The 57,283-nt window shown below is 70.5% G+C and carries 49 protein-coding genes and 1 pseudogene (2 of these 50 only partly in view); 17 read left to right on the top strand and 33 right to left on the bottom strand.

The window, feature by feature from the left end; translation table 11 throughout:
- The 3 genes from O5O46_RS13725 to O5O46_RS13715 all read right to left on the bottom strand — a co-directional run.
- A protein-coding gene (locus tag O5O46_RS13725) for an ADP-ribosylglycohydrolase family protein (RefSeq protein ID WP_269855668.1) crosses the window boundary here: on the bottom strand, positions 1-323 show its start. The gene continues 772 nt to the left of window position 1, outside the view; 323 of the gene's 1,095 nt are visible here — the first part of the coding sequence; it begins with the start codon at positions 321-323; its stop codon lies beyond the left edge, outside the window.
- 48 nt (positions 324-371) lie between these two features.
- Positions 372-2,966: a bifunctional FO biosynthesis protein CofGH gene (locus O5O46_RS13720; protein WP_269855667.1), complete on the bottom strand. Its 2,595-nt coding sequence runs from the start codon at positions 2,964-2,966 to the stop codon at positions 372-374.
- Between the two features lie 138 nt (positions 2,967-3,104).
- Positions 3,105-3,920 (bottom strand): TIGR03619 family F420-dependent LLM class oxidoreductase, encoded by an 816-nt coding sequence (locus O5O46_RS13715; protein ID WP_269855666.1) that lies wholly within the window; start codon positions 3,918-3,920, stop codon positions 3,105-3,107.
- Positions 3,921-4,172: 252 nt separating this feature from the next.
- Here O5O46_RS13715 and O5O46_RS13710 point away from each other — a divergent pair, with 252 nt between their 5' ends.
- Positions 4,173-5,771 (top strand): glycosyl hydrolase family 28-related protein, encoded by a 1,599-nt coding sequence (locus O5O46_RS13710; protein ID WP_269855665.1) that lies wholly within the window; start codon positions 4,173-4,175, stop codon positions 5,769-5,771.
- A 62-nt stretch (positions 5,772-5,833) separates the two neighbouring features.
- Here O5O46_RS13710 and O5O46_RS13705 read toward each other — a convergent pair whose 3' ends face one another.
- From O5O46_RS13705 to O5O46_RS13685, 5 genes are all read right to left on the bottom strand, one after another.
- On the bottom strand, positions 5,834-7,564 hold the full coding sequence (locus tag O5O46_RS13705; protein WP_269855664.1) for an N-acyl-D-amino-acid deacylase family protein: 1,731 nt from the start codon (positions 7,562-7,564) through the stop codon (positions 5,834-5,836).
- Between the two features lie 202 nt (positions 7,565-7,766).
- Positions 7,767-8,894, bottom strand: a complete 1,128-nt coding sequence (locus O5O46_RS13700) for an LLM class flavin-dependent oxidoreductase (protein ID WP_269855663.1) — start codon at positions 8,892-8,894, stop codon at positions 7,767-7,769.
- A gap of 113 nt (positions 8,895-9,007) precedes the next feature.
- Complete coding sequence (locus tag O5O46_RS13695; RefSeq protein ID WP_269855832.1) at positions 9,008-9,943, bottom strand: TIGR03619 family F420-dependent LLM class oxidoreductase; 936 nt, start codon at positions 9,941-9,943, stop codon at positions 9,008-9,010.
- 294 nt (positions 9,944-10,237) lie between these two features.
- Entirely contained in the window at positions 10,238-11,464 is a 1,227-nt protein-coding gene (locus tag O5O46_RS13690; protein WP_269855662.1) for an amidohydrolase family protein, read from the bottom strand.
- A 106-nt stretch (positions 11,465-11,570) separates the two neighbouring features.
- On the bottom strand, positions 11,571-12,356 hold the full coding sequence (locus tag O5O46_RS13685) for an AMP-binding protein (RefSeq protein WP_269855661.1): 786 nt from the start codon (positions 12,354-12,356) through the stop codon (positions 11,571-11,573).
- 338 nt (positions 12,357-12,694) lie between these two features.
- Here O5O46_RS13685 and O5O46_RS13680 point away from each other — a divergent pair, with 338 nt between their 5' ends.
- The 3 genes from O5O46_RS13680 to O5O46_RS13670 all read left to right on the top strand — a co-directional run bounded on the left by O5O46_RS13680 (position 12,695) and on the right by O5O46_RS13670 (position 16,267).
- On the top strand, positions 12,695-15,628 hold the full coding sequence (locus O5O46_RS13680; RefSeq protein ID WP_269855660.1) for an AfsR/SARP family transcriptional regulator: 2,934 nt from the start codon (positions 12,695-12,697) through the stop codon (positions 15,626-15,628).
- Between the two features lie 157 nt (positions 15,629-15,785).
- Positions 15,786-15,983, top strand: a complete 198-nt coding sequence (locus O5O46_RS13675) for a hypothetical protein (protein WP_269855659.1) — start codon at positions 15,786-15,788, stop codon at positions 15,981-15,983.
- A gap of 131 nt (positions 15,984-16,114) precedes the next feature.
- On the top strand, positions 16,115-16,267 hold the full coding sequence (locus O5O46_RS13670; RefSeq protein ID WP_269855658.1) for a hypothetical protein: 153 nt from the start codon (positions 16,115-16,117) through the stop codon (positions 16,265-16,267).
- A gap of 55 nt (positions 16,268-16,322) precedes the next feature.
- On the opposite strand, the gene O5O46_RS13665 is transcribed toward O5O46_RS13670, so the two are convergent.
- Positions 16,323-17,909 carry a FadD3 family acyl-CoA ligase gene (locus O5O46_RS13665; RefSeq protein WP_269855657.1) on the bottom strand — a complete coding sequence of 529 codons (1,587 nt, stop codon included), beginning with the start codon at positions 17,907-17,909 and terminating at the stop codon, positions 16,323-16,325.
- A gap of 123 nt (positions 17,910-18,032) precedes the next feature.
- On the opposite strand from O5O46_RS13665, the gene O5O46_RS13660 reads away from it, so the two are divergent.
- From O5O46_RS13660 to O5O46_RS13650, 3 genes are read left to right on the top strand one after another with little or no spacing between them, the layout of a single operon-like run.
- Positions 18,033-19,181, top strand: coding sequence for a lipid-transfer protein (locus O5O46_RS13660; RefSeq protein WP_269855656.1), 1,149 nt, complete (start codon positions 18,033-18,035; stop codon positions 19,179-19,181).
- A gap of 6 nt (positions 19,182-19,187) precedes the next feature.
- Positions 19,188-19,652 carry a Zn-ribbon domain-containing OB-fold protein gene (locus tag O5O46_RS13655; protein WP_269855655.1) on the top strand — a complete coding sequence of 155 codons (465 nt, stop codon included), beginning with the start codon at positions 19,188-19,190 and terminating at the stop codon, positions 19,650-19,652.
- Positions 19,652-20,410, top strand: coding sequence for an enoyl-CoA hydratase/isomerase family protein (locus O5O46_RS13650; RefSeq protein WP_269855831.1), 759 nt, complete (start codon positions 19,652-19,654; stop codon positions 20,408-20,410). Before O5O46_RS13655 ends, O5O46_RS13650 begins: the two co-directional genes overlap by 1 nt.
- A 34-nt stretch (positions 20,411-20,444) precedes the next feature.
- Here O5O46_RS13650 and O5O46_RS13645 read toward each other — a convergent pair whose 3' ends face one another.
- The 3 genes from O5O46_RS13645 to O5O46_RS13635 form a co-directional block, all read right to left on the bottom strand.
- Positions 20,445-22,898, bottom strand: coding sequence for an outer membrane protein assembly factor BamB family protein (locus O5O46_RS13645; RefSeq protein WP_269855654.1), 2,454 nt, complete (start codon positions 22,896-22,898; stop codon positions 20,445-20,447).
- Between the two features lie 230 nt (positions 22,899-23,128).
- A complete protein-coding gene (locus tag O5O46_RS13640) occupies positions 23,129-24,148 on the bottom strand; it encodes an acyl-CoA dehydrogenase family protein (protein ID WP_269855653.1) in 1,020 nt (339 codons plus the stop codon).
- The gene (locus tag O5O46_RS13635) at positions 24,145-25,341 is read right to left on the bottom strand and encodes an acyl-CoA dehydrogenase family protein (RefSeq protein ID WP_269855652.1); all 1,197 of its coding nucleotides are present in this window, start codon (positions 25,339-25,341) and stop codon (positions 24,145-24,147) included. Before O5O46_RS13635 ends, O5O46_RS13640 begins: the two co-directional genes overlap by 4 nt.
- A 96-nt stretch (positions 25,342-25,437) precedes the next feature.
- Here O5O46_RS13635 and O5O46_RS13630 point away from each other — a divergent pair, with 96 nt between their 5' ends.
- Positions 25,438-26,589 carry an acetyl-CoA C-acetyltransferase gene (locus O5O46_RS13630; protein ID WP_269855651.1) on the top strand — a complete coding sequence of 384 codons (1,152 nt, stop codon included), beginning with the start codon at positions 25,438-25,440 and terminating at the stop codon, positions 26,587-26,589.
- Between the two features lie 53 nt (positions 26,590-26,642).
- Here the strand turns inward: O5O46_RS13630 and O5O46_RS13625 are convergent, their stop codons facing one another.
- The 5 genes from O5O46_RS13625 to O5O46_RS13605 all read right to left on the bottom strand — a co-directional run bounded on the left by O5O46_RS13625 (position 26,643) and on the right by O5O46_RS13605 (position 31,087).
- Positions 26,643-27,392 (bottom strand): VOC family protein, encoded by a 750-nt coding sequence (locus O5O46_RS13625; protein ID WP_333482375.1) that lies wholly within the window; start codon positions 27,390-27,392, stop codon positions 26,643-26,645.
- Between the two features lie 146 nt (positions 27,393-27,538).
- Positions 27,539-28,606, bottom strand: coding sequence for an NAD(P)H-dependent flavin oxidoreductase (locus O5O46_RS13620; RefSeq protein ID WP_269855830.1), 1,068 nt, complete (start codon positions 28,604-28,606; stop codon positions 27,539-27,541).
- 2 nt (positions 28,607-28,608) lie between these two features.
- Entirely contained in the window at positions 28,609-29,403 is a 795-nt protein-coding gene (locus O5O46_RS13615; RefSeq protein WP_269855649.1) for a CoA-transferase subunit beta, read from the bottom strand.
- The gene (locus O5O46_RS13610; RefSeq protein WP_269855648.1) at positions 29,400-30,290 is read right to left on the bottom strand and encodes a CoA transferase subunit A; all 891 of its coding nucleotides are present in this window, start codon (positions 30,288-30,290) and stop codon (positions 29,400-29,402) included. The genes O5O46_RS13615 and O5O46_RS13610 overlap by 4 nt, the downstream gene beginning before the upstream one ends.
- Positions 30,287-31,087, bottom strand: coding sequence for an enoyl-CoA hydratase family protein (locus O5O46_RS13605; protein ID WP_269855647.1), 801 nt, complete (start codon positions 31,085-31,087; stop codon positions 30,287-30,289). The genes O5O46_RS13610 and O5O46_RS13605 overlap by 4 nt, the downstream gene beginning before the upstream one ends.
- A 69-nt stretch (positions 31,088-31,156) precedes the next feature.
- Here O5O46_RS13605 and O5O46_RS13600 point away from each other — a divergent pair, with 69 nt between their 5' ends.
- Positions 31,157-31,957: an SDR family oxidoreductase gene (locus tag O5O46_RS13600; protein WP_269855646.1), complete on the top strand. Its 801-nt coding sequence runs from the start codon at positions 31,157-31,159 to the stop codon at positions 31,955-31,957.
- 4 nt (positions 31,958-31,961) lie between these two features.
- Positions 31,962-32,609 (top strand): TetR family transcriptional regulator, encoded by a 648-nt coding sequence (locus O5O46_RS13595; protein ID WP_269855645.1) that lies wholly within the window; start codon positions 31,962-31,964, stop codon positions 32,607-32,609.
- A gap of 165 nt (positions 32,610-32,774) precedes the next feature.
- Here the strand turns inward: O5O46_RS13595 and O5O46_RS13590 are convergent, their stop codons facing one another.
- Positions 32,775-33,254, bottom strand: coding sequence for a nitroreductase/quinone reductase family protein (locus tag O5O46_RS13590; protein WP_269855644.1), 480 nt, complete (start codon positions 33,252-33,254; stop codon positions 32,775-32,777).
- Positions 33,254-34,492 carry an acyl-CoA dehydrogenase family protein gene (locus tag O5O46_RS13585; protein ID WP_269855829.1) on the bottom strand — a complete coding sequence of 413 codons (1,239 nt, stop codon included), beginning with the start codon at positions 34,490-34,492 and terminating at the stop codon, positions 33,254-33,256. The genes O5O46_RS13590 and O5O46_RS13585 overlap by 1 nt, the downstream gene beginning before the upstream one ends.
- 125 nt (positions 34,493-34,617) lie before the next feature.
- On the opposite strand from O5O46_RS13585, the gene O5O46_RS13580 reads away from it, so the two are divergent.
- The gene (locus O5O46_RS13580; RefSeq protein WP_269855643.1) at positions 34,618-35,817 is read left to right on the top strand and encodes a thiolase C-terminal domain-containing protein; all 1,200 of its coding nucleotides are present in this window, start codon (positions 34,618-34,620) and stop codon (positions 35,815-35,817) included.
- A 34-nt stretch (positions 35,818-35,851) separates the two neighbouring features.
- Here O5O46_RS13580 and O5O46_RS13575 read toward each other — a convergent pair whose 3' ends face one another.
- Genes O5O46_RS13575 through O5O46_RS13565 form a run of 3 tightly spaced genes read right to left on the bottom strand, consistent with a single transcriptional unit; the run spans position 35,852 to position 37,326 of the window.
- On the bottom strand, positions 35,852-36,415 hold the full coding sequence (locus tag O5O46_RS13575; protein WP_269855642.1) for a GNAT family N-acetyltransferase: 564 nt from the start codon (positions 36,413-36,415) through the stop codon (positions 35,852-35,854).
- A 4-nt stretch (positions 36,416-36,419) separates the two neighbouring features.
- Positions 36,420-36,848 carry a Zn-ribbon domain-containing OB-fold protein gene (locus tag O5O46_RS13570; protein WP_269855641.1) on the bottom strand — a complete coding sequence of 143 codons (429 nt, stop codon included), beginning with the start codon at positions 36,846-36,848 and terminating at the stop codon, positions 36,420-36,422.
- Between the two features lie 28 nt (positions 36,849-36,876).
- Positions 36,877-37,326 (bottom strand): DoxX family protein, encoded by a 450-nt coding sequence (locus O5O46_RS13565; protein WP_269855640.1) that lies wholly within the window; start codon positions 37,324-37,326, stop codon positions 36,877-36,879.
- A 208-nt stretch (positions 37,327-37,534) separates the two neighbouring features.
- On the opposite strand from O5O46_RS13565, the gene O5O46_RS13560 reads away from it, so the two are divergent.
- The 3 genes from O5O46_RS13560 to O5O46_RS13550 all read left to right on the top strand — a co-directional run bounded on the left by O5O46_RS13560 (position 37,535) and on the right by O5O46_RS13550 (position 41,363).
- Positions 37,535-39,748, top strand: coding sequence for an acetate--CoA ligase family protein (locus O5O46_RS13560; protein ID WP_269855639.1), 2,214 nt, complete (start codon positions 37,535-37,537; stop codon positions 39,746-39,748).
- 67 nt (positions 39,749-39,815) lie between these two features.
- Positions 39,816-40,676: an enoyl-CoA hydratase/isomerase family protein gene (locus O5O46_RS13555; RefSeq protein WP_269855638.1), complete on the top strand. Its 861-nt coding sequence runs from the start codon at positions 39,816-39,818 to the stop codon at positions 40,674-40,676.
- A 51-nt stretch (positions 40,677-40,727) separates the two neighbouring features.
- Positions 40,728-41,363, top strand: coding sequence for a flavin reductase family protein (locus tag O5O46_RS13550; RefSeq protein WP_269855637.1), 636 nt, complete (start codon positions 40,728-40,730; stop codon positions 41,361-41,363).
- A gap of 71 nt (positions 41,364-41,434) precedes the next feature.
- Here O5O46_RS13550 and O5O46_RS13545 read toward each other — a convergent pair whose 3' ends face one another.
- The 5 genes from O5O46_RS13545 to O5O46_RS13525 all read right to left on the bottom strand — a co-directional run bounded on the left by O5O46_RS13545 (position 41,435) and on the right by O5O46_RS13525 (position 47,039).
- On the bottom strand, positions 41,435-42,502 hold the full coding sequence (locus tag O5O46_RS13545) for a Zn-dependent alcohol dehydrogenase (RefSeq protein ID WP_269855636.1): 1,068 nt from the start codon (positions 42,500-42,502) through the stop codon (positions 41,435-41,437).
- A 28-nt stretch (positions 42,503-42,530) separates the two neighbouring features.
- Positions 42,531-43,991 (bottom strand): aldehyde dehydrogenase family protein, encoded by a 1,461-nt coding sequence (locus O5O46_RS13540; RefSeq protein ID WP_269855635.1) that lies wholly within the window; start codon positions 43,989-43,991, stop codon positions 42,531-42,533.
- A gap of 65 nt (positions 43,992-44,056) precedes the next feature.
- Positions 44,057-44,905: an SDR family oxidoreductase gene (locus O5O46_RS13535; RefSeq protein WP_269855634.1), complete on the bottom strand. Its 849-nt coding sequence runs from the start codon at positions 44,903-44,905 to the stop codon at positions 44,057-44,059.
- Positions 44,902-46,125 carry an acyl-CoA dehydrogenase family protein gene (locus O5O46_RS13530; protein WP_269855633.1) on the bottom strand — a complete coding sequence of 408 codons (1,224 nt, stop codon included), beginning with the start codon at positions 46,123-46,125 and terminating at the stop codon, positions 44,902-44,904. The genes O5O46_RS13535 and O5O46_RS13530 overlap by 4 nt, the downstream gene beginning before the upstream one ends.
- 8 nt (positions 46,126-46,133) lie before the next feature.
- Entirely contained in the window at positions 46,134-47,039 is a 906-nt protein-coding gene (locus O5O46_RS13525) for an SDR family oxidoreductase (protein WP_269855632.1), read from the bottom strand.
- A 122-nt stretch (positions 47,040-47,161) separates the two neighbouring features.
- Here O5O46_RS13525 and O5O46_RS13520 point away from each other — a divergent pair, with 122 nt between their 5' ends.
- Positions 47,162-48,088 (top strand): cyclase family protein, encoded by a 927-nt coding sequence (locus O5O46_RS13520; RefSeq protein WP_269855828.1) that lies wholly within the window; start codon positions 47,162-47,164, stop codon positions 48,086-48,088.
- A gap of 152 nt (positions 48,089-48,240) precedes the next feature.
- Here O5O46_RS13520 and O5O46_RS13515 read toward each other — a convergent pair.
- The 5 genes and pseudogenes from O5O46_RS13515 to O5O46_RS13495 form a co-directional block, all read right to left on the bottom strand.
- Positions 48,241-48,660, bottom strand: a pseudogene (locus tag O5O46_RS13515) (ATP-binding protein); the annotation flags it as partial.
- 487 nt (positions 48,661-49,147) lie between these two features.
- A complete protein-coding gene (locus O5O46_RS13510; RefSeq protein WP_269855631.1) occupies positions 49,148-50,068 on the bottom strand; it encodes an acyl-CoA dehydrogenase family protein in 921 nt (306 codons plus the stop codon).
- Positions 50,069-50,072: 4 nt separating this feature from the next.
- A complete protein-coding gene (locus tag O5O46_RS13505) occupies positions 50,073-51,227 on the bottom strand; it encodes an acyl-CoA dehydrogenase (protein ID WP_269855630.1) in 1,155 nt (384 codons plus the stop codon).
- 3 nt (positions 51,228-51,230) lie between these two features.
- Positions 51,231-52,178: an SDR family oxidoreductase gene (locus tag O5O46_RS13500; RefSeq protein WP_269855629.1), complete on the bottom strand. Its 948-nt coding sequence runs from the start codon at positions 52,176-52,178 to the stop codon at positions 51,231-51,233.
- Complete coding sequence (locus O5O46_RS13495; protein WP_269855628.1) at positions 52,168-53,358, bottom strand: amidohydrolase family protein; 1,191 nt, start codon at positions 53,356-53,358, stop codon at positions 52,168-52,170. The genes O5O46_RS13500 and O5O46_RS13495 overlap by 11 nt, the downstream gene beginning before the upstream one ends.
- A gap of 97 nt (positions 53,359-53,455) precedes the next feature.
- Here O5O46_RS13495 and O5O46_RS13490 point away from each other — a divergent pair, with 97 nt between their 5' ends.
- The gene (locus O5O46_RS13490; protein WP_269855627.1) at positions 53,456-54,982 is read left to right on the top strand and encodes a class I adenylate-forming enzyme family protein; all 1,527 of its coding nucleotides are present in this window, start codon (positions 53,456-53,458) and stop codon (positions 54,980-54,982) included.
- A gap of 146 nt (positions 54,983-55,128) precedes the next feature.
- Entirely contained in the window at positions 55,129-57,093 is a 1,965-nt protein-coding gene (locus O5O46_RS13485; RefSeq protein WP_269855626.1) for a phosphocholine-specific phospholipase C, read from the top strand.
- 18 nt (positions 57,094-57,111) lie between these two features.
- Here the strand turns inward: O5O46_RS13485 and O5O46_RS13480 are convergent, their stop codons facing one another.
- Positions 57,112-57,283, bottom strand: partial view of an O-acetyl-ADP-ribose deacetylase gene (locus O5O46_RS13480; protein WP_269855625.1) — the 3' end only. Its footprint extends 338 nt past the window's final position; the window shows 172 of its 510 coding nt (coding positions 339-510); its start codon lies off the right edge, out of view — the gene reads right to left on this strand; it ends in the stop codon at positions 57,112-57,114.

The following is a 57,283-nucleotide window of genomic DNA, read 5'->3' as shown; positions in this document are numbered from 1 at the left end:
GCCTGGGTGGCGGCCCAGCGAAGGTAGGCGCGGTGCACGTCCGTCGGCGGATGCCAGGTGCCGGTGTCCCGGCGGACGTGGGCGCGGATCAGCCCGTCCACGGTGAACAGGCTCATCTGGGTGTCATCGGTGATCGCACCGCGCCGCCCGTAGGCGGGGACGTAGTCGGTGACGCCCGCCTCGCCGTGCTTGGCTCGGATCGCCGCCAGCGAGTCGAACTCGATGCCGGCGCCCAGCGCGTCGCCGATCGCCCCACCGAGCAGGCAGCCTCTCACCCGGCTGCGGAAGTCCTGTTGTTCCGCCCGCCCCCATATTTCGGCCACGCCGCAACTCCCCTTCTGAGTTGGCCGCTTCACTGTGTCGTTCTCTTCTCAGCTGTCCAGGACCGGCAGCAGCTCCGGCAGGTGGCCGTCCGAGGCCAGCCCGGCCGCCCGGCGTTCCTCCGGCACCGCGCCGTACAGGGTGTCCCGCTGCCGGGCGGGGCGGCCCGCCGCTTCGGCGATCGCGACCAGGTCGCGGATGGAGCGGTACGACCCGTAACTGGAACCCGCCATCCGGGAGATGGTCTCCTCCATCAGGGTGCCGCCCAGGTCGTTGGCGCCGGAGCGGAGCATTTCGGCCGCTCCCTCGGTGCCCAGTTTCACCCAGCTCGTCTGGATGTTGCGGATGTGCGGGTGGAGCAGCAGCCGGGCCATGGCGGTGACCGCGCGGTTGTCCCGGTGGGTCGGGCCGGGCCGGGCGATGCCCGCCAGGTACACCGGGGCGTTGGTGTGGATGAACGGCAGGGTGACGAACTCGGTGAATCCGCCGGTCTCCTGCTGTATGCCGGCGAGCAGCCGCAGATGGCCCAACCAGTGCCGGGGCTGGTCCACATGCCCGTACATCATCGTGGAGGAGGAGCGAATGCCCAGTTGGTGTGCGGTCCTGACGACCTCAACCCAGGTGGCGGTGGGCAGTTTGCCCTTGGTGAGCACCCAGCGCACCTCGTCGTCGAGGATCTCGGCGGCGGTGCCCGGGATGGTGTCCAGGCCGGACTCCTTGGCCCGCTGCAGCCAGTCGCGGATGGACAGTCCGGTGCGGGTGGCACCGTTGGCGACCTCCATCGGCGAGAAGGCGTGCACATGCATGCCGGGCACCCGGTCCTTGACCGCCCGGGCGATGTCGAAGTAGGCGGTGCCGGGCAGGTCGGGGTGGATGCCGCCCTGCATGCACACCTCGGTGGCGCCCACCTCCCAGGCCTGTTGGGCGCGGTCGGCGACCTGGCCGAGGGAGAGGGTGTAGGCGTCGGCGTCGGTGCGGCGCTGGGCGAAGGCGCAGAAGCGACAGCCGGTGTAGCAGACGTTGGTGAAGTTGATGTTCCGGGTGACGATGTAGGTGACCTCGTCGCCGACGGCGTCGCGCCGTACGTCGTCGGCGATCCGGCACAGCGCGTCCAGCGCCGGGCCGTCGGCGTGCAGCAGGGCGAGCGCCTCGGCGTCGGTGAGCCGGGTGGGGTCGTCGGCGGCGGTGGCCAGGGCGGCGCGTACGTCGGCCTCGATGCGGTCCGGGACGGTACCGGGGGCGGCCTGTTCGCGTAGCGCCTCCCAGTCTCCGTACACCTCGTCGAAGTCGTTCCTGCGGTCGCCGGTGCGGCCTTCGGTGTCGATGGCGGTGTGCAGGTCAGTGCGCCCGCTGGCGGTGAACACCTGGTCGGGCTCCTGCCAGGGCAGGCCGGTGGGCTTGCGGTCCTCCACCGCCAGCCCGCTGTCCGGGTCGGCCAGCGCCCTGACGTGCGGCAGGACGCGCGGGTCCAGCCAGGGTTCGCCGCGTTGGACGAACTCCGGGTAGATGGTGAGCCGTTCACGCATGGTGAAGCCGGACTCGGCGGTGATGGCGCGCAGTTGGTCGATGTGCGGCCAGGGGTGCTCGGGGCTGACGTGGTCGGGGGTGAGCGGGGATACGCCGCCCCAGTCGTCGATGCCCGCGGCGATGGCCCGCGCGTACTCGCCCGCGATCAGGTTCGGCGGCGCCTGGATGCGGGCGGCGGGGCCCAGGATCAACCGGGCCACGGCGATGGTGGCGACCAGGTCGTCCAGTTCGGCGTCCGGCATGCCGCGCATCGGGGTGTCCGGCTTGGCACGGAAGTTCTGGACGATCACCTCCTGGACGCCGTGGTACTGCCGGGCCACCGTGCGGATGGCGAACAGCGACTCGGCGCGCTCGGTGCGGGTCTCGCCGATGCCGATCAGGATGCCGGTGGTGAACGGCACGTTGGAGCGGCCCACGTCGTGCAGCACCCGCAGCCGCACCGCGGGGTCCTTGTCCGGGGAGCCGTGGTGCGGGCCGCCCGGTTCCGACCACAGCCGGGTGGCGGTGGTCTCCAGCATCATGCCCATGGATGCCGCGACCGGCTTGAGCCGCTGCACGTCGGTCCAGGTCATCGCGCCGGGGTTGAGGTGCGGCAGCAGTCCGGTCTCCTCCAGCACCCGGATCGCCATCGCCCGCACGTACGCCACGGTGTCGTCGTAGCCGTGGGCGTCCAGCCACTCGCGGGCCTCGGGCCAGCGGTCCTCGGGGCGGTCGCCGAGCGTGAACAGGGCTTCCTTGCAGCCGAGTTCGGCGCCCTGCCGGGCGATGGCCAGCACCTCGTCCGGGGACAGGAACATCCCCTCGCCCGCGCGCCGCAGCTTGCCGGGCACGGTGGCGAAGGTGCAGTAGTGGCAGCGGTCGCGGCACAGCCGGGTCAGCGGGATGAAGACATTACGCGCGTAGGTGATCACGCCGGGGCGCCCGGCGGCCTCCAGGCCCGCGTCCCGCACCCGCGCGGCGATCGAGGAGAGGGCGTCGAGGTCCTCGCCGCGCGCTCGCAGCAGGACCGCCGCCTCGGCGACGTCCAACGCGACGCCGCTGCGGGCGCGGCCCAGCGCACGGCGCATGGCGTTGGCGGTCGGTGTCGGCTCCTCGGGGCACGGCATGCTGGTGTCCATCCACCGAGCATACGAGCGAGCACCGACAGCGAAAGCGATGCCCGCCTGCGCGGTTTGTCACAGCCATGCCCAGGAATACCGCGGGCACCGTGCGCCTCGTCAGATCCCGGGCCGCAAGGCCCCGGCCCGGACGGCGCGTTACAGGTATTGCGCGTAGTCGTCGAGGGTGCGCAGCACCTCGTCGGCGCCCGCCGGAGGCAGGATGAAGACAGCCTCCTCGGCGCCCAGGTCCCGCAGCCGCGCGACCTTGTCCGCGTTCGGCCGGATCGCGTACGGGACGACCTGCGGTTCACCTTCCCGTCCCGCCTCGGTCCAGGCGGCGCGCAGCGCGGGCAGGTGCTCAGCCGGGTCCTGACCCACCGGCAGCCAGCCGTCGGCGTATCCGGCGACGTCCGCGAACAGCTTCGGCCCGGCCGCGCCGCCGAGCAGGACCCGCAACCCCTTCGGCTTCGGGTGCGCCTCGCTGGGCTCGATGTGGATGAACTCGCTGTCGTATCCGGTCGGTTCGGGTGCCCACAGGGCGCGCATGGCCGCCAACCTGTCCCGGACGGCGGTGCGGCGGCGGGGCCAGTCCACGCCGTGCGCGGCGGCCTCCTCCTGGTTCCAGCCCAGGCCCACGCCCAGGGTGAACCGGCCGCCTGACAGGTGGTCGAGCGTGGCCACCTGCTTGGCGAGCACAATGGGGTCGTGCTGGGCCACCAGGGTGATTCCGGTGCCGAGGATCAGGCGCTCGGTGACGGCGGCGGCCGCGCCCAGTGCGGCGAACGGGTCGAGGGTGCGCCCGTACTCGCGGGGCAGCTCCCCGCCGAACGGGTAGGGGCTCTTGCGGGAGACCGGGATGTGGGTGTGCTCGGGGAGGTAGAGCCCGGCGAATCCGCGCTGCTCCAGTTCCCGCGCGAGCTGGACGGGGCCGAGGGTCTCGTCGGTCAGAAAGATCATGGTCGAGATACGCACTGCGAGCACCTCCGAATGCGGGCAACTTTTGCCCGGCCTTGTCTCTTCCCGTGCGCGATCACACCGAATCTCGAGATGACTCCTGTCATCCCGCACCTGGGGCGATCGATCACCCAGCGCTGCCATCCGGCGGCTCCTCCGCGCCACCATGGTGACGCCCCAAGGCGCGCCGTCGGTACGGGAGTTGAAGGTTCCGTAAAAGACTGTAAGGAAGCTTTACTAACAAGGTTGGCCCGGGCATGCTGCCGCTCCATGACGGAACCCCACAGGAGCCATCCGCGCCGCAGGCGGTACGCGGTGCTCGGCGCCGCCGCCGCGCTCGCGGTGACGGGCGGGCTGACCACCACGTACTGGCAGGCCGGCGCCTCCCCCCGCACCACTCCCGCGGCCAGCGCCCGGGCCAGCGCCGACTGGGTCGCCTTCAGCGGCGGCAGGCTCTCCTACCGAACCGACGCACAGGGCGACCGCGTCCCCGACTTCTCCCGCGTCGGCTACCACGAGAGCGACCAGCCCATCCCCGACCGGCCGGTCGCCGTCACCCTCGCCCCGGCCGCCTCCGGGGACGACACCGCCCGCATCCAAGCCGCCGTCGAACGCGTCGGCGGCACCCCGTCAGGCGGCGCTGTCCTGCTCAGGCCGGGCACCTACCGGATCGGCGGCACCATCAAGGTGGACCGTTCCGGTGTCGTCCTGCGCGGCTCCGGGTCGGGCGACGGCACCGTGCTCACCGGCACCGGTAAGCCGCACACCCTCGTCGCGGTCGGCGGCTCGGGGCAGATCACCCGCAGCGGGGACACCCACCCGGTAACCGACACCTATGTGCCGGTCGGGGCCAGCACCCTCCATGTGGCCGACGCCGCCACGCACTTCAGTGCCGGGGACCGGATAGTCGTCCAACGCCCCATAGAACAGGACTGGATCCACGCCATCGGCATGGACCACATCCCGCCACGCCCCGACGGCACCCCCAGCACCCCGTGGAAGCCCAGCAGCGGCCATGAGTTCGAGCGCACGGTCGCGGGTGTGCGCGGCGACACCATCACCCTCGACGTGCCGCTCCCCCAGGCGCTGGAGAAGCAGTACACGCACGCGAGCGTGTGGACGTACACCTTCGCCGGCCGCATCAGCGAGGCGGGCGTCGAGAACCTCTCAGGCAACGGCAAGGCGTTCGAGTCCGACCCGTCCTGGCACGGCGGCGGGTACTTCAACTCGGCGCTGGTCAGCGTGGACGCCGCGGAGAACTCCTGGGTGCGCGACGTCACCGCGAACAGGTTCGGCTCGGCCTTCTCCTTCGGCACCGGCGCGCTGCACGACACCATGCTGGACACCCGGTCGCTGGACGCCTCCGTACCGCAGGACGTCCACGCCCAACCGGTCGCCTACACGGTCAGCGGACAACAGACCCTGATCGAGAACTGCACGGTGACCGGCAGCAACCAGCATGCCTGGGCAACACAGGCGCGCATCCCCGGCCCCAATGTGATCACCAACTGCACGGCCAGCAACACCGGCAAGCGACTGCTGGACGCGGGCCCGCACCAGCGGTGGGCGACCGGCACCCTCTACGACGAGATCACCATGGACGCCTCCGGCACGCTCGCGCTGCACGACCGCCAGTGGATGGGCAGCGGCCAGGGATGGGCGGGCGCCAACGACGTGGCATGGAACTGCTCGGTGGGCAGGTACCAGGTGGAGGACCCGCCGACCGCCCACAACTGGGCCATCGGCTGCACCGGCACCCAGGCACCGCCCGCCGGCGGCCACCGCCCCGGCGAGTTCCAGTCCTCCGGCAGCCATGTGCTGCCCGCCAGCCTCTACCAGGAGCAACTGAGGGAACGGCACGGCAAGTAGACCCGAGGCGTCGTTGCCCGAGGTGCTGCCCTCGGGCAACGACGCGGATCCACCGCGAAGCCCTAGCCCGTCGAGACCGTCTCGGTGTCGCGCCCCGAGCGCAGCACCGTCCCCGGGACGGCGCCCGTCACCACTCCGTCCCTTATGGTCTCGACACCGTTCACCCGCACACTCACCACGCCCTGCGCCGCGGAGTGCAACCGCGGGCTGTCGCCCGGCAGGTCGTGTACCAGGGTCGCGGCTCCGGCGTCGATCCGCTCAGGGTCGAAGACCACCAGGTCGGCGAAGTACCCCTCGGCGATCCGGCCGCGCCCACGTAGCCCGTACAACCTGGCCGGATCGCCGGTGAGCATACGCACCGCCTTCTCCAGCCCCACCAGCCTGCGCCCGCGCAGGCAGTCCCCGATGAACCGTGTCGTATACGGCGCACCGCACATCCGGTCGAGATGCGCGCCCGCGTCCGAGCCACCCAGCAAGACGTCCTCGTGCTCCCAGGTCTGCCGTCGCAGCTCCCAGCTCGCCGGATCGTTGTCCGTGGGCATGGGCCAAAGCACCGTACGCAGCCGGTCGTTGGCGCATATCCCCACCAGCGCCTCGAAGGGTTCCTGTCCTCGCTCGGCGGCGATGTCGCAGACCCGTCGACCGGTCAGTCCAGCGTTCTGCTCGCAGTACGTATCGCCGATGACGTAGCGACCGAAGTCCGCCAGTCGCCGGAAGACGCCGGCTTCCGGGCTCTCCGCACGGCGCAGCATCTCCGCCCGCACGGCGGGATCCCTGAGTCTGCCGATCCGCTCGTCCACCGGGAGGCCGAGGATCTCTCCCCATCCGGGAATCAGATTGAGCGCGCAGAAGGTGCCGAGCGACATGTTCATCGGCGTGAGGATCGGCATCGTCAGTGCGACGACCCGGCCACCCGCCTTACGGGCCATGGCCGATGCGAGCAGTTGCCGCGGAACACGTTCGGGAACGGCCGCATCGATCGTCAGTACGTTCCAGTTCAGCGGCCGCCCGGCCGTCGCGCTCATGGCGGCCAGCAACTCGATCTCGTCATCGGAGAACTGATCCAGGCATCCGGCGACAATCGCCTCGATCTGTGTACCCTCGTGTTCCCCGACCGCGCCGCACAGCGCCAGCAACTCCTCGCGGCGCGCATAGCGGGACGCCACCGGTTTGCCGTCCCCGTCGGAGTGGGTGGACGACTGCGTGGTCGAAAGACCCCACGCGCCCGCGTCCATCGATTCATGGAAAAGCCACAGCATTCGCTCCAACTGCCGTGCGTTGGGCTGCCCACCGATGGCGTCCTCGCCCATGACGTGCCGGCGCAGCGCGCAATGGCCCACCATGAAACCCGCGTTGACCGCGGTCCGCCCGTCGAGCGCGCCAAGGTACTCGGCGAACGAGGCCCAACTCCAATCCACCCCGGTCTCAAGGGCCTTGAGCGACATGCCCTCGACCTTGCACATCATGCGCCGTGTGTAGTCGGCGTCCCGCGGCCTGAGAGGCGCCAGGGTGAATCCGCAGTTGCCGCCCACGACGGTGGTCACACCGTGGTGCATGGACGGGGTCGCGAAAGGGTCCCAGAACAACTGGGCGTCATAGTGCGTGTGCGGATCGACGAATCCGGGCGTGAGCACCAGCCCGTCCGCGTCCTGAGCGCTGCGCGCGCCTTCCGCGGTGCTACCGGGAGCGGTGATCGAGACGATTCTTCCGTCCTGTATTCCGACGTCTGCGAGATATGAGGGCGCTCCCGTGCCGTCCACCACGGTGGCGCCCTTTATCAGGTGGTCAAGCATGGTCGATTCCCCTCTGCGGAAAGTGGTGGCGAGGGAGCCGCGGCCCGGATCGGCCCGGCCGGGGCCGTGCGACGGGCCGCCGTCGCAGGGCCCCGGACCGGGTCGGGAAGCGACGGCCCGGGAAGCCGTCGCCGCACAGCGGGCGCCGGGGCCTCAGTAGGGGCCTCGCACGCCGTTCGGGCGGGCTGTCCGCGCGGCCCGGCTAGCCCCGCGCCGCCTCCCGGAATCGGGTGGTCCGGTGCACCGGGTCCGTGTCCATCTTCGGGATGACGTGCTCTCCGATGAGTTTGATCGTCGTCAGCGTGTCCTGGTACGGCACGCCCACCGGCAGCCCGAACACCAACTGGTCGGCACCCGCCGCCTCCCACCGTCTGCATTGTGAAAGGACCTCGTCCGGGTCGCCGCAGATCATCAACTCCTCGGCTATCAACAGGTCGATGATCTCCGGGGTGTAGTCCGGCAGGAGTTCCGGCCACCGCGGAATCCCCTCAGGCCGGGGGAAGGTGTCGTGGTAGCGGAACAGCAGCGACTGCAGGTAGTTGAGATTGCTGGAGACCGCGATCTCCCGCGCCTTCTTCGAGGATTCGGCGCATATCGCGGTGGACGTCACCATCACGTTGTCGTTGACGTAGTCGCCGACCGGCTCGGCGTCGCGTACCGCGGTCTTGTACGAGTCGACCACCCACTCCATGTCGGAGACCTTCTGCACGCTGAACCCCAGTACGCCGAGGCCCTTCCCGGCGGCCATGGCGTACGAGGACGGCGACCCCGCCGCGTACCACATCGCGGGGTGCGATACCCCGTACGGCTTGGGCAGGATCTTGCGCGGGGGGAGCGACCAGTGCTTTCCCTTGAACCCCTCGTATGTGTCCTGCAGCCACATCTTGGGGAACTCGGCGATGGTCTCCTCCCAGATCTCCTTGGTGTGGTTCATGTCGGTGATCCCGGGGAGGAAGCCGAGGATCTCATGGCTGCCCGCGCCGCGTCCGGTGCCGAACTCGAAGCGGCCACCGGAGAGATGGTCGAGCATGGCGACCCGCTCGGCGACCTTCGCGGGATGGTTGACCTGCGGCAGCGGATTGAAGATTCCGGAGCCGAGGTGGATGCGTTCGGTGGCATGGGCCAGATAGCCGAGGAAGACGTCATTGGCCGAAAGGTGGGAGTACTCCTCCAGGAAGTGGTGCTCGCTCGCCCAGGCGTACTTGAAACCCGACCTGTCGGCCTGGATGACGTACTCGGTCTCCTCCAGCAACGCGTGGTGCTCGGCCTCGGGGTCGGCCTTCGCCCGGCTCGCGGGCACATATCCCTGTACGAAGATCCCGAATTCCAAGATCGCTCCTCGGGCGTCCACTTCGTTTCTGACGTACCGTCAGGTTTACTCGACTCTCGCAGTGCCCGCCGAAGCCGTCAATACCCGGGGCACCGCCCGGGTTCCCCCCGCCATCAGTTGAGGTGCGGCGCGACGTCAGCGGCGAACGCCTCCATCTGGTCGAGGAGCTCGGCCGCACTACGGCTGCGGAAGCGGACCTGTATCTGCCCGACCCCCATGCGGGCATACTCGCGCAGCGACTCCGCGACGGCCTCACCCTTGCCGCAGAGCGTGCGGCGACCCACCCGCCACGACGGCTCCCCTACGTACACCGGCTCGGTGATCGCCCCGATGTCCAACGGTGCGCCGCGCCGCAACCGAGCCAGTTCCGCTATCCGCGACGGCAGCTGGTCCCGAGGATCCCCCTGCGGCAGCCAGCCGTCACCGCGCAGCGCCGACCGCCGTATCGCCGCGGGCGACGATCCACCGACCCAGATCGGTGGCCGGGGAACCTGGACGGGCCTGGGCCGCTGCCCCAGTCCCCGGAAGGCGAAGTGCCGACCGCCGTACTCCGGGAACTCCTCGGGTCCGAGCGCGGCCTTGAGCGCGTCAATCGTCTCGTCGAGCACCGGACCGCGGCGGTCGAAGTCCACTCCCACCGCGTCGAACTCCTCCCGGACATGTCCGGCGCCCACGCCGAGGATCAGCCGCCCACCGGAGAGGTGGTCAAGCGTGGCGTACTGCTTGGCGAGCATCAGGGGGTGCCGCAGCCCGGCCACGGCGACATGACTGAGCAGCCGCACCCTGGTGGTCGCCGCCGCCACATAGGACAAGGTGGCCACCGGGTCGTACCAGGTGGTGCTCATCGCGTCCGCGAGCCGGGCCGGAATCGCCACATGGTCGCAACAGGCGACGTAGAAGAAACCGAGCCGGTCCGCCGCGCAGGCGATCGCCAGCAGATCCCCGCGCTCGGCCTCCGTCTCCCATCCCTCCGCGAAGACGGCACTCAGCGCCTGGACCGGCAACTGCATCCCGTAGACCAAACGACCTTCCGGCAGGATCCGCACCATGTGGGCCTCCTCGTCGCGAGTGCCCACATCGTCGTACCTGACATATCGTCAGACAAGTCCGTCTTCGCGCGGGGCGCACCCCATGACGTATGTCATAACGCACTCAGGACGGATGACACTGCCCCGCGCTCCCGCCCCCCGCCATCCTTGTGACCACGGGGCCGCAAGCCCCGCGGTGACCGGCCCGCGCCGGAGGCGGGCCGGGTAGGGGACATCAGGGGAGGGAGGGGGAGCGGGAGGGCCCCGTGGGCGGGCGGTGCGGGGGACCGTCCGCCCAACGGTTCACCGGTCGTCTTACGAGCCCGCGCCCGCCCAGAGGCCGTCGCTGGTCAGGCCCAGCAGTTCGATCGCGTTACCGCGCACGATCCGTTCGACCACATCCTGCGGGAGGTGACCCATCTGTGACTCGCCGACTTCCTTGGACCTCGGCCAGGTCGAGTCCGAGTGCGGGTAGTCCGTCTCGTACAGGACGTTGCCGGCGCCTATGGCGTCGAGGTTCCGCAGACCGAACGCGTCGTCGAAGAAGCAGCCGTAGACGTGTTCGGCGAACAGCTCGGACGGTGGGCGCAGCACCCTGTCGGCGACCCCGCCCCAGCCCCGGTTCTCCTCCCACACCACGTCCGCGCGCTCCAGGACGTACGGCATCCAGCCGATCTGCCCCTCGGCGTACATGACTTTGAGGTTGGGGAAGCGTTCGAACTTGCCCGACATCAGCCAGTCCACCATCGAGTAGCAGCAGTTGGCGAACGTGATCGTGGAACCGACGGCGGGCGGAGCGTCCGCGGAGGTGGAGGGCATCTTCGAGGAGGAGCCGATGTGCATGGCGATGACCGTGCCGGTCTCGTCGCAGGCGCCCAGGAACGGGTCCCAGGCGTCGCTGTGGACCGAAGGCAGCCCGAGGTGCGGCGGTATCTCGCTGAAGCAGACCGCGCGCACACCGCGTTCGGCGTTGCGCCGCACCTCGCGGGCGGCGAGTTCGGCGTCCCACAGCGGGATGAGGGTGAGCGGGATGAGGCGACCGTGCGCCTGCGGCCCGCACCACTCCTCCACCATCCAGTCGTTGTACGCCCGTAGGCACAGCAGCCCGAGTTCGCGATCCTTGGCCTCGGTGAACGTCTGGCCGCAGAAGCGCGGGAAGGTCGGGAAGCAGAGCGCGGAGCGCACATGGTTGATGTCCATGTCCGCCAGCCGCTCGGGAACGCTGTAGGAGCCGGGACGCATCTGCTCGTAGGTGATGCCTTCGAGCCTGACGTCATCACGGCTGTAGCCGACGGCGGTGTCGAGCCGGGTCAGTGGGCGGCGCAGGTCCTCGTAGACCCACCAGTCGGCGATCGGCCCGTCATCGCCGAGCGCGCCCATCTTGGGCGCGAACTTCCCGCCGACGAAGGTCATTTCCTTCAGCGGTGCCCGGACGATGCGCGGGCCGATGTCGTGGTACCGGGACGGGAGCCGGTCCCGCCAGACGCCTGCGGGCTCGACCGTGTGGTCATCCACCGAGATGATCTCCGGGAAGCTCTCCATGGAGCCACGGTAGCGCCGATCTGACGCTTCGTCAGCTCTGTTGCGGAGTCAGCACCGTGGGCCGAACACGTTCGCCGCCTTCGCCGATCGCACCGGTCCGCCGCCCCTACCCCCTGCCTCGCGGTCCGCGGGGCCGGCCCGTCTCCCAGACCGCGCGCCCCTGGTGGACGGGGAGCAGCAGCCGCCATACGGCGTCGTCCATGCCGTGCACCGAGGCGATCCAGCTCAACTCGTCGTCCTTGACGCCGAGTCGGCAGGCGTCCTGTAGCTCATGGAGGACGTTGAGCAGGTCGCCGTGGCTGAACGGCGGCTCCATTCGGCCGCCCAACGGGTCGCCGGGCGGCCCGGGTATGTAGCGCCGGTAGGCGTCGGTGCCGCGCAGTACGCCCACCGGGCGCCAGCGGTCGGCGAGTTCGGCGACCGGGCAGCCGCCGACCATGTGCCCGTCGGCCTCCAGAACCGGAACGCGTTCGCGGTTGACCGGTAGCGCCGACCAGCCGTCGGCGGCGGTCAGTACGGCGGCGGGGGCGACCCGGTCGACGGCATCGGCGACCCCGTCGTCGATGCCGTCGTCCATGCCGTCCGGCGTCCCGTCGCCCGGTCCGTGGTCAGGCAGCAGATAGGGCACCGCGACCATGCCCGCGTACAGGCAGCCGTAGAAGGCGCCGGCGAAGTCCGGGCCCTGGCGGTAGGCGAGGAGTACCCGACTGCCCGGCGGGAGCGCGCCGCCGAGCCGGGCGGCCACGGCGCGCGCCCGGCGGTCGAGTTCGGCGTAACTGCACGCGGCGGTCGCGGCGAAGGGTGCGCCGGGCAGGGCGCCGTACGGTACCGCGCAGGGCAGTTCCGCGGCCCGCTTGCGCAGCATCCGGCCGGGTGTCACCACCGTGCTCATCCTCGCGCGCGTCCGCTCCGTGGTGGGCCCACCGAGACCGTCTCCAAACACCGATGCGGACGGCTTCGGTGGCGTACACCGTGAGCACATGACAGCTCCGTCACTCCTCTCCCCCACAGGCCTCACACACGGAATCTCAAATTCCGCTCAATTCGGACTGATTGGCGTACAACCGCTCGTGAGGAGGTGACCGCGCCCGGTAGGACAGGGCAAACTGGCGGTCACGCGGCTGTACTCATCACACGAGGAGATGGTCCCGGCTCGCGATGAACGATCGATATACGTCCGCTCGGTACGTGCTCGACGCGTTCTCGCCACCGGCGGAATGGGAGTCTGTGATGGATGGCGGAACGGAGCCGGGGCTGCGCTTCGCGCTCCTCGGCCCGGTGCGGGCCTGGCATGGCGAGAACCTGCTACCTGCGGGCTCGCCCCAGCAGCGTGCCCTGCTGGCCGCACTCCTGCTGCGCGGTGGCCGCACCGCTACGGCCGATGAGCTGATCGACGCGCTGTGGGGCCAGGAGCCGCCGGAGAGCGCGCTGGCGGCGCTGCGCACCTACGCGTTCCGGCTGCGCAAGGCCCTCGGTGCGGGCGTGCTGACATCGGTGTCGGGCGGCTACGCGGTGCGTACCGCACCGGGCAGTGTGGACATCGCGGTCGCCGAGCAGCACGCGGCCGAGGCCGAGAAGGCGCGGGCCTCGGGTGATGCGGCGCGGGCCCGGGAACTGCTTTGCACGGCCCTCGACTTGTGGGACGGCGAGCCACTGGCAGGGCTTCCCGGGCCGTACGCGGAGATGCAGCGCACCCGGCTGATCGAGTGGCGGCTGTCCCTGCTGGACGCCCGCCTCGAACTCGATCTGGAACTCGGCGGGCACAGTGAGGCGGTTTCCGAGCTGACCGCCTTGTCGGCCGAACACCCGCTGCGGGAGCGGTTGCGGGCGCTGCTGATGCTCGCGCTGTACCGCAGCGGTCGGCAGGCGGAGGCGCTGGGCGTCTTCGCCGACACCCGGCGGCTGCTCGCCGACGAGCTGGGTGTCGATCCGTGCGCGGAACTCACCGAACTCCATCAGCGCATCCTGGAGGCCGATCCGGAACTGGCCGCTCCGTCGTCACCCGGGGACTCCGCGGCGACGATCGCCACGGTTCGGCCAGCACAACTCCCCGCGACCGTGGTCGACTTCACCGGCCGCGCCGCGTTCGTCTCGGAGCTGGCCGAGGAGTTGGCCACCGCTGAGCAGGGTGTCATGGCCCTGTCCGCGGTGGCGGGCATCGGCGGTGTCGGAAAGACCACGCTGGCGGTGCATGTGGCCCATGCGGCCCGAACCGCCTTCCCCGACGGGCAGTTGTACGTGGACCTCCAGGGGCAGGGGGCGCGGCCAGCCGAACCGGAGACGGTGCTGGCGTCCTTCCTGCGGGCGCTGGGCACGCCGGATTCAGCCATTCCGGACGGACTTGAGGACCGCGCTGCGCTGTACCGGTCGGTGCTCGACGGCCGTCGCGTGCTGGCCCTGCTGGACAACGCGCACGACGCCGCGCAGGTACGGCCGCTGCTGCCGGGCACCCCGGGCAGCGCCGCACTGATCACCAGCCGGGTCCGCATGGTGGATCTGGAGGGTGCCCATCTGGTGGACCTGGATGTCATGAGCCCGGAGGAGGCGCTTCAGCTCTTCACCAAGATCGTCGGTACCGAACGGGTGATGGCCGAGCGCCAGGCCGCTCTCGACGTCGTGGCGGCCTGCGGCTTCCTGCCGCTGGCGATCCGCATCGCGGCGTCCCGGCTGGCCACCCGGCGCACCTGGACGGTCTCGGTGCTGGCCCGCAAGCTCAGCGACGAGCGGCGCCGGCTGGACGAGTTGAAGGCGGGGGACCTGGCGGTCAAGGCCACCTTCGAGATGGGATACGGCCAGTTGGGCCCCGAGCAGGCCCGCGCCTTCCGCCTGCTGGCCCTGCCGGACGGCCCCGACATCTCCTTGAACGCGGCCGCCGCGGTGCTCGACATGGACCCTTACGAGACCGAGTCGCTGCTGGAGGCGCTGGTCGACATAAGCCTGCTGGAGTCCGCGGCCCCCGCCCGCTACCGCTACCACGACCTGCTGCGCCTCTACGCCCGCGACTGCGCCGAACGCGACGAGACCCCGGCTGACCGCCAGGGCGCCCTGTCTCGCGTGCTCGATTTCTATCTGGCGTCGGCAGCGGGCGTGTACGAGTTGGAGAACCCGGGGGACCGGGTGTTGGCCCACTTGGCGTCCACGGAGCGCAACGGGCTGGCGTTCACCGAACGGTCCGAGGCCCTCGACTGGCTGTTCGCCGAAGCGGCCAATCTGCTCGCCGCCGTCCAGCAGGCTGCCGCGACAGGGTGCCCCGGCCCGCTGCGTCAGGCGATCGACTTGCTGTTCGCAGCCCAGGACCTCATGGAGTCGGGCGTTCATCTGCGCCAGTACGAGCAGGCCGTGCGCGCCATGGTCGAGACCGCGGACGACTGCGGCGAAACCCTGGTAGCCGGCCGGGCACACCTGCTGCTGGGGCGGATTCGCTCCTGGTCGAGCAGCCACTTCGAGGAAGCGGACCGTGAGGCTCAGCGCGCGCAGTTGCTCGGACTGGCCGCGGAGGACCCCCTGACGTGCAGCTACGCGCCGAACTTGCGCGGACTGATCGCCAAGGACCGCAAGCGTTACGAGGACGCCAAGGAGTACTACCAGCAGGCGCTCACCGCTTTCCGAGACGACGACAACCCGCATGCCACCGCCGCTACTTTGTCGAACCTCTCACGAGCGTACGTCGAACTCGCCGACAGCGCCTCGGCGGTCACCTCCGCCGAGGAAGCCGTGGCGGTCTATCGGGAACTGCACAAGGGGTACCGCCACGCTGTCGCGCTTTACACACTCGGGATCGCCCAGACCTCGAGCGGACAGCTGGATCTGGCGTTGGGGAGCCTCAACGAGGCGCTGCCGATGTTCCGCGAGGCACGCCAGCAACTGTGGGAGGGCGTGACCCTGTACCGCATGGCCGAGGTCCACCTCGCCGCGGGCCATCACCGCCAGGCCGCCTCACACGCCGAGCAGGCGCTGGGGCTGGTGAGCAAGGCCACCGGTCACTGGAGGACCGCCGATGTGCTGACCGTTCTCGGGCGCTCGCTCCACGGAATCGGGCAGGTCGATCGGGCGCGGGCCTGCTGGCATGACGCGTTGAACATCCACAAGTCCTTGGGCACGGAGGGCAGCGACGAGATCCTCCACCTGCTCGGCGAGCGCTCATCTCCGAGCGTGGCCGTATAGCGCCAGGTCAGGGGCATTTTCGGAGCCGTTTATCGGTTGCTTATCGGGCGCTGCCAGGATTTCATCGCGTCGAAAGATGCCCGCCTGGTGGCGCACGGGGGTCGTCACCAGGCGGGCGCCAAGAACCGCAACGAGACATCAAACGGGGAGAAACAGCATGACTACCAACGTTCCGAGCACGGGCAAGGGCAAGAAGCCCGGAGTGGGGATCGACACGGGAGCCAACTCGGGGGAGTTCCCGGAGTCGACGGCTGGTATCGAGCTTCAGCCGCTCAGCGAGGGCGTTGAGGAGCAGGCCCAGGAAGAACGGCCGATCATCAACAACCCTGACAACTGGAGCAACACCCTGCGTTAGGGGGCACCGGCCAGGGGGCACGGGGGGCGCTAGAGCAGCGCGCAAGGCGGCCGCGGCGTGGAGGGGGCGTCGCGGCCAACCTTGTTGTTTGCGACTCCCATTCCATCCATCACTCCGAGACTGGAGCAGACATGAGTCTGATACGGAAGGCTGCCATCGTGGCAGCGGGTGTCGCAGCCGCGTTGGTCGCAGTCGTGGCCCCCGCGACCGCCGCGACCAGTGGGCACAGCGCTGTCAGCCTGAGCGCGAGCAGCGCCCAGCCGGACAACTGGAGCAATGTGTAACGCTCCCCCACAAAGCAGGAGCGGCGGCGGCACCGGGGGGTCCGCCGCCGCTCCGTTATGTTGTGGGGCGGGCGCGCAGGGCGCCCTTGAGTATCTTTCCGCTGGCGTTGCGCGGCAGTTGCGGCAGGAACTCGACCTGCCGCGGCACCTTGTAGTTGGCCATCTCCCGCCGCGCCCAGGCGATCACGTCCTCACCGGTGACCGTCGAGTCCGGGCGCCGTACCACGTACGCCTTGCCGACCTCGCCGAGCCGTGGGTCCGGAACGCCGACCACGGCCACGTCCACCACATCAGGGTGGCGGGAGACAACACGCTCTATCTCCGCCGGGTAGGCGTTGAAACCTCCCACGATGAACATGTCCTTGATGCGGTCGGTGATCCGCAGGTTGCCGTCGGTGTCGAGCTCTCCGATGTCGCCGGTGTGCAGCCAGCCCTCCTCGTCGATCGTCTTCGCCGTCTCCCCGGGGTCCTCGAAGTAGCCGGACATGACGTGGTAGCCGCGCACCAGTACCTCGCCGTTGTCGGCGATGGCGACCTCGGTGTCGGGAATGGCGCGGCCGGACGTCGAGGCGATGACCTCCGGTGGGTCGCCGCGGCGGCACATGGTGACGGTGCCCGAGGCCTCCGTCAGTCCGTAGGCGGTCAGCACATCGGTTACGCCCAGCTCGTGGCGCAGCCGCTCCACCAGTTCCAGCGGGACGACAGCGGCGCCGGTCACCACCAACCGGAGTGCGGACAGGTCGTGTTGGCCGCGTGCCGGATGGTCCAGGACCGCCTGGTGGAGGGTGGGCGGGCCGGGCAGCACGCTGATGCGTTCGGTGGAGATGTTGGCGAGGGCGGTGTCCACGTTGAAGACGGACTGCGGAACCATGGTCGCGCCGCGCAGCAGGCAGGCGATGATGCCCGCCTTGTAACCGAAGGTGTGGAAGAAGGGGTTGACGATCAGGCAGCGGTCCTCGCCGGCCAGGCCCGCCAGTTCGCTCCACACTCCGTAGACGCGCAGGGTCTGCGCATGGGTCATGACGGCGCCCTTGGGGTGGCCGGTGGTGCCAGAGGTGAACATGATGTCCGAGGGGGCGTCGGGGCGTACGGCGGCGGCCCGGGCGCGTACTCGCTCGGGCGGTACGGTGTCGCCGGCCGCCAGGAACTCCTTCCAGGTGCGGAAGTCGGGCGGGGCGTCCTCCGCCAGCACCACCACGTCGCGCAGTTCGGGCAGTCCCGGCAACGGCCCGTCCGCGCCCCGCACCTGGCCGCTGCCCGCCGCGCGCCGCAGCGACGCCACGTAGGAGGTGCCGAGGAACGTGCCGGTGACGAACAGCAGTCGGGCACGGGAGCGACCGAGCACGTACGCGGCCTCGACGCCCTTGAAGCGGGTGTTCAACGGCACCAGGACACCGCCCGCGCTGACCGCTCCGAGCGCCGCGATGATCCACTCCGCCGTGTTCGGCGCCCAGACTGCCACCCGGTCGCCCGGCTCGACGCCGTGTGCGATGCAGGCCGCCGCCGCCCGCTCGACGCGTTCGGCCAGCTCCGCGTAGGAGATCCGGGTCCGCCCGTCGACCACGGCCTCCCGATCGCCGTACCGTCGGGCGGACTCGGCAACCAGCCTGGGGATGCTGCCGAATTCCAGGTCACCGCGCATCACCACTGCCTCCCGTAGCTGTGCGGTTCGGCCAGATAGCTGACTACCCGTCAGATTAGTGGGTAGCCTGATGCCCTGCCAGCCCCAGGGCCCGCGGGCTCGGGACACGAGGAGGTGGCGCCGGTGGCATCGCTCAAGGACGCGACCGCGATCGTCGGCATAGGCCAGACCGCGTTCGCCAAACGGCTCGACGAACCCGAGAAGACGCTCGCCTGCCGGGCGATCCTGGCGGCCCTGGACGACGCCGGAATCGACCCCTGCGAGGTGGACGCGTTCGCCTCGTACACCATGGAGGAGACCGACGAGGTCGAGATCGCCAAGTCCATCGGCGCGGGAGACGTGACCTACTTCTCCAAGGTCGGCTACGGAGGCGGTGGTTCATGTGCCACCGTGGCCCACCTCGCCGCCGCCATCGTCAGTGGCCAGGCCGCCGTCGGCATCGCCTGGCGGTCCCGCAAACGCGGCTCGGGCAAGCGCCCGTGGACCGACGTCCACGCCCAACTCCCCACGCCGGCCCAGTGGACGCGGCCGTTCGGACTACTGCGCCCGGCGGACGAGATCGGCATGCTCACCCGCCGCTACATGCATGAGTACGGAGTCACCCGGGACCACCTCTTCAATGTCGCCCTCGCCTGCCGCAACCGCGCCAACCAGAACCCGGCCGCGATGATGTACGAACGTCCGCTGACCCGCGAGATGTACATGACCGCACGGTGGATCAGCGAACCGCTCTGCCTCTACGACAACTGCCTGGAGACCGACGGCGCCCTCGCCTGTGTCGTGGTCAGCGCCGACCGCGCCCGCGACTGCCGTCACCGTCCGGTCTATGTGCACTCCGTCGCCCAGGCGCTGCCCGCCCAGCACCACGGCATGGTCAACTACTGGACCGACGACCCGCTGACCGGCCCCGCGTGGACGGCGGCCAGACAGCTGTGGAAGACCGCCGACCTCACCCCCGAGGACGTCGACGTCGCACAGATCTATGACGCGTTCACCCCGCTCATCCCGCTCTCCCTGGAGGGCTACGGCTTCTGCGGACGCGGCGAGGGCGGCGCCTTCACCACGGGCGGCGCCCTGGAGATCGGTGGTCGACTGCCGCTCAACACCTCGGGCGGCGGCCTGTCCGAGGCGTACGTACACGGCTTCAACCTGATCACCGAGGCTGTCAAACAGCTGCGCGGCACCTCCACCGCACAGGTCCCGGGCGCGGCGACATGTCTGGTCACGGCGGGCGAGGGCGTGCCAACCTCCGCCCTACTGCTGAGGAGTTGAGCGTTCATGTCCTCCATCATGAAGGCCACCACTGACAACGGCCTGCTGCTGCCGGTCCGCGACCAGGACGGCGCCCCCTTCTGGGAGTTCGCGGCGCGCGGCGAACTGCGCGTCCAGGCCTGTGCGGCGTGCGGGCGGCTGCGCTTCCCGCCGCGGCCGTGCTGCCCGCACTGCCGGTCCTTCGCCAGCCAGTGGCGTGCGATGTCCGGCCGTGGCCGCATCTGGTCCTACGTCCTGCCCCATCCGCCGCTCCTGCCGGGCTACGCGGCGCAGGCACCGTACAACGCGGTCGTGGTGGAACTCGTCGAGGATCCCGGGATCCGGCTGGTCGGCAACGTGGTCACCGCGCCCGACGCAGCGCTCAACTCCCTTGATCCGTCCCGGCTGCGCATCGGCGCGGCCGTACGGGCCTGCTTCCACACGATGGCGGAGGGCGTCACCGTTCCGCGCTGGATGCTGGAGCGCCCGTGATCACCGTCGACTCCGGGGACGGCGTCGCGGTGGTCACGCTCGACCGCCCGGACCGGCACAACGCGATCGACCGTACGATGCGCGACCAACTCCAGGCCGTTTGGCGGCAGTTCCGGATGTCCACTGACGTACGGGTGGTTGTCCTGACCGGGGCTGGTGACAAGGCCTTCTGCACGGGCCTCGACCGCGCCTGGGCGGTTCCGCAACCGTTCTCGCCCTACGCGATCGACGATCCGCTGATCGACATCGGCCCCAAGTCGGCCGACCTGTGGATACCGGTGATCGCCGCGGTCAACGGGATGGCCTGCGGTGGCGCGTTCTACCTGCTCGCTGAGTGCGAGTTCGCCATCGCGGCCGACCACGCGACCTTCTTCGACCCGCACACCACCTACGGCATGGTCAGCGCCTTCGAGTCCATCGGCATGGCGCAGCGCATGCCGTACGGGGAGGTCATGCGGATGTCCCTGATGGGCACCGCGGAGCGGATCGGTGCCCGGCGTGCCTACGAGATCGGGCTGGTCTCCGAACTCGTCCCGGGCGACGGCCTGTTGGACGCCGCCATGCGGACGGCCCGCGTCATCGCGTCGTACCCGACGGAGGCGGTGCAGGGCACGGTGCGCGCCGTGTGGTCGGCGCGGGCCGCCGCACGCTCGCTGGCGCTGGCCGGGGCGTCGCAGCTGATCGCCTTGGGAAACCTTCCGCCCGAGCGGCAGGAAGCCCTCTTCCGTACCCGCCGCGGTGACCACCGGGTGCGCTGAGGGGGGCGGTCCGGAAGACCGCCCGCCACCAGGCCTACCGGCGCGAGCCCGTCCCCTTGACCGCGTCCAGCGCGTATACGCACCGGTCCTTGCTGCACGCGTACACCACACCGTCGCGCACCACGGGGGAGCCGGTGATCTCGCCGCCCGTCTCCAGCTTCCAGCGCAGCTGTCCGCTCGTCGCGTCCACGGTGTACAGGCAGTGGTCCACCGAACCGAAGTGCAGGCGGCCGTCCGCCGCCACCGGGGAGCCGACGATCTCACCCTGGGTGGCGAACCGCCACCTGGGGGCGCCGGAGACCGCGTCCAGGGTGTAGAGCGCACCACCGCTGCCGAGGTGGACGAGTCCACCCGACACCAGAACAGGTTCGACTGACTGCCGGGCCTCCGTCGCGACACGCCAACGCTCCACGCCGGAGCGGGCGTCGAGCGCGTACACCGTGCCCAGGTAGTCGGCCACGTACACCCCGCCCGGAGCGTGTGTGGGCGGCGCGAAGACGACCGCCGGGGCGTCGAAGCGCCACCGCTCGGAGCCGTCTGAGGCGTCCAGCGCCAGTACCCGGCTGCCCGCGGTGACGTACACCGCCCCGCCACCCGTAGCCGGGCGCACCGGCATGCCGGACGCCACCCCCGCGGCCATCTCACCGTCGCCCAGCGGATACGCCCAACGCTCGGCGCCGGAGCGGGCGTCGAGCGCGTGCAGCAGTCCGCCGCCGCGGTAGTAGACCAGGCCGTCCAGCAGGGCCGGGCCGGACTGCGGTGACTCGAAGTCGGCCTGGGCGCCGGTCCGCTCCCACAGCGCCTCGCCGTTCGCCGCGTCCCATGCCTGTACGCCTCCGCCGCGGGTACCGGTGACGACGGTGCCACCGGCCGACTGGAGCGCGTACACCCAGCCGTCGACGGCCAGCCGCCACAGCTCGCCGCCGTCGGCGGAGTCCATCGCGTACAGGCTCGGGCCGTCGGAGGCATGGATCCGTCCGTCGGCGACGGCCATCATCCAGGCGACGTCACGGGTCTTGAACTGCCGCTGTCCGGTGGCCACATCCAGGACGTGCACCTCGAAGGAGGTCACATACAGGCGGTCACCCGCCACAACAGGCGTGCCCCACACGTCGTTTGACATGCGGAAGCGCCAGGGGCGCCAGCGTTCATCCCGTGCGCCGTGGCCCTGGGCGGCATGCCGGGACGACTGCCGGACCGGTGGAGCGGGCGGCTGCGCGGGGACGGCCTGGTGGGTCGCAGCCCCGGCGGCGGAAGGCACTGCCGGGGCCTGGGCCGCGCCGCGGCCGCGTGCCGTCCAGTCGAGGCCGGGCGCCGGGGGCGCGCCCTGGGTGCCGCGCGGGTCCTTGCCTTCGGCCACCAGGGGGCCCGGCCCGATCGGCACCGAGCCCGCGAGCTTCACCGGCCCCGCGGGCCGTGCCGGGTGGCCGTCCGCGCCGTGTTCAGGGCTGGCGTGGCGCCCGGAGCCCACTGCCGGGGGCGGCGCCTGTTCAGGCAGCGGCGACGGCACGGGGGCGGCTGGGCCGTCATGGCCCACGGCGACAGCGGCGTTGGCGGCGGCGACATTGGCCGCGGCGGCTGCCGCGGCGCGCTGTCTGCGTCCGCTGCGCTGCTCTATGAACGCGACCGCGCGCTCGGGCAGCCACGCGGAGACCGAGCCGCCGTCGTCCGCGGAGGAGAACAGGTGCGGCGCCAGTTGCGCCTGCAGGTCCGCGGGGGTTGGCCGCCGCTCCTGCTCCATGCGCATGCACGACTCGATGAGCGGACGCAGTTCGTCCGGCAGCCCTGTGGTGTCCGGGCCCTCACGGAGCAGCATGAAGACCGTTTCGACCGGATTCGAGCCGTGGAAGGGCGCATGTCCGGTGGCGGCGAAGACCAGCGTGGAGCCGAGCGAGAAGATGTCGCTGGCACCCGTGACGCTACGCGAGTCACGCGCCTGTTCAGGCGACATGTACGCGGGCGTGCCCACGGCGACGTTGGTCATGGTCAGCCGGGTGTTCGACACCCCGCTGGCGATACCGAAGTCGATCACCCTGGGCCCGTCCTCGACCACGAGGACGTTGGAGGGTTTGAGATCGCGATGCACAAGACCGGCGCCGTGGATGGACTGCAGCGCCTCCGCCACTCCGGCGGCCAGCCAGCGCACCGCCTGGGCCGGAAGCGGACCGCACTCATTGACTATCTCCTCAAGCGAGGGCGCCGGTACGTAGGCCGTGGCGAGCCACGGCACGGCGGCCCGTGGATCGGCGTCGACCACGGCGGCGGTATAGAAACCGCTCACCGCGCGCGCCGCCTCCACCTCGCGGGTGAACCGGACCCGGAACAGCTGGTCCTCCGCCAGCTCGGCACGCACTGTCTTGATCGCCACGCGTCGACCGGACGCCGAGCGGGCGAGATAGACCAACCCCATGCCGCCGGCGCCGAGCCGCCCGAGGACCTCGAATGGACCGATTCGCCTCGGGTCGTGCTGCGTCAGCTGTTCCACCACTGGCCTGCCACCTCCCCGTACCCCCCGAATTGTTGCAGCCCCGGGCGGCGTCTCACCGTCAATCGCCCCGGGGTACGGGTGCTGATTCTTCCTGGGATGTGCCCCGGTTGCGAACCCGGGGCGATTCCGAGCGTGCCGTACGGTACGCCGGAACGATTCTGCGCCTGCTGGTACGCCCACGTTGTGATACAGACGCCGACTTTCGACCGCGGGTTGCCTGTGCTGCCTAGCTAGGGACACGGCGGCGCCGGTGCGGGGCCCAGCAGGTCCGCCGCGACGACGGCGCGATGGTGAGCGGCGTCACCCCAGGCGGCGGACAGCGCCCACACCCGCCGTAGCCACAGCGCCAGGTCGCACTCCTCGGTGTAGCCGATCGCGCCGTGCACCTGAAGGCAGGAGCGACCCGCCAGGTCCGCGGCGTCCGAGGCGAAGACCTTGGCCATGGCCGCGTCCCGCCCGGCCGACGGCAGATCATGATCATGGGAGAAGGCGGCGCGGAGGACGACGGGCTGGGCGAACTCCACCGCGATCAGGACGTCGGCCAGCTGGTGTTTGACCGCCTGGTACGAGCCTATGGGGCGGCCGAACTGGTGGCGTTGCCGGGCGTGGCTCACCGTCAGGTCGAGCATGGCGCGGACGGCACCCAGCAGATCGGCGGCGGCGCCGACCGTGCCGAGCCGCGCGGCACGACTGACCGCCCGCTCCTGCCGGACGGCCAGCGGACCGTCCAGCAACATCGACATGTCGACATGCCCGAGGCCGCGTCCCAGATCCACTCCGCGCGCCGCACTGACGCCCGCGTCAGCGGCCGATCTCCCGTACAGTCTGTCGCCGTCGGCGACCAGGAGGAAGTCCGCGTGCGTGGCGTGCGCGACGGGTGCCGCGCCGGGCCCTGTCAGCCGTACGGCGGGGACGGCGGTGCCCGCGGCGAGTGCGCGCAGCCACTCGGCGGCGCGGCCGTCCTCGTCCACCTCCGCGAGGAGCGTGGCCGCGACGGCGGCCTCCACCACCGGCTCCGGCGCGCACGCCCGGCCCGCCTCCTCCGCGACCGCGACCAGTGCGCCCGCACCGAGGCCGAGCCCTCCGTGCTCCTCGGGGACCAGCAGCCCGGTGACGCCGATCTCGGCCAGTTCCTCCCACCGCTTTCGGGCGAATCCCGCTCGGACGTCCTGCGGAGTACAGCGGCGCTCCAGCAACGCCCGGACCGCACGGGCGAACATTTCCTCGTCGGCCGTGGACGCCAGCCTCACCGTCCCACCCCTTTCTCGCCGTTCATCCCTTTTGGCTCCTTTGGCAGGCCCAGCAGCCGTTCAGCGATGACATTGCGCTGGATCTCGTTGGTGCCCGCGTAGATGGGGCCGGCGAGTGAGAAGAGGTAGCCGTCGAGCCAGGGGCCGCCGATCTCCGCCCACGGCCCGAGGAGTCGTTGTGCGGTGGCGTGCAGGTTTAGATCGAGTTCGGACCAGAAGACCTTGTTCAGGCTGGACTCCGGACCGATGGACTTCCCGTCACCGAGCCGGGTGACGGTACGGAAGGTGTAGAGGCGGTAGGCCTCGGCGCGCATCCAGGCATCCACCACCGCGTCGCGGAACGCGTTCGGGGTGCCCGTGCCCGGCTCCTCTCCGGCACTCACCCGGCGGTAGAGCCTCACCAACCGCTCGGCCGCCGCCAGGAATCGACCGGGGCTGCGCAGGCTGAGGCCGCGCTCGTCACCAGTGGTCGACATGGCGACGCGCCATCCTTGGCCGGGCTCGCCGAGCACGTCCGCGTCCGGCACGAAGACGTCGTCCAGGAAGACCTCGGCGAATCCCGGTTCGCCGTCGAGTTGCCGGATGGGGCGCACGGTGACGCCATCGGCCGCGAGGTCGACCATGAAGTAGGTCAGGCCATGGTGGCGTTCGGCCCGTGTGCCGGTTCTGAACAGGCCGAACATCCGGTGCCCGTGGGTTCCGCGGGAGCTCCAGGTCTTCTGCCCGGTCAGCCGCCAGCCGGCGCGCTGCTCGTCGCGTACCGCACGCGACCGCAGCGCCGCGAGGTCCGATCCGGCCTCCGGCTCCGACCAGCCCTGCACCCAGATCTCGTCCCCCGCGGCCATCGGCGGCAGAATGCGGCGCTTTTGCTCCTCGGTGCCATAGGCGAAGACGGCGGGGGCGAAGAGGAAGATGCCGTTCTGGCTGACCCGACCGGGTGCGCCCGAGCGCCAGTACTCCTCCTCGAAGATCAGCCACTCGATTAGCGACGCATCCCGCCCGCCATACTCGACGGGCCAACTGGCCACCGCCCAGCGGGCGTCGTACAGCTGGCGCTCCCACCGCTGGTGTGCCGCGAAGCCGTCCGGGGTGTCCATCGACGGCAGCGCCTGGCGCGGCACATGCCGGGCCAGCCAGTCCCGTATCTCCCGCCGGAAGTCCTCTTCGGTCGCACTGAAGATAAGGTCCGTCACTTGCGCTAGCATAACCTGACGGGCCGTCAGCTTTAAGGGTTGCGCTCTCCCCACCACCCCGCGGTCGTCGTCAGCATCCTGTATGGAGGGGTTGTCATGGCAGAGGCCTTCATCGTCGAGGCGGTGCGCACCCCGGTGGGCCGCAAGAACGGCGCACTGTCGTCGGTACACCCGGCCGACCTGGGCGCGCATGTGCTGCGCACGCTCGTTCAGCGCTGCGGGGTCGACCCGGCGGCCGTCGAGGACGTGGTCTTCGGCTGCCTGGACACGGTGGGCGGGCAGGCGGGCGACATCGCCCGAACCTGCTGGCTCGCCGCAGGGCTGCCGGAACACGTGCCGGGTGTGACGATCGACCGGCAGTGCGGCTCGTCGCAACAGGCGGTGCACTTCGCGGCGCAGGCGGTGCTGTCCGGCACCTGCGACCTGGCGGTCGCGGGCGGCGTACAGAACATGTCGCGGATCCCGATCGCCGCCGCCTTCCGGGTCGGCGCGGAATACGGCTTCGCCGACCCCTTCTCGGGCTCCACCGGTTGGCGCCAGCGGTACGGTGACCAACCCGTCAGCCAGTTCCACGGCGCGGAGATGATCGCACGCCGATGGGACATCTCCCGTGAGGAGATGGAGCGCCTCGCGCTCACCAGCCACGAAAGGGCGGTGCACGCGATCGACAACGGCTGGTTCGAGAAGGAGACCGCGCCGCTGCCCGAGTTGGCGGTGGACGAAGGGCCGCGCCGGGACACCTCATTGGAGAAGATGGCCTCCCTGCAGCCGCTCGCACCGGGCGGACGGCTCACCGCCGCGCTCGCCTCGCAGATCTCCGACGGCGCGTCGGCGCTGCTGCTCGCCTCGGAACAGGCGGTACGAGAACACGGGCTCACACCGCGCGCCCGAATCCACCATCTGTCAGTACGCGGCGACGACCCGATCGCCATGCTCACCGCACCGATCCCGGCCACCGCGCACGCCCTGGCCAGGACGGGCATGGCCATCGACGACTTCGACGCCATCGAGATCAACGAGGCCTTCGCGTCGGTGGTGCTGGCGTGGCTGAAGGAGACCGGTGCCGACCCCGCGAAGGTGAACCCGTGCGGCGGCGCGATCGCCCTAGGCCACCCGCTGGGCGCCACGGGTACGAAGCTGATGACCACGTTGCTGCACCAACTGGAGCGAACCGGCGGCAGGTTCGGGCTGCAGACCATGTGCGAGGGCGGCGGCCAGTCCAACGTCACCATCATCGAGCGGCTGTAGCTGCAGGTTCCCAACCACCCTCGCACACAAGCTGATTGCTCCGGCGAAGCCCTCTACCCCTCCCCTGTCTTCGTCGCGATGTCGATGACCGTGAAGTGCGCGCCCTGGTCGTCTATGACCGAGGCCCAACGGCCGTGCGGGCTGTCCCGCGGCTCCGTGCTGACCTTGCCGCCGAGCTTCCGTACGGTGGCCACCGTGGTGTCGCAGTCGTCGACCACGAAGTAGACCGTGAAGTGCGCGGGCAGCCCGGCCGGGAAGTCCGGCCCCATCTGCCGCCGTCCTCCGACGTACTGGATCTCGGAGCCCCGCTTGAGCGTCCACACCTCGTAGTCGAAGTCGCCGCCCGCCTCGCCTATCTGCTCGGTGTCATAGCCGAACACCCTTCGGTAGAAGGAGTCGACCGCGTCCTTCTCCCGTGTGTACAGCTCCGTCCAGCCGAAGGCCCCGGCTTCGTCCCGCTTGTCGAAGCCGTGGTGCGTGCCGCCCTGCCACACGCCGAAGACCGCACCGCTGGGATCGGCGGCGATCACCATCGTGCCGAAGTCGCCGACCCGTCCCGGGCCCGTCACGATCTGGCCGCCCGCCTCGCGTATCGCCTCGGCGGTCCTGAACACGTCATCCGACGCGAAGTACACCGTCCACGTGGTCGGCATGCGTCCGTCGAGCTTGGGAATGAGCGCCGCGACGTAGCCTCCGTCGTGCAGCGCCAGACTGTACGAGGTGCCCGGTGCGCCGCCGTCCTCGAATGTCCAGCCCAGCAGTTCCCCGTAGAAGCGCTTGCCCGCCGCCACGTCCGGAAGCATCGCATCCACCCAGCAAGGGGCACCTACCGCGAACGCAGACATGGCCCTGAGTCCTCCCGTGCGGTGGGATGTCGTCTCGTTGGCCACGCTAGCCCGGCCGCACGGCTTCCGCCCGCCCTGTGGATAACGCGGATCCGATGACCAGATCAGCGCATGGCGAGGCTGTGGACGGCGGTCAGTCGCTCCTCCGCCTCGGCGGCCACCCGGCGGACCAACTCGGCGCAGGACGGCAGGTCGTCGATGACTCCCACCACCTGCCCGGAGGCCATGACGCCGAGGTCGGCGCGGCCGTCCACCATTGCGGCGCGCAGCAGTACCGGGGTGTTGGCCGCCATCAGCACCTGCGGCCAGCTCAGCCCGCGGGCCTCGCGGATCGCCCGGCCCTCGCGCAGCATCGCGCGCAACGGAGTTCCGGTCATCCGCGCGAAGCGCAGCGCGTTGCCCACGGCTCGCGGATAGCGGGCCAGTGGTCCACCGCGCGTCAAAGAGGCCACGAAGTCGGTGTTCAGCACCCGGTGCGGCACACCGTCCACCTCACGTGTCACCGTCGTCCCGGTGACATCCGCGGACAGATAGCGGCCCTGGATCGAGCGTGGCACCGGGGCGTCCGAAGTGAGCAGGAAGCGGGTGCCCATCGCGACGCCGTCCGCGCCGTAGGCCAGGGCGGCTGCCAGGCCCCGGCCGTCGAAGAACCCGCCCGCCGCGATGACGGCGACGGACGAGCCCGCGAGGGTATCCAGGACCTGCGGCAGCAGCAGGGTCGTGGGTACGGGTCCGGTGTGGCCGCCGCCCTCGCCGCCTTGGGCGACGACCGCGTCCACTCCCCACTCGGCCACCTTCTCGGCGTGCCGTCTGGCGCCGACCGAGGGGATCACGATCATGCCGTGGTCGTGCGCCCGCTTGATCAGGTCGCGGCTGGGCGCCTGCGCGAACGAGGCGACCCGGACGCCTTCGCGGCCCATGAGGTCGATCCGCTCGGCGGCGTCGGGGGCGTCGGCCCGTAGGTTGACGCCGAAGGGGCGGTCCGGTGCCGCCGCCTTCACCTCGTCGATCGCGGCCTCCAGTTCGTCGTATGCCATGGTCGCCGAGGCGAGGACACCCAGGGCGCCCGCGCGGGCGGTGGCGGCGACCAGCCGTGGATAGGCCACGTACCCCATACCGGTCTGCATGATCGGGTGGTCGATGCCGACCAGGGCGGTCAGCCGAGTGCGCAGTGTCATGCCGGAACCTCGCGGTCGCGCAGCGAGCGCGGATCGAGGACATCGCGGATGAGGCGCAGTTCCTGCGTAGTGGGGGCGGGAGTGGTGGGTACGTCAACGCCTCCCGTCAACGCCTCCCCCGCGCCTTCTGGGCCGACCAGATCGAAACCTGTCGCCTCGACAACTTCCGCGACCGTCACGCCGGGATGCACCGAGACCAGCCTCATCCGCCCGTCGCCGGTGTCGAAGTCCAGTACGCACAGGTTGGTAATGACCTGCCGCAGATCGTGGAAGCGGGCCGCGGGGCCGGGCAGTGCGGCGGCCCGGTCGTTGCCGACGCCGCACACGACGTCGACACGGGAGGTGAGGACTCGGCGACTGTGCCGCGGCACCCAGTAGCTGGTGGCGTGGTTGACGGTGTTACCCGGGGCGCCACGGGCGCCGAGGAGCTGGCGTTTGGGACGCTCCCAGTCACCGACGCACGAGATGTTGGCGTTTCCGTACGCGTCGATCTGTGCCGGTCCCATCATCACGTGGCGGCGCCCGCTCGCCAGCAGGTCGAGCACCGCGCGGTACGGCAGCCAGCCCTCCACGGTCAGGTCGGCGGTCGGTGCGCCCAGGGCGACGTCACCGTCGATGATCTGGGCAAGGCCGTCGGTGAGCACCAGGTCAGGCGCGACCGTGGCGCGGGCCAGACGGGCGCCGATGGTCGGCACCGTGCCCATGGGGCTGGCGAGGATCTCGCCGTCGCCGTGCCAGGCCCGCGCGCAGGCGGCGACGCAGACCTCGGCGCGGGTCGCGGTGGTGATCACCGGGCGCCTCCCGCACGGTCTGCTCGCGCGGCGTGGAACTCGTCCACAGCCTGTTGATACGACGCCTCGTCAGGCTGGTCGAGGAAGCGGTCGGCGAAGGCGGCCCACTCCCGCGGGTCCGCCGCGGCCCGCGCGTACGCCTGCTGGAACGCCTCGTCACGCCCGTACTGCGGTGGGCACTCGGTGAAGTGCGCGCCGCGCGGTGCCTCGACCACGCCCGCCGTCAGATACCGGTGGACGACCAGGGCGTGCAGACAGCCCGCCGCCCGCCGCAGATCAGCGGTCGGCAGAACGCGTTCGGCCGATACATAGGAGGTTTTCGCGGCCAGGCAGAACAGGTCGTCGAAGTACTGGTCGGGCCCGGTGAGCGCCGCGTTGCCGCGTGGATCGGCCAGGTTGGCGTGCACCAGGGCGACGTCCAGTTCCAGCGGCGGAGCGGCCATCACCTCGTCGCCGCTTCCGTACGGGTCGGTGACGGTGCGCAGGAAGGGGGCGTTGCGCGGCACGTCCGAGCCGATCCCACCGCGCACCGGCATGAACGGCAGCCGTAGCGCCGCCGCTCGCAGACCGGCCAGGAACATGCCTTCGTCCAGTTCCAGGGCCTGCACCGCACCCGATTCCCGGGCCGCCCGGAAGTGGGGTTCCAGGGGTATCGAGTCCAGGGACACGAATCCGTAGACGGCCTTGCGGACCTTGCCCGCGGCGCACAGCAGTCCTACGTCGGGGCCGCCGTAGGAGACGACGGTCAGGTCCTTGACCGGGGAGCGCAGCAGGGCGCGCACCAGCGCCATGGGCTTGCGGCGCGATCCCCAGCCGCCGACGCCGACCGTCATGCCGTCCTCGATGCGCGAGACGGCCTCGTCTGCGGTCATCCGCTTCTCCGTCATGTGCCCTCCCCTTGTGCCGCGCTGTTCCGGTCCGGGGTGCCGTCGCTCCGACCGAAGTCGTCGCGCAGCCGGTCGCTGACGCCGGTCAGGTTCAGCTCGAAGGTGAAGCCCTGCTCGTAGCGGTAGGAGCGTTTGACGTCGACGGGGTCGATGCCGTTCAGGGACTGCTTGGCGGCGCGGATGACGACCACGTCCTTGGTGGCGATGCGCGCGGCGACGGCCAGGGCGGTCTCGCGCAGCCGCTCGCGGTCGACGACCGCGAGCACCGAGCCGTAGCCGTGCAGTTCGTCGGCGGTGGCGTGCTCGGCGGTGTAGACCATGTGCCGCATCCGCTGCTGCGGCACCAGCCGGGCCAGATGTGTGGCCGCGCCCAAGGCGCCGCGGTCGACCTCGGGCAGCCCCAGGTAGGCGTCGTGCGAGGCGATCACGATGTCCGCGTTGCCCACCAGCCCCACCCCACCGCCCAGGCAGAAGCCGTGTACCGCGGCGATCACCGGCACCGGGCAGTCGTACACCGCCGCAAAGGCCGCGGCGCAACCGGCGTTGGCGCCGAGCAGTGCGTCGTAGGCCCCCGCACCGCCGTGCGGTGGGCGCCGCATTTCCTTGATGTCGACGCCCGCGCAGAAGCCCCGGCCTTCGGCACGCAGAACCAGCGCACTTGTGCCGGGTTGCGATCCCTGCGCGTTAAGTGTGTCGGCGAGTTCAAACCACCCTGACACCTCAAGCGCGTTGACCGGCGGAGCGTCGATCACCACCTCCGCGATGCCCGCTGCCTGGCGCACCACCCGTATCGCCATCAGCCCTTCCTCCACGCGCACTTGAACCTAACCTGACACTCCGTCAGCTCCTCTGGCACGATAGCCGACATGACAGATGGCCTGGAAGGGCAAGTCGCGCTCGTGACAGGCGGCACCCGCGGCATCGGCCGGGCGATCGCCGAGCGGTTGCGGGCGGCGGGCGCCGAGGTCGCCGTCTGCGCCCGTGGGAAACCGGAGGCGCTGCCGGAGGGCATCGCCTTCCACCAGGCCGACGTACGGGACCCGGAGGCCGTCAGCACGCTGTTCGACCGGTTGCGCGCCGCGTACGGGCGGCTCGATCTGCTGGTCAACAACGCGGGCGGCTCCCCGTACGTGGAGGCGGCCACCGCTTCCCCGCGGTTCTCCCGCGCCATCATCGAGCTGAACCTGCTGGCGCCGCTGTACTGCGCGCAGGCGGCGCACCTGATCATGCGCGAGCAGCCCGGTGGCGGATCCATCGTCAACATCGGCAGTGTCAGCGGTGTCCGCCCCTCCCCCGGGACCGCCGCCTATGGAGCGGCCAAGGCCGGCCTGTCCTCGCTCACCCGCTCCCTGGCCGCCGAATGGGCGCCGAAGGTCCGGGTGAACTGCCTGGTCGTGGGCCTCGTCCTGACGGAGGACAGCACCGGCGCCGCGACGGACGCCGCCCTCGACCACTACGGGGACGAGTCCGCCCGGCGGGCGCTGACAGCCGCGATCCCCATGGGCCGACTGGCCCACCCTGACGAGATCGCGGATCCGGTGCTCTTTCTGGCATCACCGGGCGCGCGCTATATAACCGGCGCTGACCTGCACATTCACGGCGGTGGAGAGCGCCCTCCCCATTTGTACGCAGCCGAATCGCGCACTGATCACCCGAAGGTAAACTGACGGCATGACAGGACAAGTTCGCACCGTCGACGGCCGAGTTGCAGGGCGCCGCGGGCAGGCGACGCGGCAGAAGCTGCTCGAATGCCTCAGCGAGATGCTCAGCACTTCGCCGTACCGGGACGTCAAGGTCATCGACGTCGCCCGGATGGCGGGTACCTCCCCCGCAACGTTTTACCAGTACTTCCCCGATGTCGAGGGCGCGGTCCTCGAACTCGCCGAGGAGATGGCCAAGGAAGGGGCGACCCTCACCGATCTGGTCGCGGGACGCACCTGGGCGGGCAAACCCGCCTGGGCCGCCGCGGAAGACCTGGTGGACGGGTTCCTTTCCTTCTGGCGTAAGAACGACGCCATTCTGCGCGTCGTCGACCTTGGCGCGGCGGAAGGGGACAAACGGTTCTACAAGATCCGTATGAAGATCCTCAACGCCGTCACCAACTCCCTCACCGACTCCATCAAGGAGCTTCAGGACAAGGGCCGGGTCGACAAGTGGGTCAACCCGGCGGCGATCGCCGGTTCGCTGGTCGCGATGCTCGCCGCGGTGGCCGCGCACCAGAAGGGCTTCCAGTCCTGGGGCGTCAAGCAGGCTGAGCTCAAGCCCAACCTGGCGCTCCTGGTACACCTGGGTGTGACCGGTAAGAAGCCGACCAAGTAACAGCTCCGGCACCATTCGGCGGCGGCTCAGCGCCGTGTCGCCAGTTCGTCCTGCCACGTCCTGCCAGGCATTGACGCGGGCGTCGGCCGGCCCTCGGGGGAGGTAGCCGGTCCGGCGCCCGCGTCGGCGTACGGGCGTCCGCCCCCCGCTCCAGGTGGCGCTCGGTCAGTCGCGCGGAGTGACCCGGAACAGCCGGATCTCCCGCTCCACCCGCGCCGCGTACTTCGCGTACGGCGGCCAGAAGCGCACCACCGCCTCCCACACCCGCGCACGCTCGGCGCCTTCGAGCAACGCGGCCGTGACCGGGATATCGCGGCCCTTCCAGCTGATGCGAGCGCTCGGATTCCTGATCAGGTTGCCCGTCCAGGCTGGGTGATCCGGTCGCCCGAAGTTGCTGCCCACCAGCACAAACGTGCCGTCCTTGACGGGCATGCAGGCCAACGGGGTCTGCCGCGGCTGCCCGCTGCGCGCCCCTGTGGAGGTCAGGACCACGCTCGGCAGCATCCGGGTGCCCAGCAGCACCTTGCCGCCGGTCAGCCGATGGACCAGCCGATCCAGCGCCGGGAGGACATGCGGCGCCACCTTCGCGAACGCCCGGCTGGACGAGACCTCCTGAGCGATCCGCCGGACCGCACCTGACGCCATCACGCGACCGCCCCCTCGGCAACAGTGGAACCGAACAACCCGGCACGCCGCGCGGCCCGCGCCCGCAGCCGGTGTACCGGACCGAAGATCAACTCATCGGCGGCGGCCCGCTTGAAGTACAGATGCGCGTGGTGCTCCCAGGTGAAGCCGATCCCACCATGGAGCTGGATCGACTCCGCGGCCACCTGGTTCAGCGTCTCCAGCGCCTGCGCGAGCGCCAGTGGACCGACGACACCGATGTCGTCCTCCATACCGCCGCCGTCGACCGGGCCCTCGCGGCCCACCGCCCAGGCGGCGTAGTACGCGGCGGAACGTGCCGCCTGCACTCGCACATAGCCGTCGGCGAGGCGGTGTTTGACTGCCTGGAACGATCCGACGGGCCGTCCGAACTGCTCTCTCACCCGCAGATACGCCACCGTGCTGGACAGCGCGAAGTCCGCCGCGCCCACCGCCTGAGCGGCCAGCACGGCCGCGGCGAGCCCGCCGGTGCGCACCAGTGCCGCCATCAGCTCGTCCGGCGCCGGCGCGGCCGCTCCGCCCAGGGGCACGCCGGCCACGTCGCGCAGCTCCACGCGGGCCTGCGGACGGGTCTCATCAAGCGTGGTGAGCCGGGTGCGGGTCAGTCCGGACGCCCCCGCGTCCACCATGAACAGGTGAGTCCGGCCCCGCACGTAGCCGCCGGTATGCGCGGCGACCAGCAGCAGCCCAGCGCTGTGCCCGTCCAGCACCTGGTCCACCTGACCGTAGAGCCGCCAGCCGTCGGCGAGCTGCCGGGCCTGTACGCCGCCGGCTCGGCCGCCCCCGGACCAGGGGCCGTGGTTCGGACCGGTCAGCCCGAGAACGGCGCTCAGCGGGCCGGGAGCGGCCAGTGCGGCCGTCAGCTCGCCCGCCGCGATGCGCGGCAGGTAACCGATCCGCTGCTCCTCGCTGCCCAACTCCGCGACAAGCGGTGCCACCAGCACGCAGCTGGCCAGCAGCGGAGCGGGCAGCAGCACCCGGCCGGCCTCCTCGCTCGCCAGCACCAGCTCGGTCGGACCGCAGCCGACGCCCCCGTACCGCGGTGGGAGGGCCAAACCCGGCATCCCGAGCCGCTTGGCCAGCTCTCGCCAAACTTCCACGTCATAGCCGGCGGGTGTGCGGCACGCGGCCCTTACCTGCTCCGGGCCACACCGCTTGCGCAGCAGGTCGCGCAGGGTGCGCCGGATCTCGTCCTGTTCCTCGGTGAACGCGGCATCCATCGGCGGGTCCTTCCAGGTGATCCACCGCAGCACTCTCATCAACTGACGCACCGTCATGTTAGAGAGCCGGACAGCACGCGCACAGGGGTGCGCCACGACGACATTGCGCGGCCCACACTAAACTGATGTACCGTCAGTTTGTGCCGACATCCGTGATACCCCGCGCCCCCCGCAAGGTCGCCGTCGTCGGCGTGGCCTTGGCCGAGTGCGGCCGGGTCGATGAGCGCACCGCCTACGCCCTGCACGCGCAGGCCGCCCGACGCGCCCTGGCGGACAGCGGACTCGACCGGTCGGTCATCGACGGCTTCGGCTCGGCGGGACTGGGCACCCTGGCACCCGTCGAGGTGGCCGAATACCTGGGGCTGCGCCCCACCTGGGTCGACTCCACCTCCGTTGGCGGCTCGACCTGGGAGGTGATGGCGGCGCACGCCGCCGACGCCATCGCCGCCGGGCACGCCAACGCCGTCCTGCTGGCCTACGGCTCCACCGCCCGCGCCGACCTCAAGGCCGGACGCCGAACCGCCAACCTCTCCCTGGGCGCCCATGGCCCGCTGCAGTTCGAGGCGCCCTACGGTCACACGCTGATCGCCAAGTACGCGATGGCCGCCCGCCGCCATATGCACGAGTACGGCACCACGCTGGAACAGCTCGCCGAGGTGGCTGTCCAGGCCCGGGGGAACGCCAGCCGCAACCCCGACGCGATGTACCGCACACCGATCACCGTGGACGAGGTGCTCTCGGGCCCGATGATCGCCGATCCGTTCACCAAGCTGCACTGCTGCATCCGCTCCGACGGCGGCTGCGCTGTACTGCTCGCCGCCGAGGAGTACGTACCGGACACCGCCAAGCCCCCTGTATGGATCCTGGGCACCGGCGAGTGCGTATCGCACTCCGCGACGTCCCAGTGGGAGGACTTCACCGTCTCACCCGCGGCGGTCTCCGGACGGCTCGCCTTCGAACGGGCCGGAATCCGACCGTCCGAGATCGATGTCGCGCAGATCTACGACGCGTTCACCTACATGACGCTGATGACGCTGGAGGACCTGGGCTTCTGCGGCAAGGGCGAGGGCGGGGCCTTCGTCACCAAGGGGCGGCTGCTGACCGATGGCGAACTCCCGGTCAACACCGACGGTGGCGGGCTGTCCGCCTGCCATCCCGGTATGCGCGGACTGTTCCTTCTCGTGGAAGCCGTACGGCAGTTGAGGGGCGAGGCGGGCGGCCACCAGGTGCGCGGAGCGGGTGGTCGGCTCCCCCGGCTGGCTGTGGCCTCCGGGACGGGCGGATGGTTCTGCTCCTCGGGCACCGTCGTCCTGGGGCGCGACTGACACACCTGGCGCCGCGCGGCCGGAACCGGCACGGTCAGGGGGCGGTCGGCGCCTCGGGGGCCGGATCGACGGCGAGTCGGGCGTGCAGATGCAGGTCGCGAGGCACACCGTCCAGATCGATCCGCGCGCCACGCAACAGCCCCTCATAGGCGTACGCGCACCGGCGGGCGACCGCACAGGACGCCTCGTTGTCCAGATCGTGGCCCAACTCCAGCCGATAAAGGCCGAGATCGCGAAACGCCCACCGGGTGACCGCCTCAAGCGCCCGCGACGCTATGCGCCGTCCCCGCTCCTCCCGGATCACCCAGTAGCCGACCCGTCCACTGCGCATCCTCGGGTCGGACAGCTGCACGCCCACATGGCCACGCACATCGCCGTCCTCGGAGACGGCGAACGAGAGCATGTCACCACGCACCCACCCCTCCCTGCGGCTGCGTATGAACCTCAGCGCGCCCCTCTCGTCCTCGATCCGCGCGGCGGGCGTGTTCCAGCGGTTGAAGTCCGGGTCCGACAGACCGCGTAGCGCGGCCTTCGCATCGCCCTCCTCCCAGGGGCGCAACGTCAGTCCGTAGGCCTGGAGTTCGACAGGTCGCACCATGCACTCATTCAACACCTGTACCGGCCAAGCGGAATACGGGGATCGTGCACGTTCCGCCGTCCGCCATGGTGCGGAAGGCCACCCGAAGTTCAGCGCCGATCCGCAGATCGGACTCCGCGCAGTCGACCACCTCCGTCATAATGCGCGGCCCTTCGGCGAGAGTGGCCACCGCGGCGATGTAAGGCACACGGTTCCCGAAGGGCGGCAGATCGTTGCGATGGACAACCGACCAGGTGTAGAGCGTGGCCCTACCACTGGCCTCCTCCCAGTCGACGGCTTCGCTCCAGCAGCCCGGACAGAACTCACGCGGATAGTGGTGCGCGACCCCGCAGTCCCGGCACCGCCGGATCAGCAACCTGCCTTCGGCCGCCGCGTCCCAGTAGGGGCGGGTGAAGGAGTCGATCTCCGGCCGGTCGAAGCGCACTTCTGGCATGACTGTTCCTTCCGCTCACGTTCCACCGTCAGAAGAGTCCGAACGCCGCGTCGAGTGACCAGTGCTGCCAGCACATGGCGAACAGTCCCATCAGCGATATCAGCGCCATCATCGAGTTCTGCCCCTGCTCGGCCCAGTCGTGGATCATCAGCATGAAATAGACGAGGTTGAGCAGCAGGCCGCCCACCAGGGCTATCGGCGTGAGCAGTCCGAGCGTCAGGCCCAGGCCGAGGGCGAGTTCGGCGTAGACCACCACATGGGCGATCACCTTGGGCCGCGGGGCCACGACGGCACTGAAGCCGTTGCGCACCAAGGCCCAGCGGTGCTTCCCCGCGATGTCCGCCGCCCAGGCGATGCCCGAACCGCGCTCGAACCAGGCCCGCTTGTCCTTGTGCCGCCAACTCTCCAACCACCACAGACCGAGGCCTATGCGCAGCACGGCGAGCCAGTCGCCGCCGGTAAGCCAGAGTGTGTGCATCACCGAACTCCTCCCTCATCGAATCCCCGGCATCTGGCACGTTCGTTGATCCACCGCCCGCTGCCTGGGCGAAGTCCTCCCTACCCCTCGGTCCACACGCGCCCCTGTGGAAGCTTCTCGCTACTGACCAGTTCCTGCCGCCCGATCCATTCAGTAATCTGACTATGCGTCAGTTACGTCAACACCGCATCAGGAACGGGCGGGACTCATGCTTGGATCGACACACGGCAGCCTCAGCACCGATCCCCGTTCGGCGCGGGCCGTGGCCTGCGGTGAGCGTCCTGCACCCACCGTGCACGGCGCCGCGGACCTCGACGTCAGCGGACGGCCGCTGTACGCCCCGGTGCCCGACCTCGACCGGTTCTTCCACCCGGAGACGATGGCCGTGATCGGCGCTTCGGACGCCGAGGGCAAGCCGAACACCGGCATCACCCGTCAGCTGATGGCCTGGGCCGAACGCGTCGGCGCCCGGCTCCTTCCCGTCAACCCGGGGCGCGAGACGGTCTTCGGGCTGCCCTGCCACGGGTCCGTAGCGCAGTTGCCGCAGCCGCTGGACCTCGCCGTGCTACTCGTCGCCGACCCACTGCCGGTGGTGGAGCAACTGGCCGAGGCCAAGGCGAAGTTCGCTGTCGCGTTCGCCTCCGGGTTCGCCGAGACCGGTGCGGCGGGCGCCGCCGCCCAGCAGCGTCTGGCCGAGGCGGTGACCCGCTCGGGCCTGCGGCTGCTCGGGCCGAACACCAATCTCAACGCCTTCGAGCGGTTCCGCGACGACCTGGAAGGCCCAGCGATCGCGTTGATCACCCAGTCAGGGCACCAGGGCCGCCCGGTCTTCGCCCTTCAGGAGTTGGGCATCCGGCTCAGCCACTGGGCACCCACCGGCAACGAGTCCGACCTGGAAGCGGCCGACTTCATCTCGTACTTCGCCGAACAGGCCGAGGTAGGGGCCATCGCCGCATATGTGGAAGGGCTCAAGGACGGCCGTTCGTTCATGCTCGCCGCCGATCGGGCGGCCAGGAACAAGGTCCCGATCGTCGCGATCAAGGTCGGCAGGACCGAGACCGGCGCACGTACGGCCGCCTCGCACACCGGCAAGCTCACCGGCTCGGACGCCGTCACCGACGCGGCCTTCAAGCAGTTCGGCGTCATCCGGGTCAACGGCCTCGACGAACTCCAGGACACCGCCCAGCTGTTGGCCCGCGCCAAACCGCCGAGCGCCGAGGGTGTCGTCGTCTACTCCATCTCCGGCGGCACCGGCGCGCACTTCTCCGACCTGGCCAGCGCGGCGGGTCTGCCACTGCCCGTACTGTCCGAACACAAGCAGTCCGAGTTGCACCAATGGATACCCGAGTACCTGAACGTGGCCAATCCGGTGGACAACGGCGGCCACCCAGTGGGTGACTGGCGGGGACGCAAGATCATCGACGCGATCCTGGCCGACCCGGCCGTGGGCGTACTGGTCTGCCCCATCACCGGGCCGTTCCCGCCCATGAGCGACAAGCTGGCCCAGGACCTGGTGGACGCGGCGGAGCGCACGGACAAGCTGGTGTGCGTGGTGTGGGGCTCGCCGGTGGGCACGGAGGCGGCCTATCGCAGCACGCTCCTGGGCTCCTCCAAGGTCGTCACGTTCCGCACCTTCGGCAACTGTGTCACCGCGATCAAGGCCTACCTCGACCACCACCGATTCGTCGCCGACTACCGGTCTCCCTTCGCCGACGCTCCACGCACGCTCTCCCCGTCCGTCCGCAAGGCCCGACCACTGCTCTGCCACGGCCAGCAGTTGAGTGAACACGCGGCCAAGCAGTTGCTGCGGGCTTACGGAATCCGCGTGCCGCGCGAGCAGTTGGTGAACAGTGCCGCCGGGGCGGTGCGCGCGGCGGGACTCGTCGGCTACCCGATCGTGATGAAGGCATCCGGAGCCCAACTCTCGCACAAGACCGAACTCGGACTTGTCCAGGTCGGATTGACCTCCGCCAGCCAGGTCCGGGACGCCTACCGGGAGCTGACCGACATCGCCCGCTTCGGAAACATCGAGCTGGACGGAATCCTGGTCTGCCAGATGGTGGAGCAGGGCGTGGAGATGGTCGTCGGTGTCAGCCACGACCCGCTGTTCGGGCCCACCGTGACGGTCGGGCTCGGCGGCGTACTGGTCGAGGTCCTGCGGGACACAGCGGTTCGCGTACCACCGTTCGGGGCCGAGGAGGCCCACGCGATGCTCCGGGAGCTGCGCGGATACCCCCTCCTCGACGGCGTACGCGGCCAACCGCCCGCCGACACCGACGCGTTGGTGGATGTGGTCCTGCGCCTGGAGCGCATGGCGATGGAACTCGACGACAGCCTCGCCGAACTGGACATCAACCCGTTGATGGTGCTGCCGCGCGGTCAGGGCGCCGTGGCGCTGGACGCGCTCGCGGTGTGCCGGTGAGCCGCGTGCGGCAACCGGCCGATGACGTGTGGGCGGCCGAGACTTCCGACCGCGACCAAGGACGTTCATGACTTCCTCCCCCGAAGAATCCATCGGTCCGTCCGTCGATTCCTTTGTACTCCAGGCCACTGACAACGGCGTCTCCTGGATCACCCTCAACCGGCCGGAGGCGATGAACGCGCTCGCCCCCGACCAGCGCGAACGCCTCGTCGGCCTGCTGGACGACGCCTCCGGCGATCCGTTGGTCAGGTCCGTCGTGATCACCGGTACGGGCCGGGCGTTCTGCGCCGGAGCCGACTTGCGCCCCACGTCCGCCCCCCGCCCAGGCAACCCCGCCAGTGCGAGCCGACCTCCCGGCGAACGCATCGCGGGCGACGTCGCGCGAACCATACGGCGCGGCGCCCAACGACTGATCGCCGCCGTGCTGGACTGCGAGAAGCCGGTGATCGCGGCGGTGAACGGCACCGCCGCCGGGATCGGGGCACACCTCGCCTTCGCCTGCGACCTCGTCATCGCGGCCGAGGGCGCGAGGTTCATCGAGGTGTTCGTGCGACGCGGACTCGTCCCCGACGGAGGTGGCGCGTATCTGCTCCCCCGGCTGGTCGGTCCGCAGCGCGCCAAGGAGCTGATGTTCTTCGGCGACGACCTGCCGGCGGACGCCGCCCAGCGTCTGGGGTTGGTCAACCGTGTCGTGCCCGCCGACGAGTTGACGAAGGCCACCCGGGAGTGGGCCTGTCGGCTGGCGTCCGGCCCCACCCGCGCGCTGGCGCTCACCAAGCAGCTGGTCAACTCCTCACCGGTGTCGGACCGGAGCACCGCGTTCGCCGCCGAAGCCGCCGCTCAGGAGATCAACATGACCACCGCGGACGCCCAGGAGGGCGTCCTGGCCTTCGTTGAACGCCGCACCCCGCAATTTCGGGGCCGCTGACCGACAGCGAAGCCCCCACAGCCATTCCAATCTGACTAAGCGTCAGCTCCAATGGGTAATGTGATGGGACACGCGGGAATGGCGGCTACGGCGGTCCGCTACCTCAGGTCGGTCGGGGCGCCGACAACCGCCGCTCCCGTCGCGGCGATGCCACGACCGGAACTGCGCGCGGTACGAGAGGACGAGCGGGCACCGCTGGATCAGGGCGAGTTCCGCCGGGTGCTGGGCCACTTCGCCAGCGGCGTCACAGTGATCACCGCACCAGGCGCACCCGACGAGGGGCGCGGCCCCGCCGGCTTCGCCTGCCAGTCCTTCGTCTCGCTGTCGCTGGACCCGCCGCTGGTCGCGTTCATGGTCGGCCGTACGTCCCGCACCTGGCCGCGGGTCGCCGGCGCCGGAGTCTTCTGCGTCAACGTGCTCGGCGCCGACCAGAGCGAACTGTGCCGGGCATTCGCCGTCAGCGGCGGCGACAAGTTCGCCGGAGTGGAATGGGTTCCCGCCCCCGCGACCGGTGCGCCGCTACTCGCCGGGGTCCCCGCCTGGATCGACTGCACGATTCACGCCGTGCACACAGGCGGCGACCACCTCATCGTCGTCGGCCATGTCGCCGCCCTGGGCACCCCGCGGCAAGGTGCGCCGTCGCCGCTCATCTTCCACCAGGGACGTTTCGGCACCGTCTCCGGCTAGAGCCGCGGCACGGCCTTTCCACTGGAGTCGCAAGGCGAGAAGGCCGGAACGTCGGCCGACGCCAGGCCCCTTCAGAAGGTGAGGACCGCCCGGGCCACCCGCCCGTGACGCGCGTCGTCGGCTGCTTCGGTGAACTCCTCGACCGGATAGGCCCTGGTGACCAACTCGTCGAGCAGTAACCGACGTTGGCGGTACAGCTCGGCGTACAGCGCGATGTCCCGCTGCGGTCGTGAGGATCCGTACCGGCAGCCGAGAATGGACTTGTCCAGGTACATGGTGGAGACCCGGAACGAAGCCTCGGCGCCCGCGGGCGGTACGCCGAGCAGTACGGCCTGGCCGTGCCGGTCCAGCAGGTCGATGGCCTGACGGATGAGTCCGACGTGCCCCACGCATTCGAAGGCGTGGTCGGCGCCGGTCGGCAGAAGGGCATGGACGGCCTTGACCGGGTCGGCGCCCTTCGAGGCGTCGATGAAGTCGGTGGCGCCGAACTGCCGGGCGGCCGCTTCCTTCGCCGGGTTCGCGTCGATGGCGACGATGCGCCGCGCACCGGCGAGCCGCGCGCCCTGGATGACGTTCAGGCCGACGCCACCGGTGCCGATGACGACCACCGATTCGCCGAGGCCGACCCTGGCCCGGTTGAGAACGGCGCCGACGCCGGTCAGGACCGCGCAGCCGATCAACGCCGCTGAGGTGAGGGGGACCTCCTTGGGAATGGGCACCGCCTGCACCGCCTTGACGACGGTGCGCTCCGCGAAAGCGGAGTTGGCCGCGAAGTTGTAGAGCGCCTCGCCGCCACGGCTGAACGGCCGTTCCGGACGGCCCATCGCACTGCGGCACATGGTCGGACGGCCTCGATCGCACTCGGCGCAGGTACCGCAGTTCGCCAACGTGGACAGGGCGACGTGATCGCCGGGCGCGACATGGCTGACGCCCGCGCCGAGCGACTCGACCACGCCCGCGCCCTCGTGACCGAGCACGACGGGCACCGGGAAGGGGATCGTGCCGTCGATCACCGAAAGGTCGCTGTGGCACAACCCCGCGGCCCGGATGCGGACCTCGACTTCGCCCGGCCCGGGTGCGCGGACCGCGAGGTCGTCCACGACCCGGGGCTGCTTGCCGTCGAAGATGACGCCTCTCATATCCACCGTCCTCGCGACCGCCGGTTCCTTACGAGGGCCAGACCACCGACTGGAGTTCGCTGTACGCGTGCAGCCCGAAGGAGCCGCCGTCCCGGCCGACTCCGCTGTCCTTGAATCCGCCGAAGGGCGTTTCGGGATGCCGCTGCACGGTGTTGATCCCGACGTTCCCGCTGCGCAGCCGACCGGCGAGCCGCCAGGCGCGACCGGCGTCGCCCGAGAAGACGTAGTCGTACAGGCCGTACGCGGTGCCGTTGGCGATCTCGACCGCGTCGGCCTCGGTGTCGAAGGGGATGGCGACGACCACCGGCCCGAAGATCTCCTCCTGGGCCACCGCCGTCTCCGGCCGGACGTCGGCGATGAGGGTGGGCGCCACGTAGTACCCGGGCTTGAGACCGGGACGGGTACCGCCGGTGACGATGCGGGCGCCCTGGTCCCGGGCCCCGGAGATATAGGACTCGACGCGGTCGCGGTGGGCGGCGCTGATCAACGGGCCGACGATCGTGGAGTTATCCACAGGGTCCCCGGTTGTCAGTGCCTCGGCGTAGCGTTGAAGACCGGTGACGACCTTCTCGTACAGCGCGCGATGGACGAGTACCCGGGTCGGTGCCGTGCAGATCTGTCCGCTGTGGAACGACCACGTTGAGCCGACGCCGCCCACCACGTTTTTCAGTGCCCCGTCGGTCACGTCGTCCAGGACGATCGCGGCTCCCTTGCCACCGAGTTCCATGAGGGTTCGCTTCATCGACCGTCCAGCCGATTCGGCTATCGCCTTACCCACGGAGGTGGAACCAGTGAAACTGATCATGTCGACATCGGGGTGTCCGACCAGGTCCTCACCGGCCGCGGCACCTGATCCGGTCACCACGTTGAACACTCCGTCCGGCAGACCGGCCTGCTGGAGGATCTCGCCGAGAAGGAGACAGGTCAACGGGTCCTGCGGCGCGGGCTTGGCCACGACCGTGTTGCCCATGGCCAGTGCCGGAGCGGCCTTCCCCGCCAGATTCACCACGGGGAAGTTGTACGAGGTGATACAGCCGACGACGCCGACCGGGCGCCGGACGGCCGCCGCGCCGAGCAGTCCTCCGGGGGCCAGCGGGGACGCCTTCACCGGCAGCGGTGCCAAGGGGATCGTGTCAGCCTCGGTCGCCCCACGCGCATAGCGCCGGAAGCGTTCCGCGGCCGTGTGCAGTTGCATGGTGGACGCCACCCGCATCGTCGCCCCGGTCTCCGCCTGGAGCAGCGGCACGAGGTCCTTGGCACGGGCGGCCAGCAGGTCCGCGACGCTGTCCAGCACGGCGGCGCGCTCCCGGGGCGTGGTGCGGCTCCAGTCCTCGCACGCGGTGCGCGCGGCTTGGACGGCGGCGTCCACATCGTCTCGGGTCGCTTCCGGGGCAAGCCCGATGACCTGCTCGGTGGCGGGGTTGACGACCGGATAGTGGTTCTGGGCGGGCTGGCGCCGTCCGTTGATCCAGTGCGCGTAGCGCTTCATTCGTCAGTGCCCTTCGCTGGGCTCGTTGGTCCGGTCACCCGCTGGTCATGCAAGCGGCCGCGGTATCAGGGGTGTTGAGAGGAGACCGATATGACCTCACCGGTCAGATAGGAGCTGTAGCCGCTGGCAAGGAAGACGATCACGTTGGCGACCTCCCAGGGTGCGGCGGCACGGCCGAAGGCTTCGCGGGAGGTTAGTTCGCCGAGCAGTGCGTCACTGGTGACCTTGGCCAGGTTGGGGTGCATGGCGAGAGAGGGGGCGACGGCGTTGACCCGCACACCGTGCGGGGCGGCCTCGATGGCCGCGCATCGGGTCAGCGCCATGACACCGGCCTTGGCCGCGGCGTAGTGGGCCTGTCCGGCCTGGGCGCGCCAGCCCAGTACGGAGGCGTTGTTGACGATCACGCCGGTGCCCCGGGGACACATGTGCCGTAGGGCGGCGCGGGTGCAGCGGAAGGTGCCGCCCAGTGTGGTGTCGAGGACCTGGCACCACTGCTCGTCGGTCATGTCGACGAGTTCGGCGGTACCGCCCAGGCCCGCGTTGTTGACCAGTACGTCGATACAGCCGAGTTCGGCACTGGCGGTCGCGAACAGCCGCCGTACGTCGGCCTCGACGGTCACATCGCAGGGCACTGCGAGGGGCCTGCTGCCCATGATGTCGGCGAGTTGCTCGGCGGACGCGGCCAGGCGGCGCTCGTGGCGGTCGCTGATGGCCACGGTGGCGCCTTCCGCGGCGCATCGTTCGGCGGTGGCGAAGCCGATTCCGGTGCCCGCGGCGGCCGTTATCAGGACGGTACGTCCCGCAAGGAGTCCATGGGGTGGCTCGTACGCCGGTGGCCGCGTCTGACCACCCGCGCCACCGCTGGTGGTGACGCCGGAATCGACGGGCCGCCCGGGGGTGGACTCGGCGGTCATGGGCGGGGTTCCTTCGGGAGCCCGAGGACGCGCTCGGCGATGATCGTCCGCTGGATCTCGTCGGAGCCGCCGTAGATGGTGTCGGCGCGGCTGAACAGGAACATCCGCTGGAGGGAGTCGAGTTGATATGGAAGGTCAGCGTTCGGGTCGTCGGATTCGGCGACCGAAGATGACGATGCGGGCCGGAGGACGGGGCCCGCCGAGGCGGGGGCGCCTCGTACCGCCATCGCCAGTTCACCGAGGCGCTGGTGCCAGCGGCCCCACAGGAGTTTGGACATGCTCGGGGCCGCCGGATCCGTGGTGCCGAGGGTGCGCAGCGCGTTCCAGCGCATGATGCGCAGGTCGGCCCACTGCCGGATCAGGCGGTCGCGCAACACCGGGTCGTCGACGGCGCCGTTGTCGACGGCGAGCGCCATGATGTCGTCCAACTCCCGGGCGAAGCCGATCTGCTGCACGAGGGTGGAGACGCCGCGTTCGAAGCCGAGGAGGGCCATGGCGATGCGCCAGCCATCGCCTTCGGCACCGACTCGGTGGTCCACGGACGCGTACGCGCCGTCGAAGAACACCTCGTTGAAGTCGCTCTCGCCGGACATCTGGCGGATGGGCCGGACCTCGACGCGGCCGGGCTGGTCCATGGGCACCAGCAGGAAGGACAGTCCGCGGTGCCGCGTGGAGCCGGGCTCGGTGCGGGCCAGGACGAAGCACCAGTCCGCATCGAGCGCCAGTGACGTCCAGATCTTCTGGCCGGTGACGCGGTAGTCGGCTGCGCCGGTGTCCCGGACGGCCGCGGTGCGCACGCCCGCGAGGTCGGATCCGGCGCCCGGTTCGCTGTAGCCCTGGCACCACAGTTCCTCGCCACGGGCGATGGGCGGCAGGAATCGGTCGCGTTGGGCGGCGGTGCCGTGGGCGAGCAGGGTGGGGGCGAGCAGGTTCTCGCCGATGTGGCCGCAGCGGGACGGTGCGGCGGCGCGGGCGTACTCCTCGCCCCAGACGACCTGTTCGACCAGCGAGCCGTGCCGGTTCCCGTACGGTCCGCGTGCGCCGTCGAGCGGTGCGCGCTCGCCGTCCGGGGTTTGCCAGCCCAGGCCGATCCAGCCGTGCGCGCCCAACTCGCGTTCCCACGCCCGGCCGTTGGTCGTGGTGGGCGTCAGATGCTCGGCGAGCCAGGCCCGTGCCTCGGTGCGGAACGCCTCGGCGCGCGGACCGAAGGTGAAGTCCATGACGGTTCCTAAGCGTTGGGGCAGTCGCCGGTGGCGGCGGCCTGTCGCATGGCCTCGAGTTGGGCGAGCAGCGGCATCGGGTCGGTGCCTACGGTGCCGGGCAGGAGGTCCGCGATGCGCTGCGGTGTCCAGGTGCCCTCAGCGTAGGCGGCGCGTAGTTCGCGGGGCTGGGCCCAGACCGCGATCTTCGGGCCGGCGACGGTGTACACCTGACCGGTGATCTCACGGGCGCGGTCGCTGAGGAGGTAGACCACGAACGGCGCGACATCCTCGGGTTCGCCCATCTCCTTGAGTTCCATGGGGACGTTGGCGGACATCCGGGTGCGGGCGATCGGTGCGACGCAGTTGGCGGTCACGCCGTACTTGTGCAGGCCGAGCGCGGCGCTGCGGACGAGGGAGATGACGCCGCCTTTGGCGGCTGAGTAGTTGGCCTGGGCGGCGCTGCCCTGGTGGTTGCCGCTGGTGAAGCCGACCAGGGTGCCGGAGCGCTGCTGGCGCATCACGGCGGAGGCGGCGCGGAAGACGGTGAAGGTGCCCTTGAGATGGGTGGCGACGACCGGGTCCCACTCCTGCTCGGTCATGTTGAACAGCATGCGCTCGCGCAGGATTCCGGCGACGCACACCGCCCCGTCGATCCGCCCGTACGCCTCGACGGCCGTGGCGACGACCCGGGCGCCGCCGGACATGGTCGCCACGTCGTCGGCCACGGCGACGGCGTCGCCGCCCGCCGCCTCGATCTCCTTGACCACGGCCGCCGCCACCTCGCTGGTCGGTTCGCCGCCCTCGACGGAGACGCCGTGGTCGTTGACCACGACCTTGGCGCCCTCGGCGGCGCAGGCGAGCGCGACGGCCCGCCCGATCCCCCGCCCCGCGCCGGTTATCGCGATGACCTTGCCGGTCAAGAAGTCGCCCACGGCCGAACCTTCCCACGGAACTTCCCCAGTTTCTGACGGTGCGTTAGATTCTAGGAACACCGGTGACCCATCGCGCAAGCCCCGCGTCCCCGGAAGCCCCGCAGCCCTCGCAGGAGGCCCGGATGCCGATGCCCAAGCAGTTCCATGACATCGCCAAACGCGTGAACAACTGGGGGCGTTGGGGCCCCGCCGACGAGATCGGCACGCTCAACCTGATCACCGACGAGGTGGTGCGCGAAGCGGTCCGCACCGTCCGAAGCGGGCGCCGCGTCCCGCTCGCACTGCCCCTGAGGCAGGACGGGGTGCAGACCGGCGCGATCCCGGGCCGGGTGAACCCGCTGCACACGATGACCTCCGTCAACTGGCAGCTGTTCGGCCCAGACACGGTTGCCACCAGCGACGACGTGGTCACTATGGGACTGCAGGCGGCCACGCACTGGGACGGCTTCGGGCACGTCTCGCACTCCGGCCGCCTCTACAATGGCCGCCCCGCGAGCACCGTCACCGCGCACCAGGGCGCCGAGTTCGGCGGAACCGAGAAGATCACCAGCCTGGTCTCCCGCGGTGTCCTGCTGGACGTCGCCCGCGCACACGGCGTCGAACGGCTTGCCGAGGGCCATGCCGTGACGCCCGAAGACCTGGACGCCGCCGAGGAAATGGCAGGTACGAGGGTCCACTGTGGCGACATCGTTGTCGTACGCACCGGGCAGATCCGGCGGTATCTGGGCGGCGACCGGCAGGGCTACGCGTACCCGTCGCCCGGGCTGTCGGTCCGCGCCCCCGAGTGGTTCCACGCCCGCGACGTGGCGGCGGTCGCCGATGACACGCTGACCTTCGAGGTCTTCCCGCCCGAGATCGACGGCCTGTGGCTGCCGGTGCACGCGCTCCATCTGGTGGAGATGGGCATGCCACAGGGGCAGAACTGGAATCTGGAGGAACTGTCCGCGGCCTGCGCCGAGGACGGCCGCTACGCGTTCCTGCTGAGCGCGACACCCGAGCCGTTCGTCGGCGGGGTGGGCAGTCCGGTCGCACCGGTGGCGATCAAGTAGCCCGTTCTGGCGGCGCCCGAGCGCCTGGGAGCGGTGGCCGACCCCGAGACGGTTCCCGCGGCGGCGCGGTCGTCGTCCCGGTACCCGATGGTGTCGCCGTAGGCCGCCATGGGCCGCTCGTCGCACAGGTACCGGGCGGAGGAAGCCTCCGGGGCCGTCTCGCCGCGGTCCACCTCGCACCAGATGTGCTTGCCGGCGCCCTCCCGCTCCCAGCCCCAGCGGTCGGCGAGGCCGTCCACCAGCTCCAGGCCCCGGCCGCCGGTCTCGTCACCCTGGGCGTGCCGTGGCGCCGGAGGCTTGGCGCTGGCGTCGGCGACCTCCACGCGCACCGTCCCGTTGGCGCCCGTGTCGCAGGCCTCGACCTCCGGGAAGAGCATCCGCAGCACGGCCGGACAGCCGGTGTGCACCACCGCGTTGGTGACCAGCTCGGAGATGAGCAGGAGCAGTGTCTCGGCCAGCGGCTCGTCCGCCCCTATGCCCGACCGCTGCAGCCGGGAGCGGGCCCATCTACGGGCCCGGCCCACCTCGGCCGGGTCAGGAAAGACCTCCAACTGCACCTGAAGCACCTGCACCGCTCACACCATCCGAACCGGCGGACACATCGCCTCGCGCCTCCGTACCGTCACCGACCGTGACGCCGACGAAGGACAGCATGATTGACGTACAGTCACCGCAACAAGCGCTTCGGTCATATTCCAACGGAACGCGGTACACATGCTGCATACTGCCCCGCGGCCGCGCTCGTTACGGGTAGTGGATGGGCGCGACACCGTGCGTGTCCAGCGCCGACGGGCGAGTTCTCCCCGTCCGCGAGCATCGTGGAGCGCCGCGCCGGTTGCCGCTTGGACTCCGCCATGACGACCGTCGCGATTGTTGCGCCCCTGAACCACTCGCACCCGATGGAGGGTACCCGAGCGGGGCGCCGACTCCACGCCGTTACGAGTTACACCTCGGACACAACCCGATATCGACGCTCTGTGACTCCTTATTCCGGGCATATCGCACCATTCCGCAACCGTTGGCGACCAGCGGCGACGCCGTGCACCCGCCCGGTCACCATTACCAGATCCCGGGAGCGGAAAGGGAACGCGCCAGGGCGTCCTGGATCTCCCCCTCCCGAGCGAACCGGGTTGACAACAACCACGCGCGTTTCATGTGGAGATGCACATCGGCCTCCCAGGTGAAGCCCATCCCGCCGAAGATCTGAAGGCAGTCGCGGGAGTTGCGGACAGCGGCCTCGTCGGCGAGCAGCTTGGCGGCGGCGGTCTCCACCGGATCACCGGTGACGGCCGCCGCGTAGACGGCGGTACGGGCCATCTCCACCCGCACCAGCATGTCCGCGCACAGGTGCTTGACCGCCTGGAAGGTGCCGATCGCCCGCCCGAACTGGCGCCGGAGACCCGCGTACTCGACCGCCGACTCCAGCGTCCGTCCCGCGCTGCCGCACTGTTGGGCGGCGGTGAGCAGCACGGCCTCCTGGCGCAGCCGGGCGGCATCGGGCACCGCGCGCCCCTCGGCGGTCCGCGCCGTGACCCGGTTCAGCGGTGTCATCGGATCCACCGACCGCAGCGCGACGGTGACCAGTTGGGCCGGGTCGAGAACGCGGGCGCCGCCCTCGTCGAGCCACAGCACCGCGTCCGCGTCCGCCTGGTGATCGACCAATGTGCCGTCGCATCCGGCGACCACCGTCTCGCCCTCGGCCGCTCCGTCCACCGCTCCCGCCGCCAGGTGCGTCGCCACCAGCGGCCCCGGCAGCAGCGCCCGCCCGGCCTCCTCGAAGACCAACGCGGCCTCGGCCAGGCCCATCCCGTCCAGCCGCAGGCCGAACACCCCGGCGGCGCCCAGTTCCCGCCACAGCCTCCGATCCACCGCGGCGTCCCGCAGACAGGCCCGCATCCGGTCCCGGTCGAACCGCCCGGACAGCAGGTCCCGTACACCGCGGCGCAAAGCGCGCTGCTCGTCGGTCAGTTGGAAGCGCACGACGTCACGGCCCCTTCGGCAGGCCGAGGATCCGCTCGGCGACGATGTTCTTCTGGATCTGCGAGGTGCCGGCGGCGATCGTGTACGACAACGAGGACAAACGGTCGGCGGTCCACTCCTGTGCGGCGTCCAGGGCGTCCGCGCCCAGTACCGCCGCCGCCGTGTCGTACAGCTCCTGGCGCGCCTGCGAGTAGCGCAGCTTGAAGACCGAGCCCCCGGCGCCCGGTACGCCGGTACGGCCCCGCGCCGCGCTGACGTTCCACTGGATGAGCCGCCACAGCACCGAGAACTCGGCGGCCAGCCGCCCGATGCGCCGCCGCAGGGCCTGCTCGTCCCAGCTGCCGTTGCGCCGCGCCATGGCGGCGATCTCACGCAACGTCCTTTGGCAGGCGATGACTTCACCGGCGAACGCCGTGCCGCGTTCGAACGACAGCGTGACCATGGTGACGCGCCAGCCGTCGTTCTCCTCGCCCACCCGGTTCGCCACCGGCACCCGGACCTCGTCCAGGAACACCTCGGCGAACTCCCTCGATCCAGCGAGTGTGCGCAGCGGCCGCACCTTAATGCCGTCGGCGCTCATGGGCATCGCCAACCAGGTGATCCCCCGGTGCCTGGGTGCCCGGGGGTCGGTGCGCACCAACAGCTCGCACCAGTCGGCGACTTCTGCGTGCGAGGTCCAGGTCTTCGATCCGGTCACCACGTACGTGTCACCGTCCAGGACCGCTCTGGTGCGCAGTGCGGCGAGGTCGGAGCCCGCCTCCGGTTCGCTGAAGCCCTGGCACCACACGTCGTCGCCGCGCAGGATCGGCGGCAGCCAGCGGCGGCGCTGCGCCGGGGTGCCCTCGGCGGCGATGGTCGGTCCGGCGTGCAGCAGTCCGACGAAGTGGGCGCCGACGTACGGCGCTCCGGCCCGCTCGGTCTCCTCCAGGAAGATCAGGTGCTGGGTGGGGGTGGCGCCGCGTCCGCCCGCGTCCTCGGGCCAGTGCAGTCCGGCGTAGCCGGCGTCGTGGAGCATCCGCTGCCAGGTACTGTCGTACGCCCTGCGGCCCGGCCAGTCCTCCGGGCCGGGTTTGGGCGGGAGCGTCGGCAGAACGGCGGCGAGCCAGGCGCGCAGTCGCGCGCGGAAGGCCTCCTCCTCCTCGGTGTAGGTCAGGTCCATGCGTCACTGCCCGTAGACCGGCTCGGGCGGTGCCGCGCTGGCCAGCAACCTGCCGATGGCCGGGCCGAGTTCGGGCGGTGTCCAGCGGCGGCCCACGTCCACCGCCGGGCCGTGCCGCCAGCCGTCCGCGAGCGACACCCGGCCGCCCTCGACCTCGAAGACCCGCCCGGTCACCCCGGCGGACTCCGCGCTGCCCAGCCAGACCACCAGCGGCGAGACGTTGCCCGGGTGGTAGGTGTCGAACCCGTTCTCCGGACGGGCGACCAGCTCCGGCATCGCCTGCTCGGTCATCCGGGTCCGGGCCGCGGGGGCGATGGCGTTGACCGTCACCCCGTAGCGTCCGAGTTCGGCCGCCGCGACCACCGTGAGGGCGGCGATGCCCGCCTTGGCCGCCGCGTAGTTGCCCTGCCCGACGCTGCCCAGCAGACCCGCGCCCGAGGTGGTGTTGATGACGCGGGCCGCCACCGGAGCGCCGGACTTGGCCTGTTGCCGCCAGTACGCGGCGGCGTGCCGCAGCGGCGCGAAGTGCCCCTTCAGGTGCACCCGCACCACGGTGTCCCACTCCGCCTCGTCCATGGACACCAGCATCCGGTCGCGCAGGATCCCGGCGTTGTTGACCAGTACGTCCAGGCCGCCGAAGGTGTCGAGCGCGGTGCGCACCAGGGATGCGGCGCCCGGCCAGGTCGCGATGTCCCCGGTGTGGGCGACGGCCTCGCCACCCGCCTCCCGTATCCGCGCGACGACCTCCTGCGGCGTGCCGGGAGCATCGACCGCGGACGGCTCGTTGACCGTGGCCGATCCGCCGAGCCGGTCCGGATCGTCAACCGTGCCAAGGTCGTTCACCACCACCCGGGCCCCCGCCGCCGCGAAGGCCAGCGCGTGTTCGCGGCCGATGCCGCGTCCCGCACCGGTGATCGCCACCACCCGGCCGGCGCACAGCTCAGCGGTCAAGGTCCAGCTCCAGCATCCGGATGGCGTTGCCGCGCATCAGCTTGTACACGGTCTCGTCGTCCAGCCCCTTGACGTGGTCCAGGGCCACCTCCCTGGTGTGCGGGAACGTCGAGTCCACGTGCGGGTAGTCGGTCTCGAAGGTCGCGTTGTCGCGGCCGACGGTGTCGATCGACTCGACACCGTGTTTGTCGCGGAAGAAGCAGCAGAAGACCTGCCGGTAGTAGTACGTGGACGGCGGTTCCGGGATCAGGTCGCGCACGCCGCCCCACGCGCGGTGCTCCCGCCAGACGTCGTCGGCCCGCTCCAGGGCGTACGGCACCCAGCCCATCTGGCCCTCGCTGTAGGCGAGTTTGAGTCGGGGAAACCTCACCAGCACGCCACTGAACAGGAAGTCCATCATGGACGCCATCGCGTTGTTGAAGCTGAGGCTGGCCTGTACGGCGGGCGGCGCGTCCGGTGAGGCCGCGGGCATCTGCGAGGACGAACCTATGTGCATGTTGATGACGGTGCCGGTCTCCTCGCAGACGGCGAAGAAGGGGTCCCAGTAGCCGCAGTGGATGCTGGGCAGCCCCAGATGGGTCGGGATCTCGCTGAAGCAGACCGCCCTGACCCCGCGCGCGGCGTTGCGCCGGATCTCCGCGACCGCCAACCCCACGTCCCACAGCGGTATCAGGCACAGCGGTATCAGCCGCCCCGCGCTGTCCCCGCACCACTCCTCCACCATCCAGTCGTTGTAGGCGCGCACACAGGCCAGCGCGACCTCCTTGTCCCGCGCCTCGGCGAAGGTCTGGCCGCAGAAGCGCGGAAAGGTGGGGAAGCACAGTGAGGCCTCGACATGGTTGAGGTCCATGTCCTTCAACCGCTCGGCGGGGTCCCAGCAGCCGCGCCGCATCTGGTCCCGGGTGATGCCCTCAAGGGTCATCTCGTCCCGGTCGAAGCCGACGGCCGCGATGTTGCGCTTGTACGGGAACTTCAGGTCCTCGTAGATCCACCAGTCGGTGGGCGGGCCGTTGGGGTCCATGGTGATCTGGTACTTCCCGCCGATGTAGGCGAGTTCGCCGATGCCCGCGGTGAGCGGCTTGGGGCCGCGGTCGCGGTACCCGGCTGGGAGCCAGGTCTCGAAGAGGTGGGCGGGCTCGATGACGTGGTCGTCGACGCTGATGATCCTCGGTAGCTCCACGGCCGCCTCCCCTTCGCCGGAACCCTTTATCTGACGACTCGTCAGATCTACCGTAGCCACGCCGCCCCCAACCGACAAGGCGTGACCGGAGGCCCGGATGAGCGAGACCACCCCGTACGACCTCGGCACGTCCCGCACCCTGTGGGAGCTGATCGCGCGGCGCGCCGCGCTCAGCCCCGACGCGCCGGCGCTGCTTGACGAGACGGACCGCCGGATGACCTTCGGCGGGTTCGCCGAGCGCGCGGAACGTGCCGCGGCCGGTCTGTTCCGGCTCGGAGTGCGGCCCGGCACGCCGGTCTGCTGGCAGTTGCCCACCCGGATCGAGACGGTCGTGCTCTGCGCCGCGCTCGCCCGGCTGGGGGCCGTGCAGAGCCCCGTGATCCCGGTCTACCGGGACCGCGAGGTCCACCACGCCGTCCAGCGCACCGAAGCCCGGTTCCTGGTCACCCCCGGCACCTGGCGCGGCTTCGACCACGCCGCCATGGCCGACCGCGTCGCCCGCCGGCTCCCGCGCCCGCCAAGGCGGCTCACCGTGTACGACCGGCTGCCCGACGCGGATCCCGGCGTCCTGCCGCCCCCGCCCGCGGACGGCCGTCAGGTGCGCTGGATCTACTGGACCTCCGGCACCACCTCCGCGCCCAAGGGCGTGCTGCACACCGACCGCAGCCTGATCGCGGGCGGCGCCTGCCTGGCCCACGCGCTGCGGATGCGGCCGGACGACGTCGGCTCGATCGCCTTCCCGTACGCGCACATAGGGGGTCCGGACTACCTGGTCATGATGCTGCTCTACGGGTTCCCCGCGCTGCTTGTGGAGCGGTTCGCGCTTCCGGACGTACTGGACGCCTACCGCGGGCACGGCGTGACGCTGGCGGGCGGCAGCACGGCGTTCTACGCCCTGTTCCTCGCCGCCCAGCGCCAACTGCCCTCCGGCGAACGGCTGCTGCCCACCCTGCGGCTGCTGGCGGGCGGCGGGGCGCCGAAGCCGCCCGAGCTGTACCACGAGGTGGTACGGGAACTCGGCTGCCAGCTCACCCACGGCTACGGCATGACCGAGGCCCCGATGATCACCATGGGCTCCCCGCTCGACACCCCCGAGAACCTGGCGACCACCGAGGGCCGCCCACCGGCCGAGATGGAGATACGCATCGTGGACGGCGAGGTCAGGCTGCGCGGGGAGGCGGTCTGCCAGGGCTACACGGACCCCGAGCAGACCGCCGCCGCGTTCGACGAGAACGGCTTCTTCCGCACCGGCGACCTGGGCCGGCTGACCGCGGACGGACACCTCGTGCTCACCGGGCGGCTCAAGGACGTCATCATCCGCAAGGGAGAGAACATCTCCGCCAAGGAGATCGAGGAACTGCTCTACGAACACCCCGCCGTACGCGACGCCGCCGTGATCGGCCTGCCGGATCCCGAGCGCGGCGAACGCGTCTGCGCGGTGGTGGAGCAGCCCGCGGGCGGCGCTCCGCTCACGCTGGCCGAGGTCACCTCGTTCCTGCGGTCAGCGGGGCTGGCGGTGCACAAGCTTCCGGAGCAGTTGGAGGTCGTGACGGCGCTGCCGCGCAACGAGACGCTGCGCAAGGTGCTCAAGTACAAGCTCCGTGAACGGTTCTCGGGGGCGTGACGGTCGCCGCGCGGGGCCGAATCGGCACTGCCCCCAACTGGTCGCATTCCAGCGGCACATGAGCCTTCCAAAGTTCACCGGTGGCTGGAATCATCGCGCCGCACCGGCCTGTACCCGCCGGTAACCAGAGCCGACCAGGAGGCGCCGTGTCCCCCATCTCCCGCCGCACGCTACTGGGTTCGGCTGTCGCCGGTGGTGCCGCGCTCGGCTCCGGGGCACTGCCCGGGGCGGTACGGCAGGCCATGGCCGCCACCGCGCGGCGCGGGCCGCACGGGACGCTGGACGATGTCGAACACGTGGTGATCCTGATGCAGGAGAACCGTTCCTTCGATCACTACTACGGGACGTTGAACGGGGTGCGCGGCTACCGGGACACCTCGCTGGTGCGGCTGCCGAACGGGTCCGACGTGCTGCACCAGAAGCTGCTGGGCAAGCTCGGCGGAACCACTCTGCTGCCCTGGCACCTGGACACCTCGACCTCCGACGCCCAGCGGATCTTCGACCTCGACCACTCCTGGGACGGCACTCACAGCGCCTGGGCGAACGGCCAGTACACCAACTGGATACCGGCCAAGTCCTGGTACACGATGGGGTACTACCGCCGCCAGGACATCCCCTTCCAGTACGCGCTCGCGGACCAGTTCACACTGTGCGACCAGTACTTCTGCTCCACCATGGCGTCCACCAACCCCAACCGGCTCTACCTGTGGACGGGAATGATCGACCCGCGCGGCACGGGCGGCGGGCCGGTCACCGACAACAGCGAGAAGGGGTACACCTGGACCACCTATCCCGAGCGGCTGCAGTCCGCCGGGATCTCCTGGAAGATCTACCAGCAGGACGACAACTTCGACGACAACCCCTTGGCGTGGTTCAAGCAGTTCCAGAGCGCGCCCAAGGACTCCCCGCTCTACACCCGGGGCATGGCCAAACGCGGCCCCGACGACTTCGCGCAGGACGTCGCCAACGGGTCGCTTCCGGCGGTGAGCTGGGTGGTGGCGCCGACCGACCAGTCCGAGCACCCCAACCATCCCCCGGCGCAGGGCGCCGACTTCACCGCGTCCTATGTGCTCGACGCGCTGGCCGGACACCCCGAGGTCTGGGAGAAGACCGTGGTCCTCCTCAACTACGACGAGAACGACGGCTTCTTCGACCATGTGGTGCCGCCGGTGGCTCCCGACGGAACGCCCGACGAGTTCGTGGGTGGCGCGCCCATCGGTCTCGGACCGCGCGTGCCGATGATCGTCATATCGCCGTGGAGCCGTGGCGGACGCGTCAACTCCGAGGTTTTCGACCACACCTCCGTGCTCCGCTTCCTGGAGAACTGGACCGGGGTCAAGGAGCCCAACATCTCCGCCTGGCGCCGTACGGTGTGCGGCGACCTGATGTCGGCGTTCGACTTCCGGCACAAGAACACGACCGCGTTTCCCACGCTGCCGGACACCAAGCAGCTGCTCGCGGACCTCGCCGAGCAGGACAAGAAGGTGCTGCCGCCGATCTTCCCGCCGATCGTGCAGAGCTTCCCCGACGTGGAGCCCGGAGACCGGCCGGCGCTTCCGGTCGGCTACCGGTTCGGTTCGTCGTCGCGTACGGACACGGCGAAGGGCCTGCTGTGGATCACGGTGGACAACCTCGGCCACCTAGGTGCCGGACTGTCGATGTACACCGTCAACCACCGCCAGTTCGGCGCCTGGCGCTACACCCTGCCCGTCGGGGGGACGGTCACCGACTTCTTCAGCGCGCAGGCGGTCAGCGGCGGCCCGTACGACATCGACGCGCACGGGCCCGACGGGTTCCTGCGCGGCTTCAAGGGCGACGTCCGCACCTGGAGCGACCCGGCCAAGGGGCACCCCGAGATCGCCGCCGTGGAGCACCCGGACGGTGTCCGGCTGGTCCTGAGCAACGAGGGCGGCAAGCCGGTCGTCTTCACGATCGGGGCCAACGCGGCCCAGTTCGCGCCGAGTTCGTTGCCGCGCACGGTCACCGTCGCGCCGGGCGGAACCGCGCGGGAGGTGCTCGCGCCGACCTCCGCCGGGCGCTACGACTACGCGGTGACGGCGGACACCGGCGACGGCTTCGAGCGCCGCTTCGCGGGGCGGCTGCACCCGTAGCGGCCCCCTGGGGCGCGGTCAGGAGATCGCCTCGGTGAACGCCCGGTACGCCGTGTCGTCGAAGAGGACGAAGCGCACCTCGTCCACCGAGGTTTCCGTCTCGCGCACCGTACGCACGGCGATCCGGGCGCCGTCGTCCATCGGCCAGCCGTAGATGCCGGTGGAGATCGCCGGGAAGGCCACCGTCCGC

Source organism: Streptomyces sp. RPT161, assembly GCF_027533845.1.
GTDB classification, from domain to species: Bacteria; Actinomycetota; Actinomycetes; order Streptomycetales; family Streptomycetaceae; genus Streptantibioticus_A; species Streptantibioticus_A silvisoli_A.
Note: the sequence above shows the minus strand (reverse complement) of the source record. Positions and strands in the feature narration are given on the sequence as shown.

Excerpts from the sequence above, each read along its gene's own strand:
- O5O46_RS13530 (WP_269855633.1), bottom strand. The coding sequence starts at position 46,125 with ATGGACTTCACCTTCGGTCCGCGCGCCGAGGCGTTCCGCACCGAGGCA.
- O5O46_RS13675 (WP_269855659.1), top strand. The coding sequence starts at position 15,786 with ATGACTACCAACGTTCCGAGCACGGGCAAGGGCAAGAAGCCCGGAGTG.
- O5O46_RS13600 (WP_269855646.1), top strand. The coding sequence starts at position 31,157 with ATGACAGATGGCCTGGAAGGGCAAGTCGCGCTCGTGACAGGCGGCACC.
- O5O46_RS13670 (WP_269855658.1), top strand. The coding sequence starts at position 16,115 with ATGAGTCTGATACGGAAGGCTGCCATCGTGGCAGCGGGTGTCGCAGCC.
- O5O46_RS13710 (WP_269855665.1), top strand. The coding sequence starts at position 4,173 with ATGACGGAACCCCACAGGAGCCATCCGCGCCGCAGGCGGTACGCGGTG.
- O5O46_RS13595 (WP_269855645.1), top strand. The coding sequence starts at position 31,962 with ATGACAGGACAAGTTCGCACCGTCGACGGCCGAGTTGCAGGGCGCCGC.
- O5O46_RS13540 (WP_269855635.1), bottom strand. The coding sequence starts at position 43,991 with ATGAAGCGCTACGCGCACTGGATCAACGGACGGCGCCAGCCCGCCCAG.
- O5O46_RS13705 (WP_269855664.1), bottom strand. The coding sequence starts at position 7,564 with ATGCTTGACCACCTGATAAAGGGCGCCACCGTGGTGGACGGCACGGGA.
- O5O46_RS13555 (WP_269855638.1), top strand. The coding sequence starts at position 39,816 with ATGACTTCCTCCCCCGAAGAATCCATCGGTCCGTCCGTCGATTCCTTT.
- O5O46_RS13490 (WP_269855627.1), top strand. The coding sequence starts at position 53,456 with ATGAGCGAGACCACCCCGTACGACCTCGGCACGTCCCGCACCCTGTGG.
- O5O46_RS13690 (WP_269855662.1), bottom strand. The coding sequence starts at position 11,464 with ATGGAGAGCTTCCCGGAGATCATCTCGGTGGATGACCACACGGTCGAG.
- O5O46_RS13605 (WP_269855647.1), bottom strand. The coding sequence starts at position 31,087 with ATGGCGATACGGGTGGTGCGCCAGGCAGCGGGCATCGCGGAGGTGGTG.
- O5O46_RS13695 (WP_269855832.1), bottom strand. The coding sequence starts at position 9,943 with ATGGTGCGGATCCTGCCGGAAGGTCGTTTGGTCTACGGGATGCAGTTG.
- O5O46_RS13685 (WP_269855661.1), bottom strand. The coding sequence starts at position 12,356 with ATGAGCACGGTGGTGACACCCGGCCGGATGCTGCGCAAGCGGGCCGCG.
- O5O46_RS13590 (WP_269855644.1), bottom strand. The coding sequence starts at position 33,254 with ATGGCGTCAGGTGCGGTCCGGCGGATCGCTCAGGAGGTCTCGTCCAGC.
- O5O46_RS13610 (WP_269855648.1), bottom strand. The coding sequence starts at position 30,290 with ATGACGGAGAAGCGGATGACCGCAGACGAGGCCGTCTCGCGCATCGAG.
- O5O46_RS13585 (WP_269855829.1), bottom strand. The coding sequence starts at position 34,492 with ATGGATGCCGCGTTCACCGAGGAACAGGACGAGATCCGGCGCACCCTG.
- O5O46_RS13570 (WP_269855641.1), bottom strand. The coding sequence starts at position 36,848 with ATGCCAGAAGTGCGCTTCGACCGGCCGGAGATCGACTCCTTCACCCGC.
- O5O46_RS13520 (WP_269855828.1), top strand. The coding sequence starts at position 47,162 with ATGCCGATGCCCAAGCAGTTCCATGACATCGCCAAACGCGTGAACAAC.
- O5O46_RS13575 (WP_269855642.1), bottom strand. The coding sequence starts at position 36,415 with ATGGTGCGACCTGTCGAACTCCAGGCCTACGGACTGACGTTGCGCCCC.
- O5O46_RS13505 (WP_269855630.1), bottom strand. The coding sequence starts at position 51,227 with ATGGACCTGACCTACACCGAGGAGGAGGAGGCCTTCCGCGCGCGACTG.
- O5O46_RS13535 (WP_269855634.1), bottom strand. The coding sequence starts at position 44,905 with ATGACCGCCGAGTCCACCCCCGGGCGGCCCGTCGATTCCGGCGTCACC.
- O5O46_RS13550 (WP_269855637.1), top strand. The coding sequence starts at position 40,728 with ATGGGTAATGTGATGGGACACGCGGGAATGGCGGCTACGGCGGTCCGC.
- O5O46_RS13560 (WP_269855639.1), top strand. The coding sequence starts at position 37,535 with ATGCTTGGATCGACACACGGCAGCCTCAGCACCGATCCCCGTTCGGCG.
- O5O46_RS13680 (WP_269855660.1), top strand. The coding sequence starts at position 12,695 with ATGGATGGCGGAACGGAGCCGGGGCTGCGCTTCGCGCTCCTCGGCCCG.
- O5O46_RS13665 (WP_269855657.1), bottom strand. The coding sequence starts at position 17,909 with ATGCGCGGTGACCTGGAATTCGGCAGCATCCCCAGGCTGGTTGCCGAG.
- O5O46_RS13720 (WP_269855667.1), bottom strand. The coding sequence starts at position 2,966 with ATGGACACCAGCATGCCGTGCCCCGAGGAGCCGACACCGACCGCCAAC.
- O5O46_RS13545 (WP_269855636.1), bottom strand. The coding sequence starts at position 42,502 with ATGAGAGGCGTCATCTTCGACGGCAAGCAGCCCCGGGTCGTGGACGAC.
- O5O46_RS13630 (WP_269855651.1), top strand. The coding sequence starts at position 25,438 with ATGGCAGAGGCCTTCATCGTCGAGGCGGTGCGCACCCCGGTGGGCCGC.
- O5O46_RS13625 (WP_333482375.1), bottom strand. The coding sequence starts at position 27,392 with ATGCTTCCGGACGTGGCGGCGGGCAAGCGCTTCTACGGGGAACTGCTG.
- O5O46_RS13565 (WP_269855640.1), bottom strand. The coding sequence starts at position 37,326 with ATGCACACACTCTGGCTTACCGGCGGCGACTGGCTCGCCGTGCTGCGC.
- O5O46_RS13580 (WP_269855643.1), top strand. The coding sequence starts at position 34,618 with ATGTACCGTCAGTTTGTGCCGACATCCGTGATACCCCGCGCCCCCCGC.
- O5O46_RS13655 (WP_269855655.1), top strand. The coding sequence starts at position 19,188 with ATGTCCTCCATCATGAAGGCCACCACTGACAACGGCCTGCTGCTGCCG.